Annotated in this window: 57 protein-coding genes (1 of these 57 cut by a window edge); 34 read left to right on the forward strand and 23 right to left on the reverse strand. The window is 70.2% G+C overall.

All coding sequences use genetic code 11. From position 1 onward, the window contains the following. The first annotated feature begins 135 nt into the window (after window positions 1-135). Window positions 136-414, forward strand: coding sequence for a hypothetical protein (locus Mth01_RS17955; RefSeq protein WP_204017032.1), 279 nt, complete (start codon window positions 136-138; stop codon window positions 412-414). Between the two features lie 37 nt (window positions 415-451). Here Mth01_RS17955 and Mth01_RS17960 read toward each other — a convergent pair whose 3' ends face one another. After that, window positions 452-790 (reverse strand): hypothetical protein, encoded by a 339-nt coding sequence (locus Mth01_RS17960; protein ID WP_204017033.1) that lies wholly within the window; start codon window positions 788-790, stop codon window positions 452-454. A gap of 292 nt (window positions 791-1082) precedes the next feature. Between Mth01_RS17960 and Mth01_RS17965 the strand changes: the two genes are divergently transcribed. Beyond that, entirely contained in the window at window positions 1083-2060 is a 978-nt protein-coding gene (locus tag Mth01_RS17965; protein WP_204017034.1) for a D-alanyl-D-alanine carboxypeptidase family protein, read from the forward strand. An 83-nt stretch (window positions 2061-2143) separates the two neighbouring features. On the opposite strand, the gene Mth01_RS17970 is transcribed toward Mth01_RS17965, so the two are convergent. The 3 genes from Mth01_RS17970 to Mth01_RS17980 form a co-directional block, all read right to left on the reverse strand. Beyond that, entirely contained in the window at window positions 2144-2899 is a 756-nt protein-coding gene (locus tag Mth01_RS17970) for a lytic polysaccharide monooxygenase (protein ID WP_204017035.1), read from the reverse strand. A gap of 109 nt (window positions 2900-3008) precedes the next feature. Continuing rightward, complete coding sequence (locus Mth01_RS17975) at window positions 3009-3413, reverse strand: RidA family protein (protein ID WP_204017036.1); 405 nt, start codon at window positions 3411-3413, stop codon at window positions 3009-3011. 17 nt (window positions 3414-3430) lie between these two features. Beyond that, window positions 3431-4507, reverse strand: a complete 1077-nt coding sequence (locus tag Mth01_RS17980; RefSeq protein ID WP_239089778.1) for a sugar kinase — start codon at window positions 4505-4507, stop codon at window positions 3431-3433. A 76-nt stretch (window positions 4508-4583) separates the two neighbouring features. Here Mth01_RS17980 and Mth01_RS17985 point away from each other — a divergent pair, with 76 nt between their 5' ends. Then, the gene (locus Mth01_RS17985) at window positions 4584-6182 is read left to right on the forward strand and encodes an N-acyl-D-amino-acid deacylase family protein (RefSeq protein WP_204017037.1); all 1599 of its coding nucleotides are present in this window, start codon (window positions 4584-4586) and stop codon (window positions 6180-6182) included. 21 nt (window positions 6183-6203) lie between these two features. On the opposite strand, the gene Mth01_RS17990 is transcribed toward Mth01_RS17985, so the two are convergent. From Mth01_RS17990 to Mth01_RS18005, 4 genes are all read right to left on the reverse strand, one after another. Beyond that, window positions 6204-7067: a carbohydrate ABC transporter permease gene (locus tag Mth01_RS17990; RefSeq protein ID WP_204017038.1), complete on the reverse strand. Its 864-nt coding sequence runs from the start codon at window positions 7065-7067 to the stop codon at window positions 6204-6206. After that, on the reverse strand, window positions 7064-7972 hold the full coding sequence (locus tag Mth01_RS17995; protein ID WP_204017039.1) for a carbohydrate ABC transporter permease: 909 nt from the start codon (window positions 7970-7972) through the stop codon (window positions 7064-7066). The genes Mth01_RS17990 and Mth01_RS17995 overlap by 4 nt, the downstream gene beginning before the upstream one ends. Before the next feature lie 74 nt (window positions 7973-8046). Continuing rightward, complete coding sequence (locus Mth01_RS18000; RefSeq protein WP_204017040.1) at window positions 8047-9321, reverse strand: extracellular solute-binding protein; 1275 nt, start codon at window positions 9319-9321, stop codon at window positions 8047-8049. A 333-nt stretch (window positions 9322-9654) separates the two neighbouring features. Beyond that, entirely contained in the window at window positions 9655-10440 is a 786-nt protein-coding gene (locus Mth01_RS18005) for a DeoR/GlpR family DNA-binding transcription regulator (protein ID WP_204017041.1), read from the reverse strand. Between the two features lie 111 nt (window positions 10441-10551). On the opposite strand from Mth01_RS18005, the gene Mth01_RS18010 reads away from it, so the two are divergent. The 3 genes from Mth01_RS18010 to Mth01_RS18020 are packed head-to-tail and all read left to right on the forward strand — an operon-like array spanning window position 10552 to window position 13192. Then, window positions 10552-11430: an SIS domain-containing protein gene (locus Mth01_RS18010; protein ID WP_239089779.1), complete on the forward strand. Its 879-nt coding sequence runs from the start codon at window positions 10552-10554 to the stop codon at window positions 11428-11430. Next, window positions 11427-12374 (forward strand): 1-phosphofructokinase family hexose kinase, encoded by a 948-nt coding sequence (locus Mth01_RS18015; RefSeq protein ID WP_204017043.1) that lies wholly within the window; start codon window positions 11427-11429, stop codon window positions 12372-12374. The genes Mth01_RS18010 and Mth01_RS18015 overlap by 4 nt, the downstream gene beginning before the upstream one ends. Next, the gene (locus tag Mth01_RS18020; protein WP_204017044.1) at window positions 12347-13192 is read left to right on the forward strand and encodes a class II fructose-bisphosphate aldolase; all 846 of its coding nucleotides are present in this window, start codon (window positions 12347-12349) and stop codon (window positions 13190-13192) included. The genes Mth01_RS18015 and Mth01_RS18020 overlap by 28 nt, the downstream gene beginning before the upstream one ends. Before the next feature lie 40 nt (window positions 13193-13232). On the opposite strand, the gene Mth01_RS18025 is transcribed toward Mth01_RS18020, so the two are convergent. The 3 genes from Mth01_RS18025 to Mth01_RS18035 all read right to left on the reverse strand — a co-directional run bounded on the left by Mth01_RS18025 (window position 13233) and on the right by Mth01_RS18035 (window position 16231). Beyond that, entirely contained in the window at window positions 13233-13874 is a 642-nt protein-coding gene (locus tag Mth01_RS18025) for a hypothetical protein (RefSeq protein ID WP_204017045.1), read from the reverse strand. Next, window positions 13871-15280: an AAA family ATPase gene (locus Mth01_RS18030; RefSeq protein WP_204017046.1), complete on the reverse strand. Its 1410-nt coding sequence runs from the start codon at window positions 15278-15280 to the stop codon at window positions 13871-13873. The genes Mth01_RS18025 and Mth01_RS18030 overlap by 4 nt, the downstream gene beginning before the upstream one ends. Window positions 15281-15376: 96 nt before the next feature. Continuing rightward, the gene (locus Mth01_RS18035; protein ID WP_204017047.1) at window positions 15377-16231 is read right to left on the reverse strand and encodes a hypothetical protein; all 855 of its coding nucleotides are present in this window, start codon (window positions 16229-16231) and stop codon (window positions 15377-15379) included. A 279-nt stretch (window positions 16232-16510) separates the two neighbouring features. Here Mth01_RS18035 and Mth01_RS18040 point away from each other — a divergent pair, with 279 nt between their 5' ends. The 3 genes from Mth01_RS18040 to Mth01_RS18050 are packed head-to-tail and all read left to right on the forward strand — an operon-like array spanning window position 16511 to window position 18730. Beyond that, complete coding sequence (locus Mth01_RS18040) at window positions 16511-17419, forward strand: LLM class F420-dependent oxidoreductase (protein WP_239089780.1); 909 nt, start codon at window positions 16511-16513, stop codon at window positions 17417-17419. Further along, on the forward strand, window positions 17406-17894 hold the full coding sequence (locus Mth01_RS18045; RefSeq protein WP_204017048.1) for a nuclear transport factor 2 family protein: 489 nt from the start codon (window positions 17406-17408) through the stop codon (window positions 17892-17894). The genes Mth01_RS18040 and Mth01_RS18045 overlap by 14 nt, the downstream gene beginning before the upstream one ends. Further along, window positions 17894-18730 carry an SDR family NAD(P)-dependent oxidoreductase gene (locus tag Mth01_RS18050; RefSeq protein WP_204017049.1) on the forward strand — a complete coding sequence of 279 codons (837 nt, stop codon included), beginning with the start codon at window positions 17894-17896 and terminating at the stop codon, window positions 18728-18730. Before Mth01_RS18045 ends, Mth01_RS18050 begins: the two co-directional genes overlap by 1 nt. Window positions 18731-18809: 79 nt before the next feature. Here the strand turns inward: Mth01_RS18050 and Mth01_RS18055 are convergent, their stop codons facing one another. Then, window positions 18810-19322: a nuclear transport factor 2 family protein gene (locus Mth01_RS18055; RefSeq protein ID WP_204017050.1), complete on the reverse strand. Its 513-nt coding sequence runs from the start codon at window positions 19320-19322 to the stop codon at window positions 18810-18812. Continuing rightward, the gene (locus tag Mth01_RS18060; protein WP_204017051.1) at window positions 19315-20196 is read right to left on the reverse strand and encodes an LLM class F420-dependent oxidoreductase; all 882 of its coding nucleotides are present in this window, start codon (window positions 20194-20196) and stop codon (window positions 19315-19317) included. The genes Mth01_RS18055 and Mth01_RS18060 overlap by 8 nt, the downstream gene beginning before the upstream one ends. A gap of 184 nt (window positions 20197-20380) precedes the next feature. Between Mth01_RS18060 and Mth01_RS18065 the strand changes: the two genes are divergently transcribed. Beyond that, window positions 20381-21283, forward strand: coding sequence for an IclR family transcriptional regulator (locus Mth01_RS18065; RefSeq protein ID WP_239089781.1), 903 nt, complete (start codon window positions 20381-20383; stop codon window positions 21281-21283). Between the two features lie 77 nt (window positions 21284-21360). On the opposite strand, the gene Mth01_RS18070 is transcribed toward Mth01_RS18065, so the two are convergent. Continuing rightward, window positions 21361-21954 carry a flavin reductase family protein gene (locus Mth01_RS18070; RefSeq protein WP_204017052.1) on the reverse strand — a complete coding sequence of 198 codons (594 nt, stop codon included), beginning with the start codon at window positions 21952-21954 and terminating at the stop codon, window positions 21361-21363. A 260-nt stretch (window positions 21955-22214) separates the two neighbouring features. Here Mth01_RS18070 and Mth01_RS18075 point away from each other — a divergent pair, with 260 nt between their 5' ends. Genes Mth01_RS18075 through Mth01_RS18105 form a run of 7 tightly spaced genes read left to right on the forward strand, consistent with a single transcriptional unit; the run spans window position 22215 to window position 29765 of the window. Continuing rightward, window positions 22215-23102 (forward strand): alpha/beta fold hydrolase, encoded by an 888-nt coding sequence (locus tag Mth01_RS18075; RefSeq protein ID WP_204017053.1) that lies wholly within the window; start codon window positions 22215-22217, stop codon window positions 23100-23102. Beyond that, entirely contained in the window at window positions 23099-24769 is a 1671-nt protein-coding gene (locus Mth01_RS18080) for an FAD-binding protein (RefSeq protein ID WP_204017054.1), read from the forward strand. Before Mth01_RS18075 ends, Mth01_RS18080 begins: the two co-directional genes overlap by 4 nt. A 1-nt stretch (window position 24770) precedes the next feature. Continuing rightward, window positions 24771-25799 (forward strand): ferredoxin--NADP reductase, encoded by a 1029-nt coding sequence (locus Mth01_RS18085; protein WP_204017055.1) that lies wholly within the window; start codon window positions 24771-24773, stop codon window positions 25797-25799. A 20-nt stretch (window positions 25800-25819) separates the two neighbouring features. After that, window positions 25820-26620 carry a 2-keto-4-pentenoate hydratase gene (locus Mth01_RS18090; protein WP_204017056.1) on the forward strand — a complete coding sequence of 267 codons (801 nt, stop codon included), beginning with the start codon at window positions 25820-25822 and terminating at the stop codon, window positions 26618-26620. A gap of 11 nt (window positions 26621-26631) precedes the next feature. Further along, entirely contained in the window at window positions 26632-27537 is a 906-nt protein-coding gene (locus tag Mth01_RS18095; RefSeq protein ID WP_275408975.1) for an acetaldehyde dehydrogenase (acetylating), read from the forward strand. A 12-nt stretch (window positions 27538-27549) separates the two neighbouring features. Further along, the gene (gene dmpG, locus Mth01_RS18100; protein WP_204017058.1) at window positions 27550-28572 is read left to right on the forward strand and encodes a 4-hydroxy-2-oxovalerate aldolase; all 1023 of its coding nucleotides are present in this window, start codon (window positions 27550-27552) and stop codon (window positions 28570-28572) included. A gap of 8 nt (window positions 28573-28580) precedes the next feature. Continuing rightward, window positions 28581-29765, forward strand: a complete 1185-nt coding sequence (locus Mth01_RS18105; RefSeq protein ID WP_204017059.1) for an acyl-CoA dehydrogenase family protein — start codon at window positions 28581-28583, stop codon at window positions 29763-29765. A 182-nt stretch (window positions 29766-29947) separates the two neighbouring features. On the opposite strand, the gene secD is transcribed toward Mth01_RS18105, so the two are convergent. Beyond that, window positions 29948-32194: a protein translocase subunit SecD gene (gene secD / locus Mth01_RS18110; protein WP_204017060.1), complete on the reverse strand. Its 2247-nt coding sequence runs from the start codon at window positions 32192-32194 to the stop codon at window positions 29948-29950. A 36-nt stretch (window positions 32195-32230) separates the two neighbouring features. Beyond that, window positions 32231-32614 (reverse strand): hypothetical protein, encoded by a 384-nt coding sequence (locus tag Mth01_RS18115; protein ID WP_204017061.1) that lies wholly within the window; start codon window positions 32612-32614, stop codon window positions 32231-32233. Between the two features lie 122 nt (window positions 32615-32736). On the opposite strand from Mth01_RS18115, the gene Mth01_RS18120 reads away from it, so the two are divergent. From Mth01_RS18120 to Mth01_RS18145, 6 genes are all read left to right on the forward strand, one after another. Then, window positions 32737-33108, forward strand: a complete 372-nt coding sequence (locus tag Mth01_RS18120; protein ID WP_204017062.1) for a hypothetical protein — start codon at window positions 32737-32739, stop codon at window positions 33106-33108. Window positions 33109-33255: 147 nt separating this feature from the next. After that, entirely contained in the window at window positions 33256-33534 is a 279-nt protein-coding gene (locus Mth01_RS18125; RefSeq protein WP_204017063.1) for a hypothetical protein, read from the forward strand. Between the two features lie 195 nt (window positions 33535-33729). Next, on the forward strand, window positions 33730-34071 hold the full coding sequence (locus Mth01_RS18130; RefSeq protein ID WP_204017064.1) for a TraR/DksA family transcriptional regulator: 342 nt from the start codon (window positions 33730-33732) through the stop codon (window positions 34069-34071). A gap of 312 nt (window positions 34072-34383) precedes the next feature. Continuing rightward, window positions 34384-35298 carry a VOC family protein gene (locus tag Mth01_RS18135; protein WP_204017065.1) on the forward strand — a complete coding sequence of 305 codons (915 nt, stop codon included), beginning with the start codon at window positions 34384-34386 and terminating at the stop codon, window positions 35296-35298. A gap of 11 nt (window positions 35299-35309) precedes the next feature. Further along, window positions 35310-36782 carry an FAD-dependent oxidoreductase gene (locus Mth01_RS18140; protein WP_204017066.1) on the forward strand — a complete coding sequence of 491 codons (1473 nt, stop codon included), beginning with the start codon at window positions 35310-35312 and terminating at the stop codon, window positions 36780-36782. Window positions 36783-36864: 82 nt separating this feature from the next. Then, the gene (locus Mth01_RS18145) at window positions 36865-37128 is read left to right on the forward strand and encodes a hypothetical protein (RefSeq protein ID WP_204017067.1); all 264 of its coding nucleotides are present in this window, start codon (window positions 36865-36867) and stop codon (window positions 37126-37128) included. Between the two features lie 540 nt (window positions 37129-37668). Here Mth01_RS18145 and Mth01_RS18150 read toward each other — a convergent pair. The 3 genes from Mth01_RS18150 to Mth01_RS18160 are packed head-to-tail and all read right to left on the reverse strand — an operon-like array spanning window position 37669 to window position 39901. Next, window positions 37669-38466: an SDR family NAD(P)-dependent oxidoreductase gene (locus Mth01_RS18150; RefSeq protein ID WP_204017068.1), complete on the reverse strand. Its 798-nt coding sequence runs from the start codon at window positions 38464-38466 to the stop codon at window positions 37669-37671. Beyond that, window positions 38463-38753: a ferredoxin gene (locus Mth01_RS18155; protein ID WP_204017069.1), complete on the reverse strand. Its 291-nt coding sequence runs from the start codon at window positions 38751-38753 to the stop codon at window positions 38463-38465. Before Mth01_RS18155 ends, Mth01_RS18150 begins: the two co-directional genes overlap by 4 nt. Further along, on the reverse strand, window positions 38750-39901 hold the full coding sequence (locus Mth01_RS18160; RefSeq protein ID WP_239089782.1) for a Rieske 2Fe-2S domain-containing protein: 1152 nt from the start codon (window positions 39899-39901) through the stop codon (window positions 38750-38752). The genes Mth01_RS18155 and Mth01_RS18160 overlap by 4 nt, the downstream gene beginning before the upstream one ends. A 175-nt stretch (window positions 39902-40076) precedes the next feature. Here Mth01_RS18160 and hsaA point away from each other — a divergent pair, with 175 nt between their 5' ends. The 4 genes from hsaA to Mth01_RS18180 all read left to right on the forward strand — a co-directional run bounded on the left by hsaA (window position 40077) and on the right by Mth01_RS18180 (window position 43752). Next, window positions 40077-41255: a 3-hydroxy-9,10-secoandrosta-1,3,5(10)-triene-9,17-dione monooxygenase oxygenase subunit gene (hsaA, locus tag Mth01_RS18165; protein ID WP_204017071.1), complete on the forward strand. Its 1179-nt coding sequence runs from the start codon at window positions 40077-40079 to the stop codon at window positions 41253-41255. 238 nt (window positions 41256-41493) lie between these two features. Then, window positions 41494-42102, forward strand: a complete 609-nt coding sequence (locus Mth01_RS18170) for a TetR family transcriptional regulator (RefSeq protein ID WP_204017072.1) — start codon at window positions 41494-41496, stop codon at window positions 42100-42102. A gap of 105 nt (window positions 42103-42207) precedes the next feature. Beyond that, on the forward strand, window positions 42208-42891 hold the full coding sequence (locus Mth01_RS18175) for a DUF305 domain-containing protein (protein WP_204017073.1): 684 nt from the start codon (window positions 42208-42210) through the stop codon (window positions 42889-42891). Between the two features lie 84 nt (window positions 42892-42975). Further along, window positions 42976-43752: an SDR family oxidoreductase gene (locus Mth01_RS18180; RefSeq protein WP_204017074.1), complete on the forward strand. Its 777-nt coding sequence runs from the start codon at window positions 42976-42978 to the stop codon at window positions 43750-43752. A 60-nt stretch (window positions 43753-43812) separates the two neighbouring features. Here the strand turns inward: Mth01_RS18180 and Mth01_RS18185 are convergent, their stop codons facing one another. Continuing rightward, window positions 43813-44781, reverse strand: a complete 969-nt coding sequence (locus Mth01_RS18185; protein ID WP_204017075.1) for an SDR family NAD(P)-dependent oxidoreductase — start codon at window positions 44779-44781, stop codon at window positions 43813-43815. Between the two features lie 126 nt (window positions 44782-44907). Here Mth01_RS18185 and Mth01_RS18190 point away from each other — a divergent pair, with 126 nt between their 5' ends. From Mth01_RS18190 to Mth01_RS18210, 5 genes are read left to right on the forward strand one after another with little or no spacing between them, the layout of a single operon-like run. Continuing rightward, entirely contained in the window at window positions 44908-46596 is a 1689-nt protein-coding gene (locus Mth01_RS18190) for an acyl-CoA synthetase (protein ID WP_204017076.1), read from the forward strand. Next, window positions 46596-47756, forward strand: a complete 1161-nt coding sequence (locus Mth01_RS18195; protein WP_204017077.1) for a steroid 3-ketoacyl-CoA thiolase — start codon at window positions 46596-46598, stop codon at window positions 47754-47756. Before Mth01_RS18190 ends, Mth01_RS18195 begins: the two co-directional genes overlap by 1 nt. A 5-nt stretch (window positions 47757-47761) precedes the next feature. Continuing rightward, on the forward strand, window positions 47762-50008 hold the full coding sequence (locus tag Mth01_RS18200) for an acyl-CoA dehydrogenase (RefSeq protein ID WP_204017078.1): 2247 nt from the start codon (window positions 47762-47764) through the stop codon (window positions 50006-50008). Window position 50009: 1 nt separating this feature from the next. Next, entirely contained in the window at window positions 50010-50882 is an 873-nt protein-coding gene (locus Mth01_RS18205; RefSeq protein WP_204017079.1) for a MaoC/PaaZ C-terminal domain-containing protein, read from the forward strand. Beyond that, window positions 50879-51526, forward strand: coding sequence for a PaaI family thioesterase (locus Mth01_RS18210; RefSeq protein ID WP_204017080.1), 648 nt, complete (start codon window positions 50879-50881; stop codon window positions 51524-51526). The genes Mth01_RS18205 and Mth01_RS18210 overlap by 4 nt, the downstream gene beginning before the upstream one ends. Window positions 51527-51611: 85 nt before the next feature. On the opposite strand, the gene Mth01_RS18215 is transcribed toward Mth01_RS18210, so the two are convergent. Further along, on the reverse strand, window positions 51612-52070 hold the full coding sequence (locus Mth01_RS18215) for a GNAT family N-acetyltransferase (protein ID WP_239089783.1): 459 nt from the start codon (window positions 52068-52070) through the stop codon (window positions 51612-51614). A 415-nt stretch (window positions 52071-52485) separates the two neighbouring features. Here Mth01_RS18215 and Mth01_RS18220 point away from each other — a divergent pair, with 415 nt between their 5' ends. Together Mth01_RS18220 and Mth01_RS18225 are read left to right on the forward strand one after the other, a co-directional pair. Further along, window positions 52486-52773, forward strand: coding sequence for a type II toxin-antitoxin system Phd/YefM family antitoxin (locus tag Mth01_RS18220; protein ID WP_204017081.1), 288 nt, complete (start codon window positions 52486-52488; stop codon window positions 52771-52773). A 115-nt stretch (window positions 52774-52888) separates the two neighbouring features. Next, a complete protein-coding gene (locus tag Mth01_RS18225) occupies window positions 52889-53464 on the forward strand; it encodes an AAA family ATPase (protein WP_204017082.1) in 576 nt (191 codons plus the stop codon). 125 nt (window positions 53465-53589) lie between these two features. Here Mth01_RS18225 and Mth01_RS18230 read toward each other — a convergent pair whose 3' ends face one another. Together Mth01_RS18230 and Mth01_RS18235 are read right to left on the reverse strand one after the other, a co-directional pair. Then, the gene (locus Mth01_RS18230; protein WP_204017083.1) at window positions 53590-55776 is read right to left on the reverse strand and encodes a helicase-associated domain-containing protein; all 2187 of its coding nucleotides are present in this window, start codon (window positions 55774-55776) and stop codon (window positions 53590-53592) included. A 24-nt stretch (window positions 55777-55800) separates the two neighbouring features. After that, a protein-coding gene (locus Mth01_RS18235) for a class I adenylate-forming enzyme family protein (protein WP_239089784.1) crosses the window boundary here: on the reverse strand, window positions 55801-55867 show its final stretch. The gene runs 1574 nt beyond the window's last position; only the last 67 of its 1641 coding nucleotides appear in the window; its start codon lies beyond the right edge, outside the window; it ends in the stop codon at window positions 55801-55803.

Below are 55867 nucleotides of genomic sequence, written 5' to 3' on the forward strand. Positions count from 1 at the left end.
ATGGCGCGAAGACAACGCGTACTTCGAAAAGGACGTGGAGATCTGACAGGACACAGGGATCTGACGGGACACACGGATCTGACGGGACACAGGGTTCTGACGGGAGCGGGGGATCTGATGGGACGCGGAGATCTGATGACGGGAGGCGTCGACCTCGTACGCCGCCCCGAGCTCATCTCGCTGACCGGCCGGCAGAAGGAACAGGTGCGCGATCGGGCGCACCGCGACCGGAAGACCTGCACCGGCTGCGGCTCCGGGGAGTTCGTGGTGGGCGACGCCCTCTATCTGGGCTACCTGTTCCGCAGCGAGCCTCTGGACGCGTACATGATCGCGCTCACCTGCGCGAACTCCTCGTGCCCGGACCCGTACAACGGGATCACGCTGCACGGGCCCGAGTTCCTGCCGTCCCCGTGAACCGTCCCTCGAAAGAGGCGCGGCGCGCCGCCTCAGCTCACCTGTCGGCCGCGTCCCCGAGCGGGACGGTCGGCCGGGCGATGCCCAGCCGTTCCATCGCCGGCAAGGTGTCCCGCAGGGCGGCGCGCAGCGTGTCATAGCGGGCCCGCTCATCCGACGTCAGGCCACCTCGCCGGTAGTAATGGTCCAGGCGTGGGAGCCGGCCCGCCAGCAGCGTCCCCCACCGGATGCTGAAGTCGTAGACCTGCGCCTGGTCCGCCGACGCCTGCGGGTCGTCCGCGAGCGCGCGCAGCGCCTCGACCTCATCGAACAGCATGTCGAGGTCCGCGCTGGCGCCCGCGATTCGCTGCTCCCCGTTCACGAGTTCGTCGTTCAATGAACCCACCTCGTCCCCCATGACGTCCCCTGATGCCCCATATGACGCGCCCCCGCCCGTCGCGTTCAACTCGTCCCCGGGCACTCTCGAACGTACCCCAACGACTGCCGCGACGCGCCGCGTCATCGCTGCTCAGAAGCCTGGTGGTGCCGCGACCAGTGTGAAGGATGAGTGACTGAAGGGATGGTGGGGAATTCCTTCCGCTGTGCCGATGAAAAGGTTTAGAGATTTTTACCTTTCGACCCGGTTTATTGCGCTAAGAGTGCTTTCAGCGCATGGCAACCTGTTTGTTATGCGTGACGGAAAAGTTCGATTTACTGTCTGTGCCGGCCTGCTCGCGGCGGTGACCGGGTTCACCGGGATCGCGACCCCCGCGCACGCCCAGTCCTCGTACGCCCAGTCCTCGTACACCCAGCTCTCGCACGCCTCATCGGCCGCCCACACCCTGACCGTCGCCAACGACCCGCCGGACGTCTACGGGCGCGCCGCCTACCTGCTCGACGCCACGACCGGCGAGGCCCTGCTCACCGGGAACGCCGGACGGCGCATGCCGGTGGCCAGCCTCACCAAGGTGATGACCGCATACGTCGTGCTTCGTGAGGCCGACCCGGCGGACAAAGTCAAGATCATTCGCGAGGACGTCGAGTACGCCGAGAACAACGACGGCTCGGCGGCCGACCTGCGCCCCGGCGACCGGCTCGCCGTCGGGGACCTGCTCTACGCGCTGATGCTCCCCTCGGGGGCGGACGCGGCACACGCGCTCGCCCGCACCTACGGCCCCGGGATCGCCGGCTTCACCGCCAAGATGAACGCCGCCGCCCGCGAGCTCGGGCTGCGCGACACGAAGTACCTCAACGCCGACGGACTGCCCACGCCCAAGGGGCAGGGCGGCGTGTCCACCGCACAGGACCAGGCGAAGCTCGCCGAGGTCGCGCTGCGCGACCCCAGATTGGAAGAGGTCACCTCGACCCGTCGTCACCACGTCGACAGGACCGAGGATCACCGCGCGTACACGTGGACCAACACCAACGGTCTGCTCGGCTCGCGAGGGGTGATCGGACTGAAGACCGGTTTCACCCGGGCGGCGGGCTACTGCCTCACCTTCGCCGCCGACCGCGACGGCCACCGCCTGATCGGTGTCATCCTCGGAGAGCGGCAGTCGGGACGGCGCTTCCAGACCGCCCGCGCGCTGCTGAACTGGGCCGAGGACAACATGACGGCGGACAACATGACGGAGGGCCACATGACGGAGGGCGAGGCGGCGGCCTAGGTCGGGTTTCGACCTGAGCCGCACGCCCCGCCCCCCTTTTTTTCGGTCAGCTCAGCCGTGCGGGCTGAGCGGGGTCAAACGGGTCAGACCCGCTGCCACAGAGCCGGCACGTTCGACGGCTCCCAGCCCGTGAGGGCGGTGTGCGCCTGCACGCACCGGTAGGTGGCGCCGCCGTAGGTGACCTGGTCGCCCGCCTTGTAGCTGGTGCCGGCCTTCCAGGTCCCACCGGGCTGGCTCGGGGGCTGGCTGGGCTGGGTCGGCGGCTGGCTGGGCTGGGTGGGCGGGGTGCTCGGCTCGGTCGGCGGCTGGGTCGGCGGGGTGCCGCCCCCGCCGCCGATCTGCACGTCGACGCAGGAGTAGAACGCGTTGGGCGTGTCGGCGACGTTCCAGACGGCGATGACCTTCTGGCGCCCGCTGTAGCCGCTCAGGTTCACGTTGTGCGTGACCGTCGCGCCCGGCTGCTTGCCGCCGCCGCTGAACGACGCGATCTTGCGGCCGGCGATGTAGTAGTCCCACGTGCTGGTGGCGTGGCGGGCGGTGAACGTCCAGGTGAAGCTGGCCGAGCTACCGACGCTCGTGGCGCGCCAGCCCTTGCTGTCGTCGCCGAGCGGGGCCCACCGCGAGTCACCGGCGGTGCAGTTCAGCTGGCCCTTCGGGCCCTCGACGCTCTGCGGCTCGTACTGGATGTTGCCGCAGCCCGACACGACGCCCTGGGCGCACTGCGCCTGCCGGCTCATCGGCGACGACACGTAGCCGTGCGCGCTCGCCGGAGAGGCGAAGAACACGCCGGCTCCGATCGCGAGAGACGCCGTCGACACGAAGGTCAACGTCTTCCGCATGTGTTGCTCCTTCCGCTGGGGGGGTGGAGCAAATATAAAAGAAAGTTTCCTATCAGTAAAGCCCCAGTCATCGTCCCCGCTCAGGAGGTGTAAGCAACCTCGTGCCGACTCAGCCCACCGCGGCGAGCGCGTCGATCTCCACCAGCATCGACTCGTGCGGCAGGCCCACGAACACCGTCGTACGGCACGGCAGCACGCCGCTCGGGCAGTTCTCCCTGACGAACTCGCCGTACGCCTCGTTCATCGGAGCGAAGTCCTCGCGCTTGGTGAGGTAGACGCGGAACATCAGCACGTCCTCGACGCTCGCGCCGCCCGCGGTGAGGATCGCCTTGACGTTCTCCAGCGTCCTGCGGGTCTGCGCCCTGACGTCGCCGGGGTGCAGGTACTCCCCGGTGGCCGGGTCCTGCGGTCCCTGGCCGGACACCTGCAGCAGCGGCCCCTTGCGCACGCCCTGCGAGAACACCCAGGCCGGGGCGGGAGCGCCATCGGTCAGGATCGCCTGCTTGTCTGACATGTCATGCTTCCTTTCACTCATGAATCACCGTCGAGAGGCCCGGCCAGACCGGGACAGTCGATGCCCGCCGCGCTCACCCTGATCCGCGCCCACTGCTCGGGCGAGCACGCGAGCAGCCGCGCGCGCAGCCCCGGCGGCGGCGGGGGAGCGTGGTCGTCCGGCACGACCAGCGTGCCCGCGGCCATCAGATGCCCCAGCCGGAGACGTTCGCGCAGGCCGAGACCGCGCAGCGTGCCGGCCAGGAAGCCGGCGGCGAACGCGTCCCCCGCACCCATCGGCTCCACCACCTCGACCGCGAGCGCCGGCTCGCTGACCACGCCGTCCACGCCGTCCACGCCTTCCGGGGCGGTACGGCACAGTGCGATCGCGGCCCGCGCGCCGTCCTTCACCACGATCGTGTCCGGTCCGGGAAGCAGCTCGCGCAGCTCGGCCGGGTCACCCGTGCCCAGCACCTCGGCCGCCTCGTCGGAGCCGACCAGCACGATGTCGGCGGCGTCGAGCAGCCGTAGCAGCAGCCGCCGCAGCAGGCCCGGGTCGCGGCCGCGCCACAGTGACGGCCGCCAGTTCAGGTCGAAGCTGACCACCGACTGCCCGCGACGCGGCCGGGCCAGCAGCGCGTCCAGCAGGGCCAGGCAGTCGTCCGACAGCGCGGCGGTGATCCCGGACAGGTGGACGAGATCGGCGGCCTCCAGCAGCCGGGCGGCCGCGGGATCGTCGAGCAGGCCGGGCCCGAGCGCCGAGGCGGCCGAACCGGACCGGTAGTACCGCGGGATCGTGACGCCACCCGCGGTCTCCTTGACGTACAGCCCGGTCGGCCGCACGGGGTCGACGGCGACCGCGCTGGTGTCCACCCCGGCGGCCGCGACCGAGGCCAGCACATAACGGCCGAACGCGTCGTCGCCGACCCGGCTCACCCACGCGGCCGGGACGCCGAGGGACACGAGTCCGCGGGCGACGTTGGACTCCGCGCCGCCCATTCCGCGATGGAAGGTCGCCACGTCCTCCATCGGGCCCGTGTTCTTGGTCGAACGCAGTGCCGCCGGAACGAGCACGGCCATCGATTCGCCCACGCACACCGCCGAGAGCCCTGCCACGCCGCTTCCCCCGCCTCCGCTAGTGTCTTGCGCAAACGCCGTCCCGCATCCTATGCGGTTGATCAATGAGTTTGGAATGATCTTCAAGAACGCGACCGTCGTCGACGGGACCGGAGCCGGGCCGTACGTCGCCGACGTGGCCGTGAGGGACGGCCGAATCAGCGAGATCGGCGCGAGCGGCGCGAGCGGCACGGCCGCCGCGGGCGGGGCCGTCGTGGACGCGACCGGCCTGGTCCTCGCGCCGGGGTTCATCGACATGCACGCCCACTCCGATCTGGCGCTGCTGACCGAGCCCGACCACCTGGCCAAGGTGAGCCAGGGCGTGACCTGCGAGGTGCTCGGCCAGGACGGGCTGTCGTACGCCCCGGCCGACGACGCGACGCTCGACCGGCTGCGCCGTCAGCTCGCCGGCTGGAACGGCGACCCCGACGGCTTCGACTGGGACTGGCGGACGGTGGGGGAGTACCTCGACCGCCTCGACGAGGGCATCGCGGTGAACGCCTGCTATCTCGTCCCCCAGGGCACCGTCCGGGCGCTGGTGGTGGGCTGGGACGACCGGCCCGCCACGGACACCGAGCTGGCCGAGCAGAAGCGGGTGGTCGCGCGGGCGATGGACGACGGCGCCGTCGGCATGTCCACCGGCCTCACCTACACCCCCGGCATGTACGCCGGCACCGACGAGCTGGCCGAGCTGTGCGAGGTCGTCGCGGCGCACGGCGGGTTCCACGCGACGCACCACCGGTCGTACGGCAGAGGCGCCCTGGAGGCGTACGCGGAGATGATCGAGGTGTCGCGGCGGTCCGGCTGCCCGCTGCATCTGGCGCACGCGACCATGAACTTCAACGTCAACAAGGGGCGGGCGGGGGAGCTGCTCGGCCTGCTCGACAACGCCCTCGCGGCCGGCTGCGACATCACCCTGGACAGCTATCCCTACCTGCCGGGCTCGACCACGCTGGCCGCGCTGCTGCCCAGCTGGGCGTCGGCGGGCGGGCCGGGCGCCACGCTGGAACGGCTGCGCGACCCCGCCGTCTGCGACCGCGTCCGGCACGTCCTGGAGGTCGACGGCTCCGACGGCTGCCACGGCGTGCCGGTGGAGTGGGACACGCTGCGGATCTCCGGCGCCCGCTCGGCCGCGCTGGCCGGCCGCGTCGGCACACACGTGCGCGACTTCGAGGACTTCCGCCGGCTGCTGATCGACGACGAGCTCGGGATCACGATCGTGCAGTTCGTCGGCGACGAGGAGAACGTCCAGACGATCATGCGGCATCCCGCGCATACCGGCGGCAGCGACGGGCTGCTGGCGGGCGCGAAACCGCATCCCCGGGCGTGGGGCGCCTTTCCCCGCTATCTCGCCCGGTACGTCCGCGAGTTGGGCGTGCTCACCCTGCCCGAGTGCGTCGCGCATCTCACGGGCCGCCCCGCCCGGCGGCTCGGCCTGCGCGACCGGGGCCTGATCCGGGCCGGCTACCACGCCGACCTGGTGCTGTTCGATCCGGAGTCGGTGCGTGACACCGCCACGTTCGACGACCCCCGCAGGCAGGCCGAGGGCATCTCCCACGTGCTCGTGGGCGGCGTCCCGGTGATCCGGGACGGCCGCCACACCGGCGCGCTGCCCGGTCGGGCGCTGCGCCGTACGAGCTCGGGCACGGTCGCTGTTCGATCGGGCCCCGCTTGATCGAGCCCTGTTCGACGAGCTCTATTTGATCGATCCGGCGGTGAGGCCGGAGACGACCTTCCGCTCGATCAGTGCGAAGAGGATGATGACCGGGATCGTGGCGATCACCGAGCCGGCGAACAGGCTCTGCCAGTCGACCTGGTACTGGCCGATGTAGGAGTTGAGCGCCACGGTCAGCGGCTGCTTCTCCGGCGTGGTGGTCAGGGTCAGCGCGACCACGAACTCGTTCCAGGCCGCGATGAACGTGAAGATCAGCGCGGTGACGACACCCGGCAGCGCGAGCGGCAGGGTGATCCGGAACAGGACGCCGAATCTGCCCGACCCGTCCATGGACGCCGCCTCCTCCAGCTCGCGCGGGATCGAGGCGAAGTAGGCGTGCAGGATCCACACGGCGAAGGCCAGGTTGAAGCCGCCGTTGACGAGGATCAGCGACCAGACCGAGTCGACCATCCCGAACTGGAAGAACTCCCGGTAGATGCCGACCAGCATCGCCGTGGGCTGGAACATCTGCGTGATCAGCACCAGGAACAGGAACACCATGCGGCCGCGGAAGTTGTGCCGGGCCGAGTAGTACGCCGCGGGCAGGGCGACCAGCAGCACCAGGATCGTCGACCCGGCCGCCACCTCCAGGGTGACCAGGAGGTTGCCGGCCAGCCCACCGGACCAGAAGTCGACGAAGGCGCCCCAGTTGAAGGAGTCCGGCAGGTAGACGGCCTCGCGCTGCTGCTCCTTCGGCCGCAGCGCCGCGATGATCATCTCCAGGTACGGGAAGATGAAGATGAACGCGATCACGTACGCGCTCGCGGCGAGCAGCACCTGCTTGAGCGACGCCGGAGCGCGCCGGGGGGACTGGCGGCGCCGGGAGCCGGCCGGAGAGCGGGTCATCGGGGCACCTCGGTCTTCCACTTGCTGACCTTCAGGAAGATCGCCACCAGCACGATCACCATGCCGAAGTTCACCACCGACATCGCGGCGGACTCGCCGATGTCGGAACCCTTGAGGATGTACATGAAGATCGTGGACGTGGCGGTCGAATAGCCGGGCTGGCCGTGCGTCATCACCCAGATGATCGGGAAGTTGTTGAAGACGTTCATCACGTTGATGAGCGCCGCCACGGTCAGCGCGGGGCGCAGCAGCGGCAGCGTCACCGACCAGTACGTCCGCCACGTGCTCGCGCCGTCCATCTTCGCCGCCTCGTACACGTCGGCCGGGATCGTCGCCAGCCCGGCGAGCAGCGCGTACGTCGTGAACGGCACCGAGACGAACACGGCGACGGCGATCAGCCACGGCATCGCGGTCGACGCGGCGCCCAGCGGGTCGGCGGCGGCGCCACCGAGCTCGTCGAGCAGACCGAGGTCCCGCCGCACCATGTTGATCAGTCCGACCTCGGGGTCGAGCATCCACTTGAACATGATCGACGTCATCACCACCGAGGCGGCCCACGGCGCGATCAACGCCCAGCGCGTGACCCGGCGGCCGGGGAAGCGCTGGTTGAACAGCTGGGCGAGGCCGAGTGAGATCAGGACCGTGAGGGCGACCACCGCCACCACCCAGACCACGCTGCGGATCATCACTCCGCCGAAGTCGGCCTCGTCGAACAGTTTGGCGTAGTTGCCGGCGCCGTTCGAGCCCTGCACGACGCCGAACCGGCTGATCTTCAGGAACGACGACCGGATCATCTCGATGACCGGCCAGACGACCACGACGGCGATCAGCACCATCGCCGGACCGATCCAGGCGAGGGGCTCCAGCCTGCGGGCCACCTGTTTGAAGGTGGGCTTCTGCTGCATAGATTCTCTGCTTCCGGGAGAAAGAGGTACGGCCCGCGCCTGGAGTGTGTCCCGGCGCGAGCCGTAACCGTGGGTCAGCTGCCCTCGGCGACCTTCTGGATCTCGCCCAGCACCTTGGCGGGGTCACCGCTGATGGCGCTGCCGATCGTCTGCTTGATCGCGGTGTTCACCTCGGACCACTTGGGGTCGGTGAACGGGTAGAACGTGGCGTTCGGCAGGGCGTCGAGGAACGGCTTGAGCTTCTCGTCGGAGGAGAGCTTCTCGATGCCCGACTTCGTCACCGGCAGCAGCTTGTAGGTGTCGCTGATCTTCTGCACGGCGGACGAGGCGTAGAAGAAGTCGAAGAACTTCCTGATCTGCTCCTGGTGGCCGTTCTTGTTGAAGGCCATGATCCAGTCTTCCACGCCGAGCGTGGTGTCCATCGGGCCGGTCTTGCCGGGGATGGCGGCGACGCCGTAGTTGGTGAGGCCGGCGCTCTCGAAGATCGGAATCGACATGGGGCCGCCGTTGACCATGCCGACCTTGCCTGCCCCGAAGTCCTCCCAGACCGTCTTGCGGTCCTTGGTGCCGGGGTTCGGCGTGGTCAGGCCCGCGTCGTGCAGCCCCTTCATGAAGGTGAACGTCTCGACGTTCTGCGGCGAGTTGATCGCCCACTTGCCCGAGTCGTCCTTGTAGCCGCCGCCGTTGCCCATGAACCACAGGAACGACTCGCCCTGCGCCTCCTCCTGGCCGAGCGGCAGGCCGAACGGCTGGGAGACCCCCGCCTTCTTGAGCTTCTCCGCGTCGGCCTTCAGCTCGTCCCAGGTCTTGGGCGGCTCGGCGATCCCGGCCTTCTCGAACAGGTCCTTGTTGTAGAACAGCGCCCGGGCCGAGGAGACGAACGGGATGCCGTACGCCGCACCGTCCACCTTGCCGAACTCGGCGAACTTCTCCAGCAGGTCGGACTGGGTGTTCGGGGAGAGCACCTCGTCGACCTTGTAGAGCAGCCCGTCCTTGACGAAGCCGGAGTAGTCGCCCGTCTGCAGGATGTCCGGCACCTGGCCGTTCTGCACCATCGTGGCGACCTGCTTGTCGATGTCGTTCCAGTTGATGACCTGGACGTCGACCTTGATGTCGGGGTTGGCGGCCTGGAACTCGTCCACCACGCCCTTCCAGAACTTGTCACCGCTGTTGTCCGCGGTCGGGCCGTCGCCGTAGTCGGCGGCGACCATCTTCAGCGTGACCGGGCCGCCGGCGGCCTTGTCGCCGCCGGAGTTGCCGTCGCTGCTGTCGTTTCCTGATCCGCAGGCGGACAGGGCCAGCACGGCCGCCAGGCCGATCGTGGCCGCGCCCGCGATCCTCTTGCTCATCTGATAACCACCTCGAAGCTGACTGGTCTGTACCGGTCGGATGACAGGTGGCGGACAAACCTTTGATCCGCACTCTCGAGAGCCAGAGTAAACAGCAGACAAAGGGCTGGTCTATACCGGGAAATATCGGATTCACAACGACGGAGTGACGTTCTCGGATCGCCGGTCTATACCAGCGAGAACCAGTCCTCTCTGGAGAGAGGAGGCGCGGATCAGAGGATCTGCGCGACGACGCGCAGAAGTACCATGTTTCGCGCATATTCAAACGTCACAGTTGCATGAATGAACAGTCCCCCCTCCTCAAGATCACGGGTGGTGGGTGGACGGGGATGGTCAGGCCTCGATGACGTCGACGCCCGCCCGGGTGAACGCCTTGACGATCTCGGGGGTCGCGTCGCGGTCGGTGACCAGGGTGTCGATGGCGTCGCACGAGCAGATCCGGGCGAACGCCCGCGTGCCCAGCTTGGAGGAATCGGTCACGACGATGACGTGCCGTGCCTGGGCCGCCATCAGCCGGTTGATGCCGGCCTCGCCCTCGTGGTGGGCGAACGCCCCGCGTTCCGGGTCGAGGGCGTCCACGCCGAGGATCGCGTAGTCGAGCGTGATCCCCTGCAGCACGCCGTCGGCCAGCGAGCCGATCAGCTCGTAGGAGGCCGGCAGCGCGACCCCTCCGGTGACCACCAGCTTGACGTGTCTGCGTACGACGAGCTCGTTCGCGATGTTCAGCGCGTTCGTCACCACGGTGAGGCCGGGCTCCCCGCTGGGCGGGCCGGGGTCGGCGCGGCTCGCGAGGCTCCTGGCGACCTCGGTGGTGGTCGTCCCGCCGTTCAGTCCGACGATCGAGCCCGGTGGGACCAGGGCGGCGGCCGCCGCCGCGATGCGGTGCTTCTCCGGGGCGTGCCGGGCCGCCTTGTACTGCAGCGGCAGGTCATAGGAGATCGCGTTGACCACCGCGCCGCCGCGTGTGCGCGTCAGCATCTGCTGTCGGCTCAGATGATCAAGGTCACGCCTGATGGTGGCGGCGGACACGCCCAGCTCGGCCGCGACGGCCTCGACCTCCACCTTGCCGTCTCTCGCGAGGATCGCGAGCAGCGCGTTCCACCGTTCGTGGCTCGTCATCGGTTCGTTCCCTCTCCCCGGTCGCTGTAAAGCGTAGCCAACACCACGACTTGCACATATTTGAGTGCTAGTGGCATCTTATGAGCAGAAATGCGCATAAGGAGGCGTCTGTTGACACACGTCCTGGAGGAGATCGCCAGCCAGCCCGACTGCTGGCGCAGGGCACTCGACCTCGGGGCGGGCAGCCCCGAGGGCCTGCCCCTGCCCGGTGAGCGCGTGGCGGTGATCGGCTGCGGCACCTCGCTCTATATGGCCCAGGCGTACGCCGCGCTGCGTGAGCGTGCGGGCCAGGGCGAGACCGACGCCTGGGCCGCCTCCGAGCTGCCCGCCCGCCGCTATGACCGGATCGTGGCGATCACCCGCTCCGGGACCACGACCGAGATCCTCGACGTGCTGGGCGCGGTGGACGGCGGGACGCCCACGGCCGCCATCACGGCGGATTCCGCAACCCCCGTCGCCGGCCTGGCCGGCACGCTGATCACCCTGGACTTCGCCGACGAGCGTTCGGTGGTGCAGACCCGCTTCGCGACGAGCTCCCTGGCCCTGCTCCGCGCCCACCTCGGCGAGGCCCCCGCCGACCTGCCCGAGCAGGCCGAGCGTGCGCTGGCGGCCGACCTGCCGGAGAGAGCCGTCTCCCGCCGCCAGTTCACCTTCCTCGGCAGCGGCTGGAGCAACGGCGTCGCCGCCGAGGCCGCGCTCAAGCTACGCGAGGCCGCGCTGGCCTGGTCGGAGTCCTACCCCGCCATGGAGTATCGCCACGGGCCGATCAGCATCGCCGACGAGGGCAGCCTGGTCTGGTTCTTCGGCGGGGCGGACGGGCTGCTCGACCAGGTGGTCCGTACCGGAGCCGCGACCACCGTGGCCGCCCTCGACCCGCTCGCCGACCTGGTACGGGCCCAGCGCCTCGCCGTGGAGCTGGCCCGCTCGCGCGGTCTCGACCCCGACAGCCCGCGCAACCTCACCCGTTCCGTGATCCTCGATCAGCCGTGATCCTCACGGTCACCCTCAACGCCGCGCTGGACGTGACCTACGAGGTGGCGGAGCTGGTGCCGGGCGGCACGCACCGCGCGAGCGCCGTACACGAGCGGGCCGGCGGGAAGGGCGTGAACGTCGCCCGCGTGCTCACCGCGCTCGGCCGTGACCGGGTCCTGGCCACCGGCCTCGCCGGCGGCCCGGCCGGAGCCGAGATCACCCGGGAGCTCGCCGCGGCCGGCATCCCGGCCCGGTTCGCCCCGATCGCGGGCGACTCCCGGCGGACCGTCACGATCGTCGCGTCCGGCGACGCCACGGTGTTCAACGAGCCCGGACCGGTCGTCACGGACGGGGAGTGGCACGGGTTCCGCGAGCGCTTCCGCGCGCTGTGCGGTGAGGCAGAGGTGGCCGTGCTGTCGGGCAGCCTGCCGCCCGGCGTGCCCCGGGACGCGTACGCCCAGCTCACGACCGACGCCCGCGCGCGCGGCGTCCGCGTTTTGCTCGACGCGGACGGCGAGGCGCTGCGGCTCGGGCTGGCCGCCCGGCCCGACGTCGCCAAGCCGAACGCGGCCGAGCTGGCCCGTGTCGCCGGCCCCGGCCCGGTGGCCGAGGCCGCGCGGTCGCTCCTCGCGAACGGGCCCGGCGCCGTGGTGGTCTCGCGCGGAGCCGACGGCCTGCTGGCCGTCACCTCCGCGGGGACCTGGTCGGTACGGCCGCCCCGGCCGCTGTCGGGCAATCCCACCGGCGCCGGGGACGCCGTGGCCGCCGCGCTGGCCCGGGCCCTGCGCGGCACCGCTCCGCTCGACCGTGCCGCCCCGGTCGATTGGCCGGCCGTGCTCGCCGACGCCGCGGCCCTGTCGGCCGCCGCCGTGCTCGCCCCCGTCGCCGGGGACGTCGACCTCGCCGCCTACCGCACGTTCCTCCAGGAGATCTCATGCCACTCGCCACGACAGCCTCGATAGTCGCCGCCGCCCCCGCCGGGGTGTGCGCCTTCAACATCATCACCCTGGAGCACGCCGAGGCCGTCGCGCTGGCCGCCGAGCGGACCGGCACCCCGGTGATCCTGCAGGTCAGCGAGAACGCCGTACGGTTCCACCTCGGCAGACTGCGGCCGATCGCCGATGCCGCACGCGCCGTCGCCGCCGCGGCCTCGGTGCCCGTCGCGCTCCATCTCGACCACGTCACCGACGACGGGCTGCTGCATGAGGCGGCCGACGCCGGGTTCAGCTCGGTCATGTACGACGCGTCGCGGGAGCCGTACGAGATGAACGTGGCCCGGACCCGGGCCGCGGCGGACTGGGCGCACGGATGCGGGCTGTGGCTGGAGGCCGAGCTCGGCGAGGTCGGCGGCAAGGACGGCGCGCACGCGCCGGGGGTACGGACCGACCCGGGCGAGGCGGCCGCCTTCGTCGCCGCGACCGGGGTCGACGCCCTCGCGGTCGCCGTGGGCAGCTCCCACGCCATGACCACCCGGGAGGCGAGGCTGGACCACGACCTGATCGCGGCGCTGCGCGAGGCGCTCGCGGTGCCGCTGGTGCTGCACGGCTCCTCCGGCGTACCCGACGACGAGCTGCGCCGCGCCGTCGCGGCGGGCATGAAGAAGATCAATATCGGTACCGCGCTGAACATCGCGTTCACCGCGGCGATCGAGGGGTCCGCTTACAGGGGCGCGGATCCCCGCCCCCGCCTCACCGCCGCCCGGGACCGCATGGCCGAAGCGGCCGCCCACCTCCTCGCCACCGTCTCCGGCGTCGCCCACGAGTGTCGTACTGCTTCATGAGGTGGGTTCACGTGGGCCGCCCTTGTGCCGGCGACGAGGGTCAGCTCATGGATCGGCCGGCCGATTTGAGTCCGGTTTCCATATCGGCTATGAAGTGCTGCCACGAGGAGACGTCCGTGATGGGGCCGGATGGGTCGATCCGTTCGAGAAGCAGTCGCCGATGCTGTGAGAAGCGTTGATTGAACTTTTCGAGCTTCCGTCCGGACAGGCCAGACGCGAGGGCCAGCTTCTCCTTCAGGACGGTCTTGGGATCAGGGACAGACTCGACCTTATTCGGCGAGGGGAGATTGAGCCGCATCTTGCCGTTCGGGTTCCCCGCGATGGTTCTCAGCTCTGCCTCGTCCATCAACAACCAGGCCTCGGTCATGCGCACAGGCACGATGGCCGCGTGGGCTGTTCCGGGAGCGTGTGTCTGGATCGCGGTCGCGATCTCTGTCAGGCGCACCTGCCGGCCATCGCGATCGGCGTCACGATGAACGGCGATGAGTTCGTACTCGCCATCGATATCGAGGACCGCGCGAAGCTTGTCGCTCACCGCACGACCAGGAGGTTTGGGAAGGCGGCTGAGGTCGGGATCGGTGACTGCGATGTCGATGCCGAGCCTTGCGGCGATGACTTCGATCTGCGGGATGATCCCGCTGTCGCTTGTTCCCTCCCCCAAGAAGAGCACGCGAACCGTCACGCGATCTCCAAACGCAGATTGGCGCCGGGAGGCGTCGTCAGGTAGGGAAGGATGTCCGCCTTGGTCACGGGCACGGTTTCGCCCAGACGTCCACGCCATGAACCCGCCAGGGGACGAAGCCGCAGGGCGTGCGCCATGCGGCTGTCCGGCATCTGTTTGATCGTGGAGTCGGCGAACAGCAGATCGTCGGGCCGGACCAACTGGACGATCGCCGGAGAATGCGTGTTGATGATGACCTGGCGGAATGGGTTGTCCTCACCCGGCTCCTCCATGGGATCTACCGCGAGATCCTCGACGAGGCTCACCATGGCTTCCAGATTGCCCGGGTGAATGCCGTTTTCCGGTTCCTCCATGCAAATGAGGCCGGTCACGGAGGGGTCTTCCAGAAGTACGCACAGGGCGAGGAAGCGCAGCGTGCCCTCGGACAGACTTCGGGCCGGCAGGGTGAGGCCGCTCGCTTCCCGAAGCTGGACGGACAGCAACTCTCGGACATCGTCCTGATCTACCCGGAGACTGCGTACCTTGAGCCCGTCGAGATCGGCAAGACGATTGGCCACCCTGGAGTACACGCGCTCGGGGTCTGAATCAGGGTCACGATGGGCGATGCGGTAGAGAGCGCCCGGAAGATGGCGCCCGGTGCTGTCCATCGACCTTGGATCGACATAACGGTCAGATGTCCGCAGTGCCGAGGGTTCCAGGGCGAGGCGACGCCATGACTGCATCTCTCTGCGGGCGGCCAGGATGGTGGGATCGTCGTTGCTGGTCACTGTACTTACAACGGTGGCAGGCGCCCGAGACGCCGCGGCCGGTTTCGGCTGTCCTCTGCTTCCCCCATCCTGATGAATTCGGATAATCGGCTGACCGTCCTCGATTGAGGTCGAGATGAACGCGGTGCCGCTCCGGCGGCCCTTCAGAACGGTGTTGCGGAACTTGGCGGTGCTGTGGGGGAACTTGAGTCGCTGGGGAGCCTCTCGGAGGCTGATGTGCCGGAGATTCTCCTCAAGCAGCGTCAAACGACCGATCTTCTCTATTCCGGCTGGAGGGACATAGCCCAGCGCGAGCTCATATCGCAGAAATGAGATAGTCGGGATGGCGATCCGGCCGAAGTCGTCTTCCGTTTCGAGAGGAACGACCATTTCGGCGGCGAAGCGGATTCGATGGCTCTTCGATGCATAGCCGTTCCAGAAGAGGTCGCGCGGGTCGCCGAGACGTTCACCGCGAACACCTCTCACCTCCTGCGCGGCGTCCAGCAGTGACCTGTCCGCCAGCAGGCTGAGGAACTGGATGGCATCGAACACGTTCGACTTGCCGGTGCCGTTCTCCCCGGCGATGCATGTGAAAGCGCCGAAGTCTGCTCGGAGGCCGATAAGGTTCTTGAAACCGTCAACCTCTAGCCGTGTCAACATCGCTTCCTCCCCCGACCAGCATCGCATACCCGATCGGCCGCAACGGTCGATCTTCACCCTGTCATGCGGCCCAGATGGCGAGTGCATCGCCGCGTGTCATCCGCCGCCGGGGGTGAGGCGGACGCCGGTCACCGCGAACCGTTCGACCTCGGCGATGTGACCGCCGGTGCTGACGACGAGCGTCACCGTCTGGCCGGGCGTCGCGTGGAACGCGAGGGTGGCCGACCAGGGCTGGTCGGTGCCGCCCGCCTGCACGGGACCGGATTCGCCGAGCGCATCCTCACTCGCCGGGTGGCGGGCCTGGACGCGGATGCTCTCGTCCACGCCGGTGATCCGTCCGCCGGCCTGCACCGGTGATGCCACGCTGGCGCCGTACGCGGGGGTGGTGAGGGAGAGCGTGGTGTCGTCGGTGCCCACCACCTCCCACGGCGCGTCGGCCTCGTCGCCGAACTTCACCAGGTGGAGCACGGCGGCGGTCATCGCGCGTCCGCCCTCCTCACCGCGGAACCCGACGGCCACGCGGGCGTGTGTCCCCTTGACGGTGCGGCTGATCACCCGGTCGATGTCCTTGAACCCCAGGTAGCCCTGGGTGAAGCTCAGCGCGGTCTGGTCGGCGTCGAGATGCCAGGGCTGGTGGCCGCCGGAACGGTAGGAGAGCGTCCAGGACCGCGCCTGCGCATGGTCGGCGAACGGCCACAGCGGCTGGTAGCGGCCCGCCACCAGGGAAGCATCGTCATTGGGGGAGGAGCTCGGCCCGGTGGCGCCGCCGGTGCCCGGGCTGTCGGCGGGCGTGGCGGTCGCCGACGCGCCGGGCCCTGTCTGTCCGGGCACTGTCCGTCCGGGCGGCATCCCCTCCTCGGGGGACTTCTCCGCCGCGCCGCAGGCGGACGCGAGCAGGCAGAGCGCGGCCAGGGCCGTCATCGTCCTCCGGTGTCCGTTGCGCAGTGTCATGAATCGTCAGCCCTCCGCCGATCGCTTCTCATCAGTGCAGCACAGCCGCGACCCTGCCACCCAGCCGATCGGAAAATCCGCTCACCCCGATCGACTGAAAAATCTACATCGTAAAGGGGTCGTGATGGGAAACGCACACAAAACGACGTGGCGGGTCCTCGTCCCGGCCAACGGGAGCAACATCGTCCACGACACGATGGTCCCGGTAGCGTCGCGAGCCCGGAGCACGGAAGAAGGGAACGGCATGCGACGCATGGGTCTCGATCGGCGGGCGGCGTCATGAAGTACGCGATGAAGTACGCGGTGCTGGCGCCGGTCGCCGCGAACACGACCGCCGACCCCGAGTGGATCAGCGGCTTCGCCCGGCACGCCGAGGGGTGCGGGTTCGAGTCCATCGTGGTCGTCGAGCACGCGGTGGTGATGAGCGGCTATTCGAGCGTCTACCCCTATGACAAGTCGGGGAAGATGGAGCTCAAGGACGACTGCGACATCCCGGATCCGCTTGACCTGCTGGCCTTCCTGGCCGGGCGGACGGACCGCATCGGCCTGGCCACCGGGGTCCTGGTCCTGCCCAACCACCATCCCGTCGTGCTGGCCAAGCGACTCGCCACGGTCGACGCCCTGTCCGGCGGGAGGTTGCGGCTGTGCGTCGGCATGGGCTGGATGAAGGAGGAGATCGAGGCCTGCGGCGCCGACTTCGCCAGCCGGGGCCGCCGGGCGAACGAGCAGATCCAGGTGCTGCGCGCGCTGTGGGCGGACAGGTCCGCGGCGGGGGTCGGCTTCCACGGGGAGTTCTTCGACTTCGACGGGGCGATGTGCTACCCCAAGCCGGTTCAGCCGAACGGAGTGCCGATCCACATCGGCGGCCACAGCGTGGCGGCGGCGCGCCGGGCCGGCCGGTACGGCGACGGCCTGCAACCGCTCGGCGTGGTGGGCGACGAACTGCGGAAGCTGGTCGAGGTGATGCGCACCGAGGCCGAGCGGGCCGGCCGTGACCCGGACGCTCTCGCCCTCACCCTCGGCCACCTCGTATCCCGCGTCACGCCGGAGAAGGCCGAGTCGCTGGCCGCCCTCGGCGCGAACCGGATCCTGCTGTCGCCCACGCCGACATCGGACCTGGGCGCGGCCAAGGACGAGCTGTCGGCCTGCGCCGAGCGTCTCGGACTCACCTCGCATGCTCAGCGGTGACGACCGGACCGAGCTCGCCGACCTGGTCGCCCGGTACGCCCTGCTGGCCGACGAGCGGGACATCGCGGCGCTGACCGGTCTGTTCACCGGGGACGGCGTGCTCGTCCTGCCCGATCCGCCGGGCACGCTCGAGCCGGTCATCGTCCGGCGGGGGCACGAGGAGATCGCCGGCGCGATGTCCGCCCTGGGGGCGATGGCGTTGACCTTCCACGCGCTCGCCGGTCAGGTCTTCGACGCCGGGCCCGAGCCGGGATCGGCCGTCGGCCGGGTGGCCTGCGTCGCACATCATCTGTCGGAGCGGGCCGGCGGGCCGTCGGACCTGGTGTGGCACCTGCGCTACGCCGACGACTACCGGCGCGAGGGCGGCGCCTGGCGGATCGCCCGCCGGGCCGTACGGATCGACTGGATCGAGACCGGGCCGGTACGCCGCATGCGCGGGCAGGACGTGAGGGAAAGCCGGAAAGAAGGAGCATGATGACCACGTCAGGGGAGAGCCGAGCCTCGAGCAGGGTCTCGGTGGTGACCGGCGGGGCGCTGGGGATCGGCGGCGCGGTCAGCCGCCGCCTCGCCCGGCGGGGCGACCTGGTGGTGCTGGCCGACATCGACGCCGAGGCGGCCGAGCGGACCCGCCTGGACATCGAGGCGGCCGGGGGACGCTGCGTGGTGGTCGCCGGTGACGCGAGCGACGACGACGTGGTCGAGCGCGTGCTCGACACCGCGCTGGCGGCCGGTGACGGCCGCGTCGACGTGCTGGTGAACAACGTGGGTGACTTCCGCCCGGCGTCGAAGACGTTCCTGCACAGCAGGCCCGGCCAGTGGCAGCGCCTGTACGAGCTGAACCTGCTGCACGTGTTCAAGATGAGCCACGCCGTCCTGCCCGTCATGGTGGAACGGCGCTCCGGATGCGTCGTCAACAACTCCACCGTGGAGGCGTTCCGCGGCATCCCGGGGCATGCCGTCTACTCCGCCTACAACGCCGGGGTCTCGGCGTTCACCAAAAGCCTCGCCGTGGAGGTGGGGCAGTACGGCGTGCGGGTCAACGCGATCGCGCCGGACCTGGCCGACACCGAGCAGACGCCGGCGAGTGCGATGCTGCGCGGCCGCGACCCCGGACTGATCCCGCTGTGGATCCCGCTCGGCCGGTACGGCGAGCCCGACGACTACGCCGCCGTCGTGGAGTTCCTCGCCTCCGACGAGGCCCGCTTCGTCACCGGCCACACGATCCCGGTGGACGGCGGGACGCTGGCCGCGTCCGGATGGTACGGCCGCAAGGACCGCAAGGGCTGGACGAACATGCCGAACGAGCCCTGAGCGGAGCCAACGTGAAACGGGCCCCCGGGAAGGGGCCCGTCCCACGTTCCGTGCCGGGTGTCGCCCCGGCCTGTCATCGCTATTCCGTCGGGATGCCGCTCACGAGCAGCTCGGGCGACTCGGTCCGGCCGTCGAGCACCCGGCCGGTGCGGGCGGTGACCCGCCAGCCGTCCGGTCCCCGGCGCAGCCGCCAGTGGTTGGCGGTCGCCCGGCGGACCCGGAAATCGCCGGGGCCCCCCTCACGGGCCGCCCCGTTCAGCACCATGAGGGAGTAGCAGACGGCGACCGCCTCGTCGCCGTTCACCGTGACGTGGGGCGCGCCGATGAAGTGCGCGCATCCGCCGGCGATCCAGCCCTGGTGCCGGTCGGACCCGACCATCGCGGCGATCTCGTCCTGCCCGGTCATCACCAACTCGTCCACGTCGTACACACCGTCGCGCTCCCACAGCCCGGCGACGGCTTCGGCGCTGCCGCTGTCGACGAGCGGGCCGTAGGAGAGGATCAACCGGGTGATCTCCAGCTCGTCCTCGACCGCGCGCGTGCGCTCCTCCAGCCTGGCCAGCCGCTGCTCGATGTCCCTGTTGTCAGTCATCCGCGTCTCCGAAAACGATTCCGATCTTGGTGCCGAGGGCGTGCAGCGCCTCGAGTTGCTCGCAGTAGTGGCCGGCCGACTCGGCGGCCACGTGAACGCCGGCGATGGTCGCGCCCGCCTCGCGCACCGCCCCGAGCGCGCGCTCGGCGGCCTCCGGCGATCCTGACGGGTCGAGCGGGCGCCCGGGGCCGAGCACGATGTCGAAGCCGTCGGGCAGGCCCGCCTGGCGGACCATCGCCGACAGCGTGTCCAGGGGGAGGCCGAACGGGACCCAGCCGTCGCCGTGGGTCACCGCCCGTCGCAGCGAGCGCGCGGTCCGGCCGCCGATCCACAGCGGGACGCGTTCCTGCACCGCGTGCGGTTCCACCACGAAGCCGGCGAAGTCGTAGAACTCGCCGTGGAACTCCGGGACGCGCCGGCCCAGGGCCGCGCGTAGCGCGGCGATGGCCTCGTCGGCACGCGCGCCGCGACCCTCGAAGGGGGCGCCGAGCAGCTCGAACTCCTCCTTGAGGCTTCCCACGCCCAGACCCAGGACGAGCCGGCCGCCGCTGACGCGGTCGAGCGTGCCGTACCGCTTGGCGATCGCGAGGGGGTGATGGTAGCCGAGAACGAGCACCTTGGTGGCCAGCCGGATGCGCGTGGTGCGCGCGGCGAGGTAGCCGAGCGTGGCCAGCGGGTCCCAGTAGGCGCCGCCGCGCTGCTCGGCCGCCTCGACCGGGACGGCGACGTGCTCGCTGCAGGTGATGTGGTGATAGCCCAGCCGGTCGGCCGTCTCGGCGACCTGTCCGATCTCCTCGATCCCCGCCGTTCGCTCCCACTCCGCGCTCACGCTCGGTTGCCGCACCACCACCGGGGTGGTGATCCCGATCCTCATGCCTGTCCCCCTCTGCCGACGTCACCAGAAATCTTTCTAGTTGCGACCGGAGAGTTCATACCGGGGGTCCCGCTGACTGGAATCGGACATCTAGTAGCATTTCGGGTGCTTCGATGGGGCTTCCCTCCGTCGGGTCTCGTTGCTACATTCCAATACAAGAATTCGTTTCAGTTTTGGGGGTGCGATGACCGCTGCCAGCGTCATGTCCGAGTCGCCGGCGCCCGCACAGCGGGAGCTGCCGCCGTCGATGGTCGAGCGGATGACCCTGATCCTGGACGCGTTCCCGGGCCGCTCCACCCGTCTCACCCTGGAGGACGTGGCGGGAGTCACCCGCCTGCCGCGCTCCACCGCTCACCGGATCCTGGACCAGTTGGTGCGGTTGAACTGGCTCGAGCACAGTTCGTACGGCTACAGCCTGGGTTCACGCGCGCTCGGGCTCGGCGGCCGGGACGGCGGCCACGGCGAGATCAGGGAGGCGGCGGCTCCGCTGCTGCACAGCCTGCAGATCAGGACGGGGATGGTCGTCCACCTGGCGGTCCTCGACGACGCCGAAGTCTTCTACCTCGACAAGGTGGGCGGGCGGTTCGCCCTGTCGGTGCCCTCCCGCGTCGGCGGCCGGGCGCCGGCCCACTCGACCGCGCTGGGCAAGGCCATCCTCGCCTGGCTGGAGCCCGAGCAGGTCGACAGCGCGATCGGCGGGCGCATCAGCCGGCTGACCAACCGGACGATCGGCGACATCGCCACCCTGCACCAGGAGCTGAACCGGATCCGGCGGCGCCGGGGCCTGGCCTTCGAACGGGGGGAGTGCTTCCCCAGCATCTCCTGTGTGGCGGCCGCCATCCGCGGCCCCGAGGGGCCGGTGGCGAGCATCTCCCTGGTCGGCGAGGCGCGCACCCCGCTGGAGAAGGTCGCACCGCTCGTGGTCGACGCGGCACGGCAGGCGTCACTGGCCCTCTTCCCCGATCTGGCCACCCAGCGGCGGAGCCGTCCGGGGAGCCGGGTGCCGCACCGGGCACCGGAGCAGACGTGGTCGCCCGAGGCCATGAACCGGCTTCTCGAGGCCGGCCAGAACGGTGACTGGAGGTAGCTGCGCCGCCCGGCCGCCGACGAGGCCCCGGCGGGGGAGGCGGCCCGCCCCGCCTCCCGGGACCCCCTCCCCGGGGCTTACCCCCAGCGGTCGCCCCAGCCCCACAGGTTCGGCCCCAGCTGCGGCTCGTCGAGCCCGAAGCGGCCGCGGTAGAAGACCAGCGGCCGTCCCTCACCGGTCGTCTCCAACTCCATGACATGGCCGAAGACCACGTCATGGTCTCCGGCCACGTGCACGTCGTACACCTCGGCGTGGATCCGTACGAGCACGCCCCGCAGCGCGGGGACCCCCCAGCGGGACACGTCCCACTCGAGCCCGTCGAACTTCTTGCCCTTGCTGGAGCCGAACCGGTTGCAGACGTCGACCTGGTGCTCGGCCAGCACGTTCACACAGAAGAGGCCCGACTTCCTGATCCGCGGCCAGGTGCGGCCGCCGCGGTCGGCGCAGAACAGCACCAGTGGCGGCTCGAGGGAGACCGAGGCGAACGACTGGCAGGCGAAACCCACCGGTTCGCCGTCGTCGATGCCGGTCACCACGGTCACCCCGCTGGCGAACATCCCCATCGCCCGCCGGAACTCCAGCGGCGTGGGCGGAGCCACCTCCACGGACTCGTCGACCGCCACATCGATAGGGCCTGCCGTCAGCGCGGACTCGGTGGACTCGACTGCCATGCGTTCACCTCGCGTTGCCATCGCACCCGCCGCCGTGGCGGATCTCCTGTCTTGAACCTACAAAGCGCCCCGCGACGTGCCGGAGGGCGGATCCCGTTGAGTGGAAGGCTTTCCGGGAGCCGGGCATTCCCGTCGCACCATCACAGGCCGCCCAGACGGGGGAGGGCGGCGACATCCCGCTCATCGGGATGCTCGCTATGGCGGCACGCCACCGTTGGTTACGTTCCCCGAAGCTGACATTTCTCTGACTGGGGCGGAAGATGACCACCGAGTTGACCCGTGAATCGACGTTGACCTACGAGTCGACGTCGCGTGAACTCGCGACGGATCAGGGCGTGCTGCGCTACCACGAGGCCGGTGAAGGCCCGCCGCTGCTGCTCCTGCACGGCTCGGGGCCCGGCGTCACCGGCTGGCGCAACTTCCGCGGCAACCTCGCCACGTTCGCCGAGCACTTCCGCTGTCTCATCCTGGAGTTCCCCGGGTTCGGGGTCAGCGACCCGACATCCGAGCACCCGATGGTCGCCGCGAGGTCGGCGGTGATCCGCTTCCTCGACGGCCTCGGTCTGCGGCAGGTCGACGTGATCGGCAACTCCATGGGCGGGTTCGTGGGCACCGACGTGGCGATCGCCCATCCCGACCGGGTGCGCCGGCTGGTCACGATCGGCGGCATGGGCAGGAACATCTTCAGCCCCGCCCCGGGCGAGGGCGTCAAGCTGCTGACGGAGTTCACCGACGACCCCACCCGCGAGCGGCTCGTCCGATGGCTCCACTCCATGGTCTACAACCCGGCGATGGTGACCGAGGAACTGATCGAGGAGCGCTGGGCCCTGGCGACCGAGCCCGAGACGCTGGCCGCGGCCAAGCGCATGTACGGCTCGGCCGCGTTCGCCGCCAACATGGCCGCCCAGGCGGCCTCCACCACCCCGCCGTCATGGGCGATGCTGCACAAGCTGAAGGCCAGGACGCTGCTCACGTGGGGCCGCGACGACCGGGTCAGCCCCGTCGACATGGCGCTGCTGCCCATGCGCATGATCCCCGACGTCGAGGTGCACATCTTCCCCAACTGCGGGCACTGGGTCATGATCGAGCAGAAGGCGGCCTGGGAGAGCGCCGTGCTGGCCTTCCTCACCAGGAAGGACGGCGAGTGAGCGCGCACTGGGACGAGGAGTTCGACCTGGTCGTGGTCGGCAGCGGCGGCGGCGGCATGACGGCCGCGCTGGCCGCGCACGACAGCGGGCTGTCGGTCATCGTCGTCGAGAAGGGCTCGATGTACGGCGGCAGCACCGGGATCTCCGGCGGGGGGATCTGGATCCCCAACAACCCGACCCTGCGGGCCAAGGGGCACGACGACAGCCGCGAGTCCGTCCGCCGCTACCTCGAGCTGATCACCGAGGGGCGGGTCCCGTCGGCCCGGCTGGAGGCGTACGTCGACAACGGCCCGGCGGCGATGGAGCTGCTCGGCAGGAGCAAGTGGATGCGCTTCTTCTGGGTGAAGGGCTACGCCGACTACCACCCCGAGCTGGAGGGCGGCCGGCCGCTCGGCCGGACCATCGAGGCGCTGCCGTTCGACACCCGCAACCTGCGGGAGGACGAGCGGTTCCAGCGTCCCAACAGCATGAAAGGCCCGCTCGGCCTGTGGATCACCGCCAAGGACTACCACGACCTGGCCATGGTGAAGCGCACCTGGCGCGGCCGCTGGGCCTCGGTCGTCGCGGCCTGGCGGGTGTCGTCCAACGTGATCCGCCGGCGGCACATGGCCACCGGCGGGCGGGCGCTGGTCGCCCGGCTGCGGATGGCGATGAAGGACGCCGGGATCCCGCTGTGGCTGAAAACGCCGATGACCGGCCTGGTCACCGACGCGAGCGGCGCCGTCGCCGGCATCACCGCCGAGCGCGACGGCACGCCCGTCCGCATCCGCGGCAGGTACGGCGTGCTGCTGGCCACCGGCGGCTTCGACCACAACCAGCAGATGCGCGAGAAGTACCTGCCGGAGGGCGGCCGGGCCGACTTCGGCATGGGCGCCAGGGAGAACACCGGCGACGGCATCCTGGCCGGCGAGCGGGTCGGCGCGGCCCTGGACCTGATGGACGACGCCTGGTGGATGCCGGCCGTGCAGCACCCGGCGGGGGCGACGATCCCGCTGGTGTCGGAGCGCTCCATCCCGCCGTCGGTCATCGTCTCGGCCGAGGGCAGGAGGTTCACCAACGAGTCGGCGCCGTACGTGAACTTCGTCCACGACCAGCTCGAGGGCGGGCACGTGCCCGCGTGGTTCGTGATGGACGCCAAGGCCCGCTCCCGCTACCCGTTCGCCCAGATCCTGCCCGGGGCGCCGATCCCGAAGGCGTTCTACGACAAGGGCCTGGCCTTCCGGGCCGACACGATCGCCGAGCTCGCCGCCAAGATCAGTGTGCCGGCCGGCGCGCTGACCGAGACCATCGAGCGCTTCAACGGGTTCGCCCGGACCGGCAAGGACGGCGACTTCGGCCGCGGCGACAGCGCCTACGACCGCTACTACGGCGACCCCACGCTGAAGAACCCGACCATGGACCTCATCGACAGGGCGCCGTTCTACGCCTTCCGGATCGAGGCCGGCGACCTCGGCACCAAGGGCGGGCTGGTCTGCGACGAGCACAGCCGGGTGCTGCGCGCCGACGGCTCGGCGATCGAGGGCCTGTACGCCACGGGCAACGTCTCGGCCTCGGTGATGGGCAACGAGTACGCCGGGGCGGGCGCCACGATCGGTCCCTCGATCGTCTTCGGGTACATCGCCGCCCGGCACGCGGCGGCGGTGCGATCGGGTGCGGGTGTGGCCTGAGATGTCGCCGCAGTTGAAGGTCCGGGTCGTCGAGGTCATCAAGGAGACCCCGGACGCCCACTCCCTCGTGCTCGAACCCGCCGACGGGGACCACGCCAGGTTCGGCTACAAGCCCGGACAGTTCCTGACCATCCGGGTGCCGACCACCCGCCCAGAGGGGGCGGCCCGCTGCTACTCGCTCAGCAGTTCACCCGTCTGCGGTGAGAAGCTCAAGGTGACGGTCAAGCGGACCAGGGACGGCTACGGCTCGAACTGGATCTGCGACAACGTCACCGAGGGCGACGTGCTGGAGGTGCTGCGCCCCTCCGGGACGTTCACCCCCGCCTCACTCGACGAGGACCTGCTGCTGTTCGCGGCGGGCAGCGGCGTCACGCCGGTCATGTCGATCCTCAAGTCCTGCCTGCGCGCCGGGAAGGGGAGCGTCACCCTCGTCTACGCCAACCGGGACGAGAGCTCGGTCATCTTCCGCGAAGAGCTGATCGCGCTGGCCGGCCAGCACGGCGAGCGGCTGACCGTCGTCCACTGGCTGGAGTCGGTGCAGGGCCTGCCCACCGCGGCCGCGCTGGCCGCCCTGGCCGGGCCGTACGCGGCACGTGAGGCGTTCGTCTGCGGTCCCGGGCCGTTCATGGACCTGGTCACCGAGGCGCTGACCGGTCTGGGGGTTCCCGACCGGCGGATCAGGGTCGAGCGGTTCGAGTCGCTGACCGGCGACCCGTTCGCCGACTCCGACGTGGTCATCGACTCCGCCGGACCCACGGCCACGGTTGAGGTCACGCTCGACGGTGAGACCCGCACCCTGGACTGGCCCAAGGGCAACACGCTGCTCGACGTGATGCTGGCCGCCGGGATGGACGCTCCGTACTCCTGCCGTGAGGGGTCGTGCAGCGCCTGCGCCTGCGTCCTGCTCGACGGCGAGGTCACGCTGGAGCGCAACACGATCCTCGACGCGCAGGACCTCGCCGAGGGCCTCATCCTCGGCTGCCAGGCCGTCCCGGTCACCGACCAAATCAAGATCAGCTATGACGACTGAGACCCACCCGGGAGGACGAGATGCTTGAGGAGGCGCTGCGCGCGGAAGCGGCGGAGCGGCTGTGGGCGGCCGAGCGGGACCGGGCGCCGATCGAGCCGCTGACCGAGTCCTTCCCGGGCATCGACGTCGTCGACGCCTACGAGATCCAGCTCGTCAACATCCGCCGCCGCCTGGCCGGGGGGGCCGGGGTGTACGGGCACAAGGTGGGGCTGTCCTCACCGGTGATGCAGAAGATGATGGGCGTCGACGAGCCCGACTACGGCCACCTGCTCGACACGATGGTGCTGTCGGAGGACGAGCCCGTCCAGACCGGCCGGTACTGCTACCCCCGCATCGAGGTCGAGATCGGCTACGTGCTCGGGTCGAGCCTGCCCGGCGAGGGGTGCACCGAAGAGGACGTGCTGGCCGCCACGGAGTACATCGTGGCGAGCCTGGAGCTCATCGACAGCCGCATCAGGGACTGGAAGATCGGCCTGGCCGACACGATCGCCGACAACGCGTCCTCGGCCGGCGTGCTGCTGGGCGCGGCCCGGCGCACCCCGGCCGAGCTGCGGGCCGCCGGCGTGGACATCGCCGACATCGAGGCCGTGCTCTACAACGGCGATGCCGAGGTGACGCGGGGCAACACCAGTGCGGTCCTGGGCGATCCGACCACCGCCGTCGCCTGGCTGGCCAGGAAGGTCGCCTCCTTCGGGGTCAAGCTCGAGGCAGGCCACGTCATCCTCCCCGGGTCCTGCACCCGAGCCGTCGACGTGCGCCCCGGCGACACCTTCCGCGCCGAGTTCGCCGGGCTCGGCTCCGTGACCGCTCGATTCGAATGAGGGTGAGATCAGTGACATCTGGACGGACCAGGGCGAGTGCCGCGATCGTCGGCTCAGGGAACATCGGGACCGACCTGATGTACAAGCTGCTGCGGTCGGAGGTGATCGAGCCGCGCTGGATGATCGGCGTGGATCCCGAAAGCCCCGGCCTGAAGCGGGCCAGGGACAACGGCCTGATCGCCTCGGCCGACGGTGTGGACTGGCTGCTCGCCCAGGACGAGCGTCCCGACATCGTCTTCGAGGCGACCTCGGCGTACGTCCACCGGGAGAACGCGCCCAGGTACAAGGAGCTCGGCATCCAGGCCGTGGACCTGACCCCGGCCGCGATCGGCCCGGCGGTGGTGCCGGCGGTGAACCTCGGCGCGCACCTGGACGCGCCCAACGTCAGCCTGATCACCTGCGGCGGCCAGGCCACGATCCCGATGGTGTACGCGGTCTCCCGGGTGACCGAGGTGGCGTACGCGGAGATCGTCGCCAGCGTCGCGTCCCCGTCGGCCGGTCCCGGCACCCGCGCCAACATCGACGAGTTCACCAAGACGACAGCCCGCGGCATCGAGACGATCGGCGGCGCCCGGCGGGGCAAGGCCATCATCATCCTCAACCCGGCCGAGCCGCCGATGCTCATGCAGGACACGATCTTCTGTTCGATCCCCGTCGACGCCGACCGGGAGGCCATCGCGACCTCGATCAAGGAGGTCGCCGCCGAGGTCGCCTCCTACGTGCCCGGCTACCGGCTGCGCACCGAGCCGCAGTTCGACGACCCGACGGCCGTCAGCGGCGGGCTCGCCCGCGTCGCGGTGTTCGTCGAGGTCGAGGGCGCCGGCGACTTCCTGCCGCCCTACTCGGGCAACCTCGACATCATGACGGCCGCCGCCACCAAGGTCGGCGAGGGCTTCGCGCAGCGCATCCACTCGTAAGGAGATCGACCCATGCCCTACAGCGCCGACCTCGACATCCGCATCACGGACTCGTGCCTGCGGGACGGCTCGCACGCCAAGCAGCACCAGTTCACCGTCGAGCACGTCAGGTCCATCGTCGCCGCGCTCGATGACGCGGGCGTGCCGGTCATCGAGGTGACGCACGGCGACGGCCTCGGCGGTTCTTCGTTCAACTACGGCTTCAGTCACACTCCGGAGCAGGAGCTGATCAAGGCCGCGGTCGCCACGGCCAGGCGCGCCAAGATCGCCTTCCTGATGCTGCCCGGTGTCGGCGTCAAGGACGACATCCGCGAGGCCGCCGACAACGGTGCGAGCATCTGCCGGATCGCCACGCACTGCACCGAGGCCGACGTCTCCATCCAGCACTTCGGCCTGGCCCGGGAGCTCGGCCTGGAGACCGTCGGGTTCCTGATGATGTCGCACAGCCAGCCGCCGGAGGTGCTGGCCAGGCAGGCGCGGATCATGGCGGACGCCGGGTGCCAGTGCGTGTACGTCGTCGACTCGGCGGGCGCGTTGATCATGGAGCAGACCAGCGACCGGATCGCCGCCCTCGTGGCCGAGCTCGGCTCCGACGCCCAGGTCGGCTTCCACGGCCATGAGAACGTCGGGCTCGGGGTCGCCAACTCGATCCTCGCCGTGCGGGCCGGTGCCCAGCAGATCGACGGTTCGGTGCGGAGGTTCGGCGCGGGCGCGGGCAACACGCCGCTGGAGGCGTTCGCCGCCGTCACCGAGAAGCTCGGCATCCGCACCGGCATCGACACCCTCAAGATCATTGACGCCGCCGAGGACGTGGTACGCCCGATCATGGACGGCGAGTGCCTGCTCGACCGGATGACGCTGACCATGGGCTACGCGGGCGTCTACTCCAGCTTCCTCAAGCACGCCGATCGTCAGGCGAAGAAGTACGGCGTGTCCGGCGCCGAGATCCTCATCGAGGCCGGGCGCCGCAAGCTGATCGGCGGGCAGGAAGACCAGCTCATCGAGATCGCGGTCGCCCTCGCGGCGAAGAAGTGAGACAAGCTATGACAAATCCGGTTCTGGAAGCGGTCACCCAACGGGCCGAGGAGATCGCCGCCCTCGGCCCCTCCAACGAGGCGCTGGGCCGGCTGGACGACCAGGCGGCCAAGGTGCTGCGCGAGACGGGCGTCATCCGGATGCTGCAGCCGAAGACCCACGGCGGCCTCGAGGTGCACCCCCGGGAGTTCGCCGAGACCGTGATGAAGATCGCGAGCCTGGACGGTTCGACCGGCTGGGTGGCCGGCGTCGTCGGCGTGCACCCGTGGGAGATGGCGTTCGCCGACCCCAGGGTGCAGCAGGAGGTCTGGGGGGAGAACCAGGACACCTGGATGGCCTCGCCGTACGCGCCGATGGGCGTCGCCCGGCCGGTCGAGGGCGGCTACATCTTCAACGGCCGCTGGCAGTTCTCCTCCGGGACCGACCACTGCGACTGGATCTTCCTCGGCGGCATCCTCGGCGACGCCGAAGGCAATCGGACCCAGCCGCCGCAGCAGCTGCACCTGATCCTGCCGCGCTCCGACTACGAGATCGTCGAGGACTCCTGGAACGTCGTCGGCCTGCGCGGGACCGGCAGCAAGGACATCATCGTCAAGGACGCGTTCGTCCCCGACTACCGGGTCATCCCGGTCGCGAAGGTGTTCGACGGCAGCGCCGTCAGGGAGGCGGGGCTGACCAACCCGACCTACCTCCTGCCGTTCTCCGTCGCCTTCCCGCTCGGCATCACCGCGTCGGTGATCGGCATCGCCGAGGGCGCGCTCGCCCACCACATGACCTACCAGAAGGGCCGCGTCCAGATCACCGGCACCAAGATCAAGGATGATCCGTACGTGCTCTACGCGATCAGCGAGGCGGCGGCGGAGATCGCGGCGGCCCGCGCGGCGCTGCTCGACAACGTCTCGCGCATGTACGACGCCGTCGTCGCGGGCCGTGAGATCACCTTCGACGACCGCGCGGTGGGCCGGCGCACCCAGGTCCAGGCGGCCTGGCGGGCGGTGCGCGCGGTCGACGAGATCGTGGCGAGGTCGGGTGGCAACGCCATGCGCGTGGACAACCCCATCCAGCGCTTCTGGCGGGACGCCCACGTGGGCCTGACCCACGCCATCCACGTGCCGGGCGCGGTCTTCCACGTCTCGGCGCTGACCCAGCTCGGCATCGAGCCGCCCCAGGGCCCGATGCGTTCGATGATCTGAGAACCCGGACGATCTGAGAACCCGGGCGATCTGAGAACCCGGACGATCTGAGAACCACAACGGCGGCCAGAACCGGAAAGGCCCCGCCGGCGCGCGTCTCTCCCTCCAACGCGCCGGCGGGGCCTTTCGACTGCCCGGCCTTTCAGGCCCGGGTTTTCAGGCCCGGGCTTTTCGAGGTCGGCTCAGAGCACCGCGCCCGATCCCTCGCGGACGCGGGGCGCGCGCCGCTTGGTGCTCGGCGACGGCGGCGGCTGCTTGCTGAACCTCTCCAGCACGATCGCCGCCGGCCCGGCCAGGAACGACGACGACAGCGTGCCCACGACGATGCCGATGAGCAGGGCGATCGCGAAGTCCCGCAGCGAGTCGCCGCCGAACACGGCCAGCGCCGCCAAGATGAACAGCGCGCCGAGGCCGGTGTTCACCGTGCGCGGCACGGTCTGCAGGATCGCCGAGTTCACGACGCGGTCGAACGGCTCCTTGCGCTGCAGCGGCCACAGCTCACGGACCCGGTCGAAGAGCACGACCTTGTCGTTCACCGAGTAACCGATGATCGTGAGCATGGACGCGAGGAAGACGCCGTCGATGGGTTTGCCCAGCCAGGCGAACGTGCCGACGACGACCGCGGTGTCCACGAACAACGCGATCACGGCGGCCGTGCCGAACGTCCACCTGAACCGGATCGCCAGGTAGAGGAGCTGCGCGGCCAGCGCGACGGCGAGCGCGATGAGGGCGTTGCGGCGCAGCTCCTCGCCGAGGCTGGGGCCGATGAGCTCGTCGCGCCGCTTGGTGACGTCGCCGACCTCCTTGTCGAGCGCTTTCTCGATGCGGATCACCTCGTCAGAGGTGATCTGCCCGGTACGCACGGAGATGGCGTCGTCCGACCGCTGCACGACCGCCGAGGGGAACCCGGCGTCCGTGACCGCCTGCCTGGCCACCCCGGCGTCGACGGGCTTGGTGGTGGCGAACTCCATGATCCGGCCGCCGGTGAACTCCACACCGAAGTTCAGCCCCCGGCCGAACAGCCCCACGGCCACCACCACGAGCAGCCCGGCCGCGACGGCGAGCCACAGCCGCCTGCCGCCCATGAGGTCCGGGTTGCGCTTGGTCAGCCAGGACCTGACCCGGCCGATCGAGCCGAGTCCCGACACCTTCGGGCCGATCCTGCCGATCAGCATCTGGGTGAGCACCCGGGTGATCAGCATCGCCGAGACCAGCGAGGCGAGCACACCGATGGCCAGCGTCACGCCGAAGCCCTTCACCGGCCCGGAAGCCAGCCAGAACAGCAGGCCGGCGGCGAGCAGGGTGGTGATGTTGGAGTCGGCGATCGCGCTCCAGGCGTTCTTGAATCCACGGTCCAAAGACGCCTTGAGGCCGCGTTGCGGCGCTTCGCCGTACTCCTCCCTGGCCCGTTCGAAGACCAGCACGTTGGCGTCCACCGCCATACCGATCGCGAGGACGAAACCAGCCAGGCCGGGCAGCGTGAGCGTGGCGCCCATGGCGACCAGACCGGCGTACGAGATCAGGCCGTAGCAGGCGAGCGCGATCGCGGCCATCACACCCACCAGGCGGTAGATGACGCCGATGAACAACGCGGTCAGGATCACGCCGACGATGGCGGCCTTGGCGCTCGCCTCGATGGCGTCGGCGCCGAGGGTCGGGCCGACCGTGCGCTGCTCGACCAGCTCCAGCGGCACCGGCAGCGAACCGCCCTTGATCAGCACCGCCAGGTTCTGCGCCTCCTCGGCGGTGAACGACCCGGTGATCTGCGTGGTGCCGCCGGAGATGCCGGCCTTGCAGCCGATCGACTCGTCCACCTGCGGCGAGGAGATGACCTCGTTGTCGAGCACGATGGCGACCCGGCGCTTGGGATCGCCGACCGGCTCGCAGGCCGCGTTGCCGGTCAGCTCCCGCCAGGGGCCCGCCTCCTTGAAGTCGATGGTGACGAACCATCCGGGACCCATCTGGGGGTCGCTGCGCGCCGCGGCGTCCTTGACGCCGGCGCCGCTGATGGCCACCGGGCCGAGCTTCAGCTTCTGGCCGCTCTCGTCCGCGACGGCGTCTTTGTCGTCGGCCTCGGCGACGCCGAGCACCGCGTGGAAGTTGAGCTGCGCGGTCTTGCCGATGACCTTGGCGGCCTCGCGCGGGTCGAGCACGCCGGGCAGCTCGACGATGATCCGCTTCTCGCCGGAGCGGACCAGGGTGGGATCGACGACTCCGAGGGCGTCCGCGCGGCGCCGGAGCACGTCGAGAGCACGGTCGGTGGACTCCGCGTCCGCCTTGACCGTGGGAGTGTCTTTCGTCTCGAAGACGAGTTGGGTGCCGCCGCGCAGGTCCAGACCCAGGCGCGGGGCCATGGTCAGGGCCAGCAGCAGCGAGGACGCGATGACGGCGAGCGCCGCCAGCGCGCGCCACAAGGGCGCACGTGACATTCGAGCCTCCACAGGCTTGTCGTTATGGGAAACGTGTCACTGCTCTGTGGAGGGCGGCGCTCTGGCCGGGACGGTCGACGTGTTCGCGGGCACGGGCACGTCGCGGCCCGCCGAAGGGTTCTCGCCCGCGATGAGGAGAGAGCGGTGCGGCATGGCCACCGGAAGCACGGCCAGGCCGCCCGGCGTGGCGTGCGCGCCGGAGCGCAAATGGAGCCGGGGCACCCGGTGCTGCTGCTGGGCCACCCCGGGCCGGGGCAGGCGCCACTGCTCGGCTGTGGCGTGGTCATCGGCCCATTGCAACGCGGTGTAGGCGGTGCCGGCCCGATGGGCCGCCGCCTGTGCGTCCGCCGGGGCAGCACCCGCCGCCAGGAAGAACGCGGGCAGCAGAAGGAGCAACGCGGCGGTCAGTCTGCTCCGCATCGTCCCTCCTCTCCCGTTTAACACGTCACCGTATCCGCTAACCCTGTTGGGTGAACGCCACCAGGATCGGGAATGGGATAACGATGGTGCTCTTTTTCGCAGGCTGGGTTATGGTCGGCATCATGGCGACCTCGCGGCGGAGCAGACCCGGGTTCACCGCCTTTTCGGTGGCGGTGGGCCTGCTCGTGCTCGCCCTGATGCTCATCGCATCGTCGCCGGCCTGGTACGGCAGCGACCCTGCCCAGCGCACGATGGGAGCGGCCGCCGGGGTCTGGACGCCCGGGGCGTGGATGGCCCCGTCGTCGACGGCGCCGACCACCGCGGTCGCCTCCGAGCAACCACCGGCCTTCTGGCGGCTCCGTCACCCGGCGACCTCCGGGGCGGCGAACCAGCCGTCATTCCGCATGCCCGCCTGGCCCGATCCGGGCGCGATACGCAGCCCACAGCAGACGGCACATCGCACCGCGGGTTCGCGAAGTCCTCCAGCCATCTGATCGCTCGTTCTCACACCCGACACGAGGCGCATCGCGCCGGTCGGGCGTTTACGCGTACCGACCGGATTTCCGCGCGCCCGACCAGTTCCTCCAGGGAGCCGACCGGAGCAGCGCGCGCCGCGTTCGTTGATTTGGAGTGATGCCATCATGGCAGAGATCGGATCGGCTCGCCGCCTGATGGAGGATTATCAGCGGCACATCGTACAGCTCGCGGAGCTTCGCGTGCTGCTGGAGGAGCGGCTCGGCGCGGCCGACGCCGGACTCGACGACATCGCCGAGATAGAGGCGGCCATCGAGCGGATGGACCTCGGGTTGTACGGCACCTGCCGACGGTGCGAGGCGTTCATCCCGGTCGCCCAGCTCCGGCTCGCCCCGCACAAGCAGGAGTGCGCGGCCTGCCGGGAGCGCATGCGGATGAGCGCATGACAGCCGTCGCCCGGCCCGCCGGCCGGGCGATCTGACGACAACCGCAGGCCGCGGATCAACTGACCACTGATATCCCGCTCCGGCCCGGCTCATGTGCCCGCCGGTGCGATCAGGCCTGCCCATGCGGGCCATCACCTGACTCGACGATCACGCATCGGGACCTTCCCGTGCCTCCCCACCGAAAGGATTTCGATCATGACCACAAGTGACGAGTTCACCGGGATCAGCGACGTGCAGATGCGGCTCATCCGTGAGGAGCTGGAAGAGCAGCTCTCCCGGCGCAACACCCAGTTGCGCGACCTCAGGTCAGTAGTGGACGGCGGTGGGGGCGAGGCCCTGGCGCGGCTGGACGCGCTCGCCGACATCGCGTCCACGGAGCGGGCGATCGCGGAGGTCAGCAAGAGCCTGGCGCGGATGGACGACGGATCGTTCGGCACGTGCGCCGACTGCGCCAAGGAGATCCCGTTCAACCGGCTGAAGATCCGGCCGCTCACCCGTTACTGCATCAACTGCCAGCGGCGTCACGAGACTCGCTGAGGAGCCTGTGAGAAACGGCGGTCCCGCCGTCCACCGGGGCCGCCGTTCTCGACCGCTCACCCACAACCGCGACCTCGCCGCTCCACTCGGGTGAGCGCCGACACGGTCGCACGCCCGATGCCCCGGCTCGCCCCGATCACCATTGCGAGCGGTTTATCCCGCTTTATGGCCGCTTTCGCGGGCCCATCGTCCAGGGCTCCCATGTAGGGAAAAGCGCGAATTCTCACTGAGCGGGAAGCGCGGTACGACCCTCTCGCCTGTCTGCCACTTTTGAAGCAAAACCGCGACCTCAACGGGCAGATTGGTGGACAAGTGACGCAGATCCGGGGACTTGGATATCTCAAGGTCCAGACGCGTGACATCGGACGATGGCGTGATCTCGTGATCGACGGGCTCGGCTTCGCCGAGGGGTCCGGGCCGGACCCGGCGGGCCTGTACCTGCGCATGGACGAGCGCCGAGCGCGGCTGGCATTGCTGCCCGGGGACTGCGACCGGGTGCTCGCCGTCGGCTGGGAGGTTCGCGACCAGTTCGCGCTGGCCGCGGTCGGCCGCGCCGTGGAGGCGTCCGGCACGCCGGTGAAGGTGCTCTCCGACGAGGAGGCCGCCGAGCGGGACGCCGAGCAGGTGATCACGTTCACCGATCCGGCGGGCATCCCCGTGGAGGTCTACTTCGGTCCCGTGCTCGACCACAGCCCGGTCATCACCGGGAGGGGCCAGCGGTTCGTGACCGGTGCGCAGGGGATGGGCCACGTCGTGATCCCCACCACCGCGATGGAGGAGACCGTCTCCTTCTACACCGAGGTGCTCGGTTTCCTGCCGCGCGGCGCCATCAAGATGGGCGGCGGCAGGCCGCCGTACCGGCGGGTGCGCTTCTTGGGAGTCAACCAGCGCCACCACAGCCTCGCCATCTGCCCGGCCGGCTACGCCGGGGACCCGGGCCTGGTGCACCTGATGGTCGAGGTCGACACCCTCGACGCGGTCGGCATGGCGCTCGACCGGGTGCGGGAGCTCGGCTTCTCCATCTCCTCCACCCTGGGCCGGCACACCAACGACAAGATGGTCTCCTTCTACGTCCGCGCCCCCGGTGGCTGGGACATCGAGTACGGCACCGAGGGCATGCTCGTCGACGAGACGCACTACACGGCCGAGGAGATCACCGCGGACAGCTACTGGGGCCACGACTGGTCCGGGTCCGAGCCGCTGGCCACGTTCGTTCCGAAGGCATGAGGGGCGGGATCATGCGGTCGGTGGAACCGGTGGCGGCGAGCACGGTCGCCGCTTTCGATCACGAATGCGATGTCCTGGTCGTCGGGTTCGGCTGCGCCGGAGCGGCGGCGGCCTTCGAGGCGGCGTCCGCGGGCGCACGGGTGCTGGTGCTGGAGCGCGCGGGCGGGCCGGGCGGCTCGTCGGCGATGTCGGGAGGCGAGCTCTACCTCGGCGGCGGCACCGCGGTGCAGAAGGCCTGCGGCTTCGACGACACGCCCGACGACATGTTCACCTATCTGAAGGCGGCACTGGGCCCGCACGCCGACGAGGAGAAACTGCGCCTCTACTGCGACGGCAGCGTCGAGCATTTCGAGTGGTTCCGCGACCGCGGTCTCACGTTCAACGAGAGCATGTACGACGCGCCGAGCTGGATGCCGCCCACGCAGGACGGCCTGATGTGGCTGGGTGAGAACGCCTGGCCGTACGACACGGTCGCCCGGCCGGCCCCGCGCGGTCACCGGCCCGCCACCGAAAGCTTCGGCGGCTGGATGATCATGGACAAGCTGGTCGCGGCCGCCAAGGCCGCCGGCGCGGCCTGCCACACCGACACCCGCGCCGCCAATCTGGTGGTCGACGACGCCGGCCGGGTGGTGGGGGTCGTGGCCCGGCAGTACGGCGAGACGGTGACCTACCGGGCACACCGCGGGGTGATCCTCACCACCGGCGGGTTCGTGGACAACGAGGAGATGCTCGCCCAGCACGCTCCGGCGCTGCTCGGCCACGGCAAGGTCAGCGACGGACTCGACGACGGCGACGGCATCCAGATGGCGGCCGCGATCGGGGCCGCGACCCGGCGGATGGCGGTCGTGCAGATCGCGATGTCGGCCCTGCCCGCGATGCTGGTGCGCGGCATGCTCGTCAACGCCCTCGGGCAGCGGTTCATCAACGAGGACGTCTATCCCGGCCTGTTCAGCGTCGCCGCGCTGCAGCACCAGCCGGGGCCGTACTGGGCGATCGTCGACGAGGAGGGGTACGAGGACATCCCCGCGCGGGACCTGTGGGGGGTGCGTCCCACGTTCGTCGCCGAGACGCTCGCGGAGCTGGAGCAGGAGCTCGGCATGCCGGCCGGCGCCCTCGAAACGACGGTCGTCACCTACAACCGTCACGCGGAGCGGGGCGAGGACCCCTACTTCCACAAGGCCGCGAAGTGGCTCAGGCCGCTCAGGGCGCCGTTCGCGGCGGTCGACCCGCGCCTGGGGTTCAACCCCGGCGACCGGGAGAGCGCCGGTGCCGGGAGCGGCGCCTCCGGCTTCACCCTCGGTGGTCTGCACACCACCGTCGACGGGGTCGTGCTGAACAACTCGGGGCAGCCGATCCCGGGTCTGTACGCCGCGGGCCGGGCCGCCTCCGGCATCCACGGCGAGGGCTACATCAGCGGGACCTCGCTCGGCGACGGCACGTTCTTCGGCCGCCGAGCCGGCCTGGCAGCGGCCGCCGACGCGTGAACCGTCCGTCGTGCGTGCCCTGCTCCACCATCCGGCCGCCCCTCATCACGATGATGGGGGACGGCCGGTCACAGGCCGTGACATGGCTGAGGAGGTTTTCGCCGAGGAGTTGCCCTGGCTCAAGTGGCTACCCGCCGAGGCCAGGTCCGAATGTGTGACGGAACTGCTCGACCACCTGCTCGCCGGGGCTGAGACCGGGCTGCTGGTTCCGTTCGCCCGTGTCCTGCGCGAATGGATGTCGACCGCCGAGATCTACCGGAATGCGGGCCAGTGCTCCGGCGTTCACGCCGGGGGTGAAGGCCCGCGCGGGAGTGCCCTCTGGGGCGCGAGCGTGCCTGAACGGTAAACAGCTTGAGGCAGCCCAACCACGTACGGTAGGTTTTCCGTGCTCGGCGATAATAACCAAACCACCGAGCGTGCTCGGAACGCCGCAGGAACTGCGGTGTCAGCGCGTGGAGCCTTCGCCGTTAGGGGGGCTGTGAAGCGCGAACCCCCGCACCTCGGTGACGGGAAGAATCTTCAGCATTCATGCTGGAGAGGAGTTCAATCAGATCCTGAGCTCGCTCGCCGGCTGAGAGGGCCGTTCGACACCACCCATGCCGTGGACGCGCCCAGGCCGGGCGTCGATGAGTGACAGGCTGGGCCGCGCTGTTGTCGCAGGTGCCCGAGAACCGGAGGCGGTCGGATCTGGTATGCGATCGATGATGATCAGCGCATTGTCTGGATCACGCAGGCGGGGACCGGCCACCCTGGGCAGACCGACAAACGCAGGCGCTGATTGACGTCGTTCTTCCAGGCATGCGGTTGACGGGGTGGGGGAATCCGCGAGTGGCGGGGGTGCGGGAACTGGTCGCCGCGATCGGCCGCCACTCGCGGGCCTGAGGATTTACTTCGCCGCCGGAGGAAGCATGCGCTTCATGGCTTCGTGGGCGCCGCGGACCAGTTCGGCGCGGGGGAAGCCGCTGCGCTTCTCGGCGGTCCTCTGGTTGCCGCCGGCGACCCAGACCGGGCCGTCGGCCAGATGCGCCAGACCCTCGCGGGCGACGTCGTCCGGCTCTGCGACGTTGAGGCCCGGGAGGTCCATCCGCAGCCCGGCCCGCTCCATCGCCGGGGTGCGGGTGACGCCCAGGACCAGCTCCAGCACGTGCACACCGTGCTCGCCGAGCTCCAGCCACAGGCCCTCGGTGAAGACCCGGATGAACGCCTTGGCCGCCGAATAGACGGTGATCTGCGGCTGGCCCAGGTAACCGGACAGCGAGCCGACCAGCATGATCCCGCCACGCCGGCGCTCCTTCATCAGCGCGCCGAAGTGGTGGGTCAGGGCGAGCTGGGCCGTGATGTTGAGGTCGATCACGCCCCGCACCCGGTCCAGGTCGCCGGTGACGAACTCGTGGCCGTAGGTGTTCGCCCCCGCATTGAAGATCATCAGGCCGACTTCGAGATCGTCGGTCGTCGACCGGACGGCCTTCAGCGCACCGGGGTCGATCAGATCCAGCTCCAAGGTGCGCACCTCGACGCCCTTCGCCCGGACCCGCTCGGCGGTCTCCGCCAGCGGTCCGGGTTTGCGGGCGATGAGCACGAGGTTGATCCCGGCGTCGGCGAGCTGTTCGGCGAACGACGCGCCCACACCTTCGGAACCGCCGGCGATCACGGCCCAGGGGCCGTACACATCCTTGTCGATCATTGGCTCTCTTCGTGTTCGTATAGATCATCCGGCACGGTGACGACGCCGTCGAGGGCCGCCTGCGCGATCGTCTCGCTCAGTGCCGTGCAGCCCAGGAAGACGTCGCCGCAGGCGCCGCCGCCGGTGGCGCGCCGCTCCAGGCAGGCGTTCGTCGCATCCTCGTCCCACTGGATGCTGGTCTGCTGCCAGCTCGCCTTGCGCACCTGCACGGCGGCGCCGCACTGGCGGCACGCCAACGATTGCATCGGCGCGCCGTCCAGCAGGCGGTTGTCCGTACGGATCGTCATGCGGGCTGGCCTTCCGCGGCGCGGCGGGCGAGGTTCTGCTCGACCTCCTTCTTCCACGCCTCGATCGGCCGGGAGGTGTCGAGCTCGAACTCGAAGCGCTCCACCATCTCCGGCGTGACGTCGGCGACGTCGACGTAGAACTGCTCGTACCAGCGGCGGAGCTGGTAGACCGGGCCGTCCTCCTCGCACAGCAGGGGGTTGTCGATCCGGGTCTTGTTCCTCCAGATCTCGACGTCCTGGTTGAAGCCGCTGAGGATGTACTTGCTCATGGTCCGGGCCATCTCGTCGGCCGCCTCACCCGGGAACTTCTCGCTCCGCTCCACGATGATGCCGGAGTGCAGCACGAACGAGTTCGCGTCGATCGGGTAGTGGCAGTTGAGCAGGACCGCCTGGACGTCCATGCCCTCGTAGTGGTAGGTCAAGTCGTCGATCATGAAGGACGGGCCGTAGTACGACGCCACCGAGGTGTTGCCCAGCATCTTCAGCGCGCCGTCCTTGGCGTGCTGCGTCATGTCCGCGCGGGCGGTGCCGTTCATGTACTGCGTGGCCACGTGCCCCTCGAAGACGTTCTTGAAGAACGTCGGGAACGAGTTGTGGACGTAGAAGAAGTGCGCCATGTCGACGACGTTGTCGATGACCTCACGGCAGTTGGTGTGGACGACGGTCTCGTTCCAGACCCAGTCGGTCCAGCCGTCGCTGGTCGCGCCCTCGATGCGGGGGATCGTCACCTCGGCCGGCGGCGGGTTGCCCTCGGGGTCGTTCCAGAGGAACAGCATGCCGTCCTGGTCCAGCGTCGGCCAGGCGGCGGTGCGGGCACGCCGCGGGACCCGCCGGGAGTAGGGGATCTCCGTGCAGCGGCCGTCGCCGCCCCAGCGCCAGTCGTGGAACGGGCAGGCGATCTCGTTGCCCTTGATCGTGCCCTGGGAAAGGTCCCCGCCCATGTGCCTGCAGTAGGCGTCGAGCACGTTCAGCTTGCCGTCGCCGCTCTGGAAGACGACGAGCTTCTGGCCGAAGGCGCGGACGGTGTGCGGCTTGCCGTCCTTGAACTTCTCGGACAGGCCGAGGCAGTGCCACCCGCGGGCGAATCGCGTCGGGACCGCTTCCGCTTCGATCGTACGGACCTCGTCGTTGTCCACCTCGACAGTCACGTTGACCCATCCCTTCAGGAGGTCGGTTCTCTCAACGTGCAAAAGTAGGTCCGTGCGCTCACCCCCCGCGAAGGTAATCCCATTGGGCGGGATGGTCCGGACATGCGGATATCGGCGCGACGCACCATCATGGACGTCATCTGTCCGGACGAGCGCGACACGGAGAAACCCCACCATGAGCAACGAGGCGAGCAACGAGGTCCTGGATTCGGTCCGTGCGCTGCTGCCGAAGATCGCCGAGCGGGCCGGGTCGACCGACGAGAACCGGCGGGTTCCGGCGGAGACGATTCAGGAGCTCGTCGCGGCGGGGTTCTTCCGGATGCTGCAGCCCAAGAGGTACGGCGGAGCCGAGAACGAGCCGGTGGCGTTCTTCGCGGCGGTCCGCGACATCTCGGGCGCGTGCGGCTCCACCGGCTGGGTGGCCTCGGTGCTCGGCGTGCACCCCTGGCACGTCGGCCTGTTCGCCGAGGCGGCGCAGGACGAGGTCTGGCGGGAGAACCCCGACGCGCTGATCTCCTCGTCGTACTCTCCGGTCGGGCGGCTAACCCCGGTGGAGGGCGGATTCGAGCTGTCGGGCCGGTGGAGGTTCTCCTCCGGCTGCGAGCACGCGTCGTGGGCCCTGCTGGGCGCACTGATCGTCGGTGCGCAGGGCAAGCCGGTGGACTTCATCACCGTGCTGGTCCCCCGCCGCGACTACCGGATCGAGGACGTCTGGGACGTCATCGGGCTGCGCGGCACGGCCAGCAACGACATCGTCGTCGACCGGGCGTTCGTCCCCCAGCACCGCACGATGCGCAACTACGAGCAGGCGCAGTTGCGCGGCCCCGGCCAGAAGGTGAACACCGGGCCCCTCTACCGCATGCCGTTCGGCACGGTGTTCACGAGCGCGATCACCGCGCCCGTGATCGGCGCGGTGGCCGGGTGCTACCGGTCCTATATCAGCGCGATGCGCGACAGGGTCCGGCTCAGCCTCGGCGGCGGCCGGTTCGCCGAGGACCAGTTCGCCCAGGTGGCGGTGGCGCGGGCCGCTTCGGAGATCGACGCGGCGATGCTGCAGATGGACCGCAACGTGCGTGAGATCTATGAATGCGCGGTCAGGGGCGAGCAGATTCCGATGGAGCTGCGGCTGCGCGCCCGCAGGGACCAGGTCCGCGGCACCGAGCGGGCGCTGGAGGCGATCGACATCCTGTTCAAGACGGCCGGCGGCAACTCGCTCGGGCGCGGCAATCCGATCGAGCGGGCCTGGCGCGACGCCCACGCCGGCAGCGTCCATGTGGCCAACGACGTCGAACGGGCCCTGGCCATGTACGGCAAGGGCGCGTTCGGTCTCAAGGTCGAGGACAACCTGGTCTGACGATCACGGTGATCGGCAGGTGGTGACCGTGGCGGCCGGGAGGGCGGCCACGGTCGGCGCGAGGGCGGTACGTAGGAATTTATCGGGGAATGTCATGACTGACAGGTCTCGCCACCCGCCACATCGCGCGGCTCATCTGTCCCATTCATCGGTATGATCGACGCGGCTGATCATGGCAATGTGATGTGTATTGTCATCACGAAATCGGGCTGATCGAACAGCAGACCAGGGGGACGCCGTGCCGAGGATCGCGGAGGCCAGGCCGCCGGCCGAACCCAGTTCGCCGGAGCAGCGTGCCCGGCACGTGCGCATTCTTCGGGCCGCCTCGCACATGGCGGCGGAGCGGGGTCTCGAACGCGTCCAGATGCACGAGGTGGCCAAGGCCGCCGGTGTCGCGATCGGCACGCTGTATCGGTACTTCCCGTCGAAGACCCATCTGTTCACCGCGGTCATGGCCGAGCAGGTCGACCGGTTCAGCGAGAGCGCGCCGCGCCCGAGGCCCGGCACGAGCCCGGAGGACGCGGTCGGGGAGTTGCTGGTGAACGCCAGCAGGCAGTTGCTGCGCCGGCCCGCGCTGGCGACCGCGATGCTCCAGTCGGCGAACGCGGCCAACGCCGCGGCCGTCGCCGACGCCGGCCGGATCGACAACACCTTCCGTGACGTGGTCCTGCGCACCCTCGGGATCGAGACCCCGACCGCGATGGACGTCACCCTGGTCCGGCTGCTCATGCAGTGCTGGTACGGCGTGCTGCAGATGAGCCTCAACGGGCGGATGGCCATCTCCGACATGGAGAGCGACGTCAGGCTCGCCTCCCGGCTCCTGCTGGCCCCGCGCTCGAACGCCTGACAGCTCGAACATCTGACAGCTCGAACATCTGACAGCTCGAACATCTGAGAGCAGGGGCCGCGGCAGCCTCTGGAGATCTCCCCGCTTCGGTGCGACCCTGACAGGATGCGCTTACGCCCGATCGCGGTCGCGCTCGCCGCGTGCACCGCCCTGTCCGCCTGCGCGGTCCTGGCCGCCTGTACGGCCTCCTCGGCGGACCCCGCCGAGGGCGCGAAGAAGCCGGCGGTCGTCCAGCCCGGCGCGCCAGGACAGACGAGCAGGGTGCTGCCGGCCGACCAGGCGCCGGAGGCCGACGGCGGGGACTACACCGAGGCCGACGTGCGCTTCATGCAGGGAATGATCGAGCATCACGCCCAGGCGCTGCGGATGACGGCCCTGGTGCCCGGCCGCGGCACGAACGGGGATCTCCCGCTCCTCGCCAGACGGATCGAGATCTCCCAGAAGGACGAGATCGGGCTGATGCGGCGCTGGCTGCGGGCGCGTCTGAAGGAGGTGCCGAGCGTGGACAGCGCCGGCCACGGCCACCACGGCGGCGGGCTCATGCCGGGGATGCTCACCGAGGAGCAGTTCGCCGAGCTGGACAGGGCCACGGGCGCGGAGTTCGACCGGCTCTTCTGCACGTACATGATCCAGCACCACACCGGGGCGCTGCGGATGGTGGAGCGGCTGTTCGCCGACAAGGGGGGCGTGGAGCCGGAGGTCTACCAGCTCGCCTCGCATATCGACTCCGACCAGCGCATCGAGATCGACCGCATGCGGAAGATCCTTGCCGACCCGGCCTCCCGGTGACGCTCCCGATGACGCTCCCGATGACGCTCTCGATGACCGGGATGCCGCCGTTCCGGTGGGTTCCGTACGGCTAGCGTGCGGAGAATGACACGAAAGATCGCTGTGAGCGGGACGGCATCGGGAATCGGAAAGGCGCTCGCCGGCCTGCTGCGCGCGCAGGGCGACGAGGTGATCGGCATCGACCTCAAGGACGCCGACGTGTGCGCCGACCTGTCCACGCCGGAGGGTCGCGCGCTGGCCGTGGAGTCCGTGCTGGGGATGTGCGGTGGCGTGCTCGACGGCGTCGTCGCCTGCGCCGGCGTCTCCACGTTCACCACGTTGACCGTGCGGGTGAACTACTTCGGCGTGACCGCGATGCTGGAGGGGCTGCGCCCGGCGCTCGCCGCCGCCCCGGCGCCGCGCGCCGCCGTGATCGGCTCCATCTCCGGCACCAAGCCGGCGGTCCCGGAGGTGGTGCGGGCCTGCCTCGACGGCCTGGAGGAGGAGGCGGTCGAGTCGGGTGAGCGGGCCGTCGAGCGCGGAGACGGGAGGATGCTGTACCCGTCGTCGAAGTCGGCCCTCGCGCAGTGGCTGCGCCGCGTCTGCGTCACGCCCGAGTGGGCCGGGTGCGGCATCCCGCTCAACGCGGTGGCCCCCGGGGTCGTGCTCACCCCGATGAGTGATCCCCTCTTCGCGGACGAGGAGATGCGCAAGGCCATGGACGCCGCGGTGCCGATGCCGCTGAACGGGTACGCCGAGCCCGAGGTGGTCGCCGAGGCGCTGCGCTGGCTGATCAGCCCGGCCAACTCCCACATGTCCGGGCAGGTCGTCTACGTCGACGGCGGCGCCGAGGCCACCCTCCGCGGCCCGGACGTCTATTGATCGGCACAGGGGCCGCTGATTGACATGGGGTCCGCCTCGCCGGGAGGCGGACCCCGGATGTCACTTCTGGCTGGCGGCGTTCTGGACGCCCGTGGTGTCGAGCTGGGCCACGCTGTAGGCCGCGTAGGTCTGGTACGGGCCGCGCCCGTTGAAGTACGGCGTGAGCACCTGGTCGAGCTCCTCGGCCGAGAAGACGCCGTCGGCGGCGGTGAACTTCCGCTCAACCGTCGGGGCGGCCATGAGCGCCACCATGTCGCCGTACACGACGAACACCTGGCCGCTGATCTCCTCGGCGGCGGGGGAGGCCAGGTAGCTCACGAACGTCCCCACCCGTTCGGGGGCGAGGATGTCCAGGCCGTCGGCTGCATCGCCGTTCGTGTCGCCGTTCGTGTCGCCGTTCGTGTCGCCGCCGGCGAACACGTGGGCGGTCATGCCGGTGCGGGCCCGGGGGCAGATCGCGTTGGCCCGCACGCCGTACTTGGCCAGGCCCTGGGCCGTGGCGAGGGTCAGCGCCACGATGCCGGCCTTGGCGGCCGAGTAGTTCGGCTGGCCGGCCGAGCCGAACAGGAACGCCTCGGAGGAGGTGTTGACGACACGGCCGTAGACCGGGCCGCCGGCCGCCTTGCTCGCCGCGCGCCAGTGGACCGCCGCCGCCCGGGAGACCGCGGCGTGTCCCTTGAGATGGACGCGGATCACGTCGTCCCAGTCGGACTCGGTCAGGTTGAACAGCATCTTGTCGCGCAGCACGCCCGCGTTGTTCACCAGGATGTCCAGGCGCCCGAAGGCGTCCACCGCGGCGCCGACGAGGCGGTCGCCGATGGACCAGTCGCCCACGTCGCCGGTCACCGCGACGGCCTGCCGGCCGAGCGACCTGATCTCGGCCGCGACCTCCTCGGCGGCCGGGCCCATGTCGTTGACGACGACGTTCGCACCGCGCTCGGCCAGCGCCAGCGCCTCACTGCGGCCCAGGCCGGCGCCGGCCCCCGTCACGATGGCGGCCTTGCCCTCAAGGCTGATGTTCGAGCTCATATCCGCTCCCGTACTACGTATCCGAGGAGCCACAAACTAGTACGAATTCTAGTCATGACCAACCCTGACACCGTTCAGTGAGACCTGACCGTTGTGTGAAACGAGAATTGATTCTAGTCTCTCGCCATGACGCTGAACCTGGCCACTCTGTACGAGACCGTGGCCGCCGCCGTGCCCGACCGCCTGGCCGTGGTCTGCGGCGACCGCCGAGTGACCTTCGCCGAGCTCGACCGGCGTGCGGACGCCCTGGCGAACCACCTCAAGGAGTCGGGTGTCGAACCGCACCGGCATGTGGGCGTCCACATGCTCAACGGCGTCGAGTTCGTCGAGACGCTGCTGGCCTGCCTGAAGATCCGGGCCGTGCCGATCAACATCAACTACCGCTACACCGATCACGAGCTGCACCACCTCTACAACGACGCCGACCTCGTCGGCCTGGTCGTCGGCGCGGAGTTCACGCCCGCCGTCGCCGCCCTGGCCGACCGGTGCCCGAAACTGCGGCACGTCGTCGTGGTGGGTGACACGCCGGATCTGACCTGGCCGGACCGACTCAGCGTCACGGACTACGAGAAGGCGATCTCCGCCCGGCCCTCCACCGCCCCGATGGCCCCTTCTATGGCGTCTATGGCGGGGGAACGCACCGCCGACGACCACTACGTCCTCTACACCGGCGGCACGACCGGCCTGCCCAAGGGCGTGGTGTGGCGGCACGAGGACTTCTTCTTCGCCGCGCTGGCCGGCGGCAACCACTACGGCCCGCCGTACCGCACGGCGGCGGAACTGGCCGCCGCCGCGGCGGGCGGAACCCCGATCATCTACCTGATCACCGCCCCGCTCATGCACGGCGCGGCCGTCTACACCGTGCTCAGCGGACTGCTCGGCGGTTCGCCGATGATCCTGATGCGCCGGTTCGATCCGATCGAGACGCTGCGCCTCATCGAGCGGGAACACGCTCTCATCGTCACCGTCGTCGGCGACGCGATCGCCCGCCCGCTCCTGGACGCGGTGAAGGCGCACGGCGCCGAGCACGACCTGAGCTCGTGGAAGGTGCTCGGCTCCGGCGGCGCGATCCTGTCCCGCAGCGTGCGAGAGGAGGCCGCGGCGCTGATCCCGGACCTGTTCATCAGCGACGGGTTCGGCGCGTCGGAGTCCGGCATCGACGGCAGGCTCGCGATCGGCGAGGACGGGCTCATGCGGCTGGCGGCCGGCCCGCACATCGCCGTCATCGACGAGACGTTCCGGCCGGTCGAGCCCGGCTCCGGTGAGATGGGGTTCATCGCCAGGACCGGCCACGTCCCGCTGGGCTACTACGGCGACGCGGAGAAGACCGCCAGGACGTTCCCGGTGGTCGACGGCGTCCGCTGGTCGGTGCTCGGCGACATCGCCCGGGTCGAGGCCGACGGCACGATCGTGGTGCTGGGCCGCGGCTCGGGCTGCATCAACACCGGCGGCGAGAAGGTGTTCCCCGAAGAGGTCGAGCAGGCGCTGAAGGCCCACCCCGCGGTGATGGACGTGCTGGTCGCCGGGGTGCCCGACGAGCGGTTCGGCGAGCGGGTCGCCGCCGTGGTGGAGATCCGCTCCGGAGTTCCGGCACCCGGGGCCGAGGACCTGCGTACGCACTGCCGCGCGCACATCGCCGGATACAAGGTGCCCGCCTCGATCGTGTTCGTCGACGCCGTCGTGCGCTCGCCCAGCGGCAAGGCGGACTACCGGTGGGCCAAGTCCGTGCTTTCAACATCCGTGCTTTCAACGTCCACGATTCCAACGACTGAGATTCCAACGACTGAGATTCCAACAAATATGGGGGAGGAATGATGGCTGAGGCCGTCATCGTCGACGCGGCGCGCACGCCCGTCGGCAAGCGTTACGGAGTCCTGTCCGGGCTGCACCCGGCCGAGCTGCTCGGCTTCGCCCAGCGGGGCCTGCTCGAGCGGACCGGCGTCGACCCGGCGTCGGTCGGCCAGGTGATCGGCGGCTGCGTCACCCAGGCCGGTGAGCAGTCCAACAACGTCACCCGCCAGGCGTGGCTGAACGCCGGCCTGCCGTACACCACGGCCTGCACGTCGATCGACTGCGCGTGCGGCTCGTCGCAGCAGGCGGTGCACCTGATCGCCGGGCTGATCGCCTCCGGCGCGATCGACGCAGGCATCGGCTGCGGCATCGAGTCGATGAGCCGGGTCTTCCTCGGCGCCGCGTCCACCCCGGAGACCGGCAGCCCCCGGCCCCCCGGGTGGACGCTGGACATGCCTGACCAGTTCACCGCCGCCGAGCGGATCGCGGGCAAGTACGGCATCAGCCGAGCCGACGCCGACGCGTTCGGCCTGCGCTCGCAGCAGCGCGCCGCGCAGGCGTGGGCCGAGGGCAGGTTCGACGGCCAGATCGTCGAGGTCGAGGCGCCGGTGATGGGCCCCGAGGGGCCGACCGGCGAGAAGGCCGTGGTCGGCCGCGACCAGGGGCTGCGCGAGACCAGCGCCGAGGGCCTGGCGAAGCTGAAGCCGGTGATCCCCGACGGGATCCACACCGCGGGCAACTCCTCGCAGATCAGCGATGGCGCCGCGGCCGTGCTGCTGATGAGCGCCGAGCGGGCGCACCGGCTCGGGCTGCGCCCGCGGGCGCGCATCGTGGCCTCGGGCATGGTCGGCTCCGACCCGTACTACCACCTCGACGGTCCCATCGCGGCCACCACGCACGTGCTGCGCGCCGCCGGGATGAAGCTGTCCGACGTCGACCTGGTCGAGATCAACGAGGCGTTCGCCTCGGTCGTGCTGTCGTGGGCGCAGGCGCACGACGCCGACATGGACAAGGTCAACGTGAACGGCGGCGCGATCGCCCTCGGCCACGCCGTCGGCTCCACCGGCACCCGGCTGATCACCCAGGCGCTGCACGAGCTCGAGCGGGCCGGCAAGTCGACCGCCCTGATCACCATGTGCGCCGGCGGCGCCCACGCCACGGCCACCATCATCGAACGGATCTGACCCACATGACGATCGGACTGACCGATGAGCATCGCGACCTGCGCGACGCCGTACGGGCCTTCGCCGCCCGGCACGTGACGCAGGACGTGGTGCGCAAGGCCGTCGAGGCCGAGCGCGAGGAGCTGCCGGAGTTCTGGCCGCTCCTCGCCGAGCAGGGCCTGCTCGGCCTGCACCTTCCCGAGGAGGACGGCGGCGCGGGCTACGGCCTGCTCGAACTCGCCGTCGTGCTCGAGGAACTGGGCCGCTCGCTCGTCCCCGGGCCGTTCCTGCCCACCGTGCTCGCCAGCGCCATACTGCACCGCGCCGTACTACACGGGGCCGAGCACCGGGAGCACCTGGCCGGGCTGGCGGCCGGCACGCGGATCGGCGCGGTCGGGCTCCCGCCCGGCGGCGGTACGGCCTCCGCCGGGCTCGTGCTCACCCGCGGCGCGAACGGGCGGGCGACCGTCTCCGGTGTGTCCGGCCCGGTCCTGGGCGGCCAGGTCGCCGACCTGTTCGTGCTGCCGGCCACCGACGGGACCAGCACGGCGTGGGTGGTGCTGCCGCGGACCGCCGTGGAGATCGAGGACCTGCCCAGTCATGACCTGACCCGGCGGCTGTCGCGGGTGCGCAACGACGGCGCCGCGGCCGAGGTGCTGACCGGTCTGGGCGCCGACGACGTGCTCGACCTGGCCGCCGTGCTGTTCGCCGCCGAGGCGTCGGGCCTGGCCGACTGGGCCACGGCCACCGCCGCGGAGTACGCGAAGGTGCGCCACCAGTTCGGCCGCCCGATCGGCCAGTTCCAGGGGGTCAAGCACCGCTGTGCCCGCATGCTGACCCGGGCCGAGCAGGCCCGGGTATGCGCCTGGGACGCGGCGCGGGCGGCCGGAGGTGATCGCGGCGAGGCCTCGCTGGCGGCGGCCGTCGCCGGAGCGACCAGCGTCGAGGCGGCCTTCACCACCGCCAAGGACTGCGTCCAGACGCTCGGCGGCATCGGCTTCACCTGGGAGCATGACGCGGGTCACTACCTGCGACGTGCGCAGACCCTGCGCATCCTGCTCGGCTCCACCTCCTGGTGGCGGCGACGGGTCGCCCGCCTCACACTGGACGGTGTGCGCCGCGAGCTCGGCGTCGAGCTGCCGCCCGAGGCCGAGCGGATCCGGTCGGAGATCCGCGCCGAGCTGAGCCCCGCGGGCGACCTCGAGGGCAGAGACCGGCTCACCTACCTGGCCGAGCACGGCTACACCGGTCCGCACCTGCCCGCGCCGTGGGGCAAGGGAGCCGACGCCGTCACCCAGCTGGTGATCGCCGAGGAGATGCGCGCGGCCGGGCTGCGCGCCGTCGACATGGTGATCGGCAACTGGGTGGTGCCCACCCTGATCGCGCACGGCAGCGCCGAGCAGCGGCAGCGGTTCCTGCCGCCGTCCCTGCGCGGCGACATCATCTGGTGCCAGCTGTTCAGCGAGCCGGGCGCCGGCTCCGACCTGGCCGGACTGAGTACCCGGGCGGAAAAGGTCGACGGCGGCTGGAAGGTCACCGGCCAGAAGGTCTGGACCTCGATGGCCCGAGAGGCGCACTGGGGCATCCTGCTGGCCCGCACCGATCCCGAGGCGCCCAAGCACAAGGGCCTGTCGTACTTCCTGCTCGACATGACCAGCCCCGGCATCGACATCCGGCCGCTGCGCGAGCTGACCGGTGAGGCGCTGTTCAACGAGGTGTTCCTCGACGAGGTGTTCGTCCCCGACGAGATGCTCGTCGCCGGGCCGGGCGACGGCTGGAAGCTCGCCCGCACCACCCTGGCCAACGAGCGGGTCTCGCTGTCACACGACTCCGCCCTCGGCAGCGGCGGCGAGGCGCTGCTCGACATCGCGGCCGCCGCGCCGCAGACGATGGACGACGAGCGGCTGACGCGCCTTGGGGCGATCCTCTGCGACGCCCAGTCCGGTGGACTGTTCGGGCTGCGGACCACGCTGCGGTCGCTGACCGGGCAGCAGCCGGGGGCCGAGTCCAGCGTGGCCAAGTTGATCGGCGTCGAGCACCTCCAGGAGATCTGGGAGACCGCGATGGACTGGATCGGCCCCGAGGCGCTGACCGGCGGCCACGGCGGTCGTGGTGACCGCGGCGAGCACCGCCGGGACGCCACCTGGATGTTCCTCAACTCACGGTGCATGTCGATCGCCGGCGGCACCACCGACGTGCAGCTCAACATCATCGGCGAGCGTCTGCTCGGCCTGCCCCGCGACCCCGAGCCGACCGGCGGAAAGGCGGGCTGACATGCCGATCGACCTCGACAGGGCACTCGGCGCGCCGCCGGCGACCCGCGAGATCGCCTGGACCAGCCGGGACGTGCTGCTCTACCACCTGAGCCTGGGCGCCGGGGCCGACGCGGCCACCGACCCCGAGCTCGGCTACACCTACGAGCGCGGCCTGCGCGTGCTGCCCACCTTCGCCATGGTCGCCGGGCAGGGCATCTCCTCCGGCGACCGGCCGCCCACCGCGATGAACATGCCCGGCATCGACATCGACCTGCGCAGGATCCTGCACGCGGGGCAGGGGCTGACCGTGCACCGGCCGCTGCCCGCCTCGGGCGCCGCCACGGTCGCGTCGCGGGTCGCCCACGTCTGGGACAAGGGCAAGGCCGCGATGATCGTGCTGGAGCAGTCCGCCACGGACGGCGAGGGCGGCCTCCTGTGGACCACGAACATGCGGATCTGGGCCCGGGGCGAGGGCGGCTTCGGCGGCGAGCCGGGCCCGGAGGACCGGTGGGCGGCCCCCGATCGTGAGCCCGACGTCACGCTCGAATCGCCGACCGTCCCCGGGCAGGCGTTGCTGTACCGGCTCAACGGCGACCTCAACCCGCTGCACGCCGACCCCGAGTTCGCCGGGGCGGCCGGTTTCGACCGGCCGATCCTGCACGGCCTGGCGTCGTACGGCATCGTCGCCAAAGCCGTCGTGGACGGCGTTCTCGGGGGCGACGTGACCCGGCTGCGGGGGCTGTCGGTACGCTTCGCGGGGCCGCTGTTCCCCGGTGAGACCATCCGGACGAGGGTGTGGCGGGAGGACGGTGGCCTGATGTTCCAGTCCACCTGCCCGGAGCGTGACGACGCTCCGGTGCTCACGCACGCGACCGCGGAGGTTTCGACATGACGGGGTCCGACGTCCCGGCCGAGGGAACCGAGCGGGGGCCGGAGCTGACGGCCACCCCGAGGAACAAGGGCGTGGACGCGGCGGTCGCCGCGGCCCGCCGGGTGGTCGCCTCGCTGCTGCACGCCGGCGACGGATCCGCCGCCGAGATGGAGAAGATCGCGGACCAGCTCAACGCGATCGCCGACCACCTCGACGAACACGCCCCCGCAGTCGAGGAGCGGTTGGTGGACATGTGGCGCGGCGAGGGCGTCACCCGCCACGACCCGGTGACCGGGCCGGAGAACGCCATCGCGCCGCCGCTCCAGTTGCACGGCAAGGAGGACGGCTCCATCGGGGGCGTCGTCGTCCTCGGCCTGCCGTACCAGGGGCCGCCCGGGTTCGTGCACGGCGGCGTCTCGGCACTGCTGCTCGACCACACGCTCGGCGTGGCCAACCACTGGGCGGGCACCTCCGGCGTGACGGGCACGCTGACGCTGCGCTACCACCGGCCCACCCCGCTGTTCGAGCCGCTGACCGTGACCGGGCGCCAGGTCTCGGTCGACGGCCGGAAGATCAACACCGTCGGGTCGATCACGGCCGGCGGGAAGCTCTGCGTGAGCGCCGACGGCCTGTTCATCGTCAAAGACCTCCCCCGCCCCCGCTGACTCACAGCCAGGGACTCACAGCCAGGGGACCCGGCCCCCGGGCCCCCTGGCCTCGGCGGTCCTCAGGCCGAGGTCATGATCAGTGTCATGTCCTCGCAGGACTGTCGAACGAGATCCAGCTATCAGGCGGCAGCTCCGGATGGCCTGGTACGGCTCGGCGTTCCTCGGTCCAATCGTCACCGGCGACCTCGGCGGCGACACGGCGCCAGAAACGCACCGCGGTCACGTTGCGGTCCTGGAATGCGACCTCCCACGGCCCCGGATGCCGGGCGAGAACCTCCCGGACGGCACGCAGCCCGGTGCCCCTTCTCCGAGCCCCGCGCACCACGAAGAAACTGTTGAGCACGCGGGTCGTCCCGGCCAGGCCGCGGACGAAAGCGAAGCCGACGGGACGCTCACCGCTGGTCAACAGGTACGGCGCCCAGTCGGCGTCACCGAATGCCAGGTGAAGCCGATCTCTCCGGAACGTTCCGTTCGAGTTGGGCAGGACGCCGTGGAACTCCGACATGTCGTGACGGAACATCAGCCAAAGACGCTCGATCACCGGGCGATCGGTAGGTTTCGCGAGGCATACACCCACGTCTGACACGTGAATCTCCTTTGCTGCAAGGTGCGGAATTTCGACGCCGCGTGGTCCCGGTCACCGATCCGGAGGGAAGCCTTCTGGGGTTTGCCCACCATCCTCGGACCTGATCGAATCCAGGCACGAAAAAAGCCTCCCCGGCGGAGTGCATCCGCACCGAGAAGGCTCAGAACCTGGTGAGCATCATATCAGGCTGGGTGCCGGGAAGATCCCGATGGCAGGAGTGTCGCCCCGAGATGTCGCTCGCGCCCGCGGAGCCTTGAGGCGGGGACTGTCTGCGAGGCCGGTACGAACCGGAATACGATCTGTCAAGACGGGGTTCGTGGCGTCTGAAAACAGATGCCCGGCGACACCTTGGACAGAGTAGGAGGCGAGCGTGTCCGTATGGTCGGTGCAGCAGGCCGAGCGACGCTTCAGTGCGTTGCTGGAACGTGCTCGCGCTGAGGGACCGCAGATCATCACCCAGCACGACCGGGAGGTCGCCGTGGTGGTCGACATCGCGGAGTATCGCCGTCTGAAGCCGGGACACCTCGATTTCAAGGAGTTCCTATGTTCCGGTCCTGACTTGAGTGAGTTGGACATCCGACGATCGCGTGAGCGTGCCCGGCTCGTCGAGCCCGATGCCGAGGCGGGTATGGACGAGAAGGCCATTGATGTGTCATGAGCGATAAGCCCGAGCGCCACGGTTCTATGATCTGGATCCCTCGGTGCTGCGCGCGATTGATCAGGATCCACGTCCAAAGGACGCTCTCGGGCCCGCGGGGGAGTATCTAGGGCATGTGCTGGGCGCGCTGCAGAACGAGTACCCGATGGTGAAGGAGACCTTGGACTCCGCGCTGGCTGCGCTCATCGAGAACGCCGTCGGGATCGACCGGAAGCTGGAGGGGCGCTACTCCACCGTTCAAGGGCGCTTCATCACTGCCGGAGAACGATTCCTCGACCCCGTGATCACGGTCTTCGAACGTGAATCCCTGTCCGAGGGGACCTTGCGGGCGGCGGGTGTCCTCGCCGCGCTTCTCCAACCCAGAGCGCTCTCCGGAGAGATCCCGCTGGTCGCCGTCGAGGAGCCGGAGAAAGCGCTCTATCCGTCTACGCTGGGCGGCCTCTACGGGACGTTCATTGCCGCCTCGCACCGAACCCAGGTGATCGTCACCAGCCAGAGCTCGGACCTGCTTGACAACGAGAGCGCGGATCTGTCGCACCTTCTCGTGGCGGCCAACTCTGACGGCGTCAGCAGGGTGGGCCCAGTGAACGCGTCAGTTCGTTCGCTCGTGGCCGACAAGGTCATGACCATCGCGGAGCTTCACCGCAGCGGACTCATGACACCATCCGCCCACACCGGAGAGAGGCCGTGACGCCGCCCACCATCATGACGATCTGGAGATGTCCCGCGCGAACTCGCCTTCCTTCGCCAAGTTCTGCCGTGACGTCGAATATCTGATCACCGGCGAGAAGTAGGCCCCTCCCCGGGCTTACCTGGTTAGATGCGGCGGGCGGGGGCGCGGCGTTGGGAGGTCTTCTCGACCACGGTGGCGCCGGTCTCGGCTTCCAGGACGGGGGTGTAGCCGGCGGCCCGTAATCCGGCGAGGGTTTCCCGCTCACCGGCGGAGCTGATCAGCACGGTGGGGGCGATCTTCCGCAGGCCGAGTTTGTGCAGTGCCCTGGCCCGCGCGAGCTCGTCGAGCAGGGCCTCGTCGTCGGAGCGGATGCAGCAGCCGGAGCGGACGACGCGCATCCGGCCATGGGTTCGCCCGGCGTCCTTGACCAGGTACACGAGGGGCTGCGGCAGCGGGGCCTGGGCGGCCGCGGAGAGCCGGGCGAGCAGGTCGGTGGCGTCGTGTCCGGCGTCGAGGGCGTGCCGCACGGTCGCGGCGCTGAACCGCCAGACCACGGCGTGGCCTTCCGACTCCCGCTTCGCCGCCGCGTCCAGGAGGGCGGCGAGCCGGACGTCGGGGATGCCGCCGACCACGGCGGTCAGGTCGGCCTGGAAGTAGGCGGTGGTCTGCGGCGGCGGAAGCATGCCGGTGAGCGCGTCCGTCAGGGCGGGCTCGGGAGCGGACCAGGCGCGGCCGGTGCGCAGCAGGTCCATGACCGCGTGGCCGAGGGTGGTGAGCGTGCCGTGTGCGGTCACGCCGAGCAGTTCGGCCTCTCGCAGGGTCGCGGTGATCCGGTCGAGGGTGTCGGGGCCGTCGCCGACGCGGTACGGCCGGTGCCAGCCGGCCCGGGCCAGCAGGTAGGGAAGGGTCCGGGTGTCGCTGCCCTTGCCGTCCGGCAGCGCGGTGAGGGCCTCCAGCAGGGCGTATCGAAGGCCGACCGCTTCGGGGTCGCTGGGCTGGATCAGCGCGACCGCGGTCTGGTCGGGGTCGGGCCAGTACGTGAAGATCTCCGGGACGGTGGCCCAGGCGGCGAGGATGGGGACCATCCGCCGGATGGGAGGCTGCTCCAGCCAGGCGTCGTAGCGGGCGGTGGGCAGGGCGGTGACGACGGGTTCCGGCAGCTTGCCGCGATGGCCCTTGGGGCGTGGGACGGGCTCGGCGTGCAGGCCCAGCAGGTCCGCCTGGGCGGTCAGATCGAGCCAGAGCCGGGCGATCTGATCGTCGACGCCGACGGTCTTGGCGACGCGCTTGGTGTCGCGGACCGCGACTCCGCCGGCCTTGCGAAGCGAGAGGGGTTCGGTGGCGCAGGCGGCCAGCAGGCGTTCGATCTGACTGGCCGCGGTGGTCAGGGCGATCTGGCCGGCTCCTTCGACGCCGTCGACGGCGGGCAGGTCGGCCGGGGGCTGCGGCGGCTCGGGCGTGTACGGTGCGCGCACCTCGCCGAGGACGGCTTCGGCCACCTCGAACGGAAGCTCGGCCACATCGAGCGATCCGGCGGGCAGCAGCAGCCCGCGAGCGGTCAGCCAGTCGGTGTTCGGGTCGCCCGATCCACCGGGGTGGAAGACGAACTTGTTGTTCGGGTTGTACCCGTAGACCCCGCCATGGTGGAAGGCGTGGGTGCGCACCCGTGATCCGTGCCGGGCGATGGTGGTCACCCATTCCCGGACGGATCCGGGGGCCTCGGCGAGCAGGGCGCGTACGCGCGCCGGGTCGGTAAGGAAGCCGACCACGTTGCGCTCGGCGGCGTCCCGCCCGGCGGCTTTCGGAAAGCCCAGCCCCATCGCGATCTTGTGGACCTCCGGGGCGTTGAAGTATGCGGCGATGAGCTGACCGGCCGGGCGGCCCAGGCCCAGGGCGCCGGCCAGGTGCGCGTGGACCGCGTTCGGCACGATCACCTGGTCGCCGTGTGGCGGCAGCACCAGCGCCATGTCGGCCAGCTCGGTCAAGGTGGCCTCCGCGGCGGCCCGCAGGCTCGCGTCGGCTCCGGCGAGCAGGTCGATCACGCGGGTGCGGGGTACCGCCCGTTCCGCCGGGTCCTCGGCGCGCCAGAACTCACCGCCGATCGAGCCGTACTGCCGCTCGGCCAACCAGGCCACGGCCGCCAGCGTCTGAGTCTGCGGGAGCGTGCAGAACCCGATGAGCGAGGTCGCGACCCGGTGCTGCAGCAGCACGCGCGGGAGGTCGCGCCTGGCCACGCCGCCCTTGACGAGGCCGCCGCGGGCGAGGATCAGGTCGAGTTGCTCACGGCTCCTCGTCTTCAGCCAGTCGGCCAGGTGCCGTTCGCTGCTCACCCGGGCAGCATACCGAGCGCCTGGTCACTGGACGGACTTCTCGATCTCGCGGCGGATCACCTTGCCGGTGGCGTTGCGGGGGAGGGGCTCG

The organism is Sphaerimonospora thailandensis, from assembly GCF_016863115.1.
Classification (GTDB): Bacteria; Actinomycetota; Actinomycetes; order Streptosporangiales; family Streptosporangiaceae; genus Sphaerimonospora; species Sphaerimonospora cavernae.

Coding starts and splice junctions, on each gene's coding strand:
- Mth01_RS17955 (WP_204017032.1), top strand. CDS start 136: ATGACGGGAGGCGTCGACCTCGTACGCCGCCCCGAGCTCATCTCGCTG.
- Mth01_RS17965 (WP_204017034.1), top strand. CDS start 1,083: ATGCGTGACGGAAAAGTTCGATTTACTGTCTGTGCCGGCCTGCTCGCG.
- Mth01_RS17970 (WP_204017035.1), bottom strand. CDS start 2,899: ATGCGGAAGACGTTGACCTTCGTGTCGACGGCGTCTCTCGCGATCGGA.
- Mth01_RS17975 (WP_204017036.1), bottom strand. CDS start 3,413: ATGTCAGACAAGCAGGCGATCCTGACCGATGGCGCTCCCGCCCCGGCC.
- Mth01_RS17985 (WP_204017037.1), top strand. CDS start 4,584: ATGATCTTCAAGAACGCGACCGTCGTCGACGGGACCGGAGCCGGGCCG.
- Mth01_RS17990 (WP_204017038.1), bottom strand. CDS start 7,067: ATGACCCGCTCTCCGGCCGGCTCCCGGCGCCGCCAGTCCCCCCGGCGC.
- Mth01_RS17995 (WP_204017039.1), bottom strand. CDS start 7,972: ATGCAGCAGAAGCCCACCTTCAAACAGGTGGCCCGCAGGCTGGAGCCC.
- Mth01_RS18000 (WP_204017040.1), bottom strand. CDS start 9,321: ATGAGCAAGAGGATCGCGGGCGCGGCCACGATCGGCCTGGCGGCCGTG.
- Mth01_RS18005 (WP_204017041.1), bottom strand. CDS start 10,440: ATGACGAGCCACGAACGGTGGAACGCGCTGCTCGCGATCCTCGCGAGA.
- Mth01_RS18020 (WP_204017044.1), top strand. CDS start 12,347: ATGCCACTCGCCACGACAGCCTCGATAGTCGCCGCCGCCCCCGCCGGG.
- Mth01_RS18030 (WP_204017046.1), bottom strand. CDS start 15,280: ATGTTGACACGGCTAGAGGTTGACGGTTTCAAGAACCTTATCGGCCTC.
- Mth01_RS18035 (WP_204017047.1), bottom strand. CDS start 16,231: ATGACACTGCGCAACGGACACCGGAGGACGATGACGGCCCTGGCCGCG.
- Mth01_RS18040 (WP_239089780.1), top strand. CDS start 16,511: ATGAAGTACGCGATGAAGTACGCGGTGCTGGCGCCGGTCGCCGCGAAC.
- Mth01_RS18045 (WP_204017048.1), top strand. CDS start 17,406: ATGCTCAGCGGTGACGACCGGACCGAGCTCGCCGACCTGGTCGCCCGG.
- Mth01_RS18050 (WP_204017049.1), top strand. CDS start 17,894: ATGACCACGTCAGGGGAGAGCCGAGCCTCGAGCAGGGTCTCGGTGGTG.
- Mth01_RS18055 (WP_204017050.1), bottom strand. CDS start 19,322: ATGACTGACAACAGGGACATCGAGCAGCGGCTGGCCAGGCTGGAGGAG.
- Mth01_RS18060 (WP_204017051.1), bottom strand. CDS start 20,196: ATGAGGATCGGGATCACCACCCCGGTGGTGGTGCGGCAACCGAGCGTG.
- Mth01_RS18065 (WP_239089781.1), top strand. CDS start 20,381: ATGACCGCTGCCAGCGTCATGTCCGAGTCGCCGGCGCCCGCACAGCGG.
- Mth01_RS18070 (WP_204017052.1), bottom strand. CDS start 21,954: ATGGCAGTCGAGTCCACCGAGTCCGCGCTGACGGCAGGCCCTATCGAT.
- Mth01_RS18075 (WP_204017053.1), top strand. CDS start 22,215: ATGACCACCGAGTTGACCCGTGAATCGACGTTGACCTACGAGTCGACG.
- Mth01_RS18085 (WP_204017055.1), top strand. CDS start 24,771: ATGTCGCCGCAGTTGAAGGTCCGGGTCGTCGAGGTCATCAAGGAGACC.
- Mth01_RS18090 (WP_204017056.1), top strand. CDS start 25,820: ATGCTTGAGGAGGCGCTGCGCGCGGAAGCGGCGGAGCGGCTGTGGGCG.
- dmpG (WP_204017058.1), top strand. CDS start 27,550: ATGCCCTACAGCGCCGACCTCGACATCCGCATCACGGACTCGTGCCTG.
- Mth01_RS18105 (WP_204017059.1), top strand. CDS start 28,581: ATGACAAATCCGGTTCTGGAAGCGGTCACCCAACGGGCCGAGGAGATC.
- secD (WP_204017060.1), bottom strand. CDS start 32,194: ATGTCACGTGCGCCCTTGTGGCGCGCGCTGGCGGCGCTCGCCGTCATC.
- Mth01_RS18115 (WP_204017061.1), bottom strand. CDS start 32,614: ATGCGGAGCAGACTGACCGCCGCGTTGCTCCTTCTGCTGCCCGCGTTC.
- Mth01_RS18120 (WP_204017062.1), top strand. CDS start 32,737: ATGGCGACCTCGCGGCGGAGCAGACCCGGGTTCACCGCCTTTTCGGTG.
- Mth01_RS18125 (WP_204017063.1), top strand. CDS start 33,256: ATGGCAGAGATCGGATCGGCTCGCCGCCTGATGGAGGATTATCAGCGG.
- Mth01_RS18130 (WP_204017064.1), top strand. CDS start 33,730: ATGACCACAAGTGACGAGTTCACCGGGATCAGCGACGTGCAGATGCGG.
- Mth01_RS18140 (WP_204017066.1), top strand. CDS start 35,310: ATGCGGTCGGTGGAACCGGTGGCGGCGAGCACGGTCGCCGCTTTCGAT.
- Mth01_RS18145 (WP_204017067.1), top strand. CDS start 36,865: ATGGCTGAGGAGGTTTTCGCCGAGGAGTTGCCCTGGCTCAAGTGGCTA.
- Mth01_RS18150 (WP_204017068.1), bottom strand. CDS start 38,466: ATGATCGACAAGGATGTGTACGGCCCCTGGGCCGTGATCGCCGGCGGT.
- Mth01_RS18155 (WP_204017069.1), bottom strand. CDS start 38,753: ATGACGATCCGTACGGACAACCGCCTGCTGGACGGCGCGCCGATGCAA.
- hsaA (WP_204017071.1), top strand. CDS start 40,077: ATGAGCAACGAGGCGAGCAACGAGGTCCTGGATTCGGTCCGTGCGCTG.
- Mth01_RS18175 (WP_204017073.1), top strand. CDS start 42,208: ATGCGCTTACGCCCGATCGCGGTCGCGCTCGCCGCGTGCACCGCCCTG.
- Mth01_RS18180 (WP_204017074.1), top strand. CDS start 42,976: ATGACACGAAAGATCGCTGTGAGCGGGACGGCATCGGGAATCGGAAAG.
- Mth01_RS18185 (WP_204017075.1), bottom strand. CDS start 44,781: ATGAGCTCGAACATCAGCCTTGAGGGCAAGGCCGCCATCGTGACGGGG.
- Mth01_RS18190 (WP_204017076.1), top strand. CDS start 44,908: ATGACGCTGAACCTGGCCACTCTGTACGAGACCGTGGCCGCCGCCGTG.
- Mth01_RS18195 (WP_204017077.1), top strand. CDS start 46,596: ATGGCTGAGGCCGTCATCGTCGACGCGGCGCGCACGCCCGTCGGCAAG.
- Mth01_RS18200 (WP_204017078.1), top strand. CDS start 47,762: ATGACGATCGGACTGACCGATGAGCATCGCGACCTGCGCGACGCCGTA.
- Mth01_RS18205 (WP_204017079.1), top strand. CDS start 50,010: ATGCCGATCGACCTCGACAGGGCACTCGGCGCGCCGCCGGCGACCCGC.
- Mth01_RS18210 (WP_204017080.1), top strand. CDS start 50,879: ATGACGGGGTCCGACGTCCCGGCCGAGGGAACCGAGCGGGGGCCGGAG.